Source organism: Streptomyces sp. NPDC059679 (genome assembly GCF_042734105.1).
Taxonomy (GTDB): Bacteria; Actinomycetota; Actinomycetes; order Streptomycetales; family Streptomycetaceae; genus Streptomyces.
On the sequence record NZ_JBHWES010000007.1, the window covers coordinates 56917 to 114587 of the forward strand.

Genomic DNA, 57671 nt, shown 5'->3' on the forward strand with positions numbered 1-57671 from the left:
CGGGCGGGCCCGGCGGAGGCTATGGCGGCCCCGGCCAAGGTGGCGGCGTGCCCGGCGCTGGGCACGCCGCGGGGCCGGGGGGCGGCCCCGACGGCGGCCCGCAGCCCCCGCGCGGCCCCGCGCTGAACCTCCGCAGCCCCGCCCACCGCGTCGAGCGCGAGCTGCTGAAGCTCGCCCTCCAGCGCCCGGAGCTGGTCTCCCCGGCCTTCGACGCGTACGGGATCGACGAGTTCACCGCCCCGCCGTACGCCGCCGTGCGCCGCACCATCGAGGACGCGGGCGGGGCGGGCGCCGCCGACGGCGACTATCTGGCGCGGGTCCGCGACGCCGCCCCCGACGACACGGTGCGCGCGATGGTCACCGAGCTCGCGGTCGAGGCCCTGAACACCCGCCGCGACCCCGACGAGGTGTACGCGGGCGTCCAGTTGGTGACCGTCCGGCTGGCCGCGGTGAACCAGCGGATCGGCGAGGTCCAGGGCGCCCTCCAGCGCCTCAGTGCCGGCGCGGACGCCGACCACCTCGCCGCCGTGCAGAACGAGCTGTGGGTGCTTCAGCAGTACGGGCAGTCCCTCCGCGAGAAGGGCGCCGCGGCCCTGTAAGCGGCCCCCGCGGGCGGCCGTGGCCCGGCGCTGTAACCGCCCGGTCACGGCCCGCAGCGCAAAAAGTGCTCGCACGCCCCTCGTGGCGGGCCTGTGTCGTACTCCACACTGGGTTGCGGTGCCTGAGTCCTCGGAGCGCGGCGGTGTTGGCCAGGAAGGGCCGGATTCCCCCGCAGATCCGCTCATGATGTACGGGACGGACGGCGGCGTGGCCGCCGCAGCCGTACCCGATCGTTCTGCCGCCTCAGCAGCGATCACCCTGGAGGTCGCCCCCGTGCAGACCCAGACCCTGACCGACGCGGCGCCCACGGCGACGCCGCCGCAGTCCCCCCACCCACACGCCGACTCCAGACCGACCGCGGCCTCGGCACCGGCCGCGCTGGAGGCGGTGGAGGCACTGGCGGCCGTAACCGCCGGACCGGAAGCGGAGCCGCCGGAAGCCGCCGAACCCTCAGAGCTCCCCGAGACCGCCGAGACCGTCGAGGCCGCCAACGCCCCAGAGGAGGTCCCAGAGGAGGCCCCCGAGGAGGCCCCCGAGCCGGCCGTACGCGCCGAGACCTCCAGCGGCCCCTCCTCCGACCTCTTCCGCCAGTACCTCCGCGAGATCGGCCGCATCCCGCTGCTGTCCGCCGCCGAGGAAGTGGAGCTCGCGCGCCGCGTCGAGGCGGGCCTGTTCGCCGAGGAGAAGCTGAGCAATACCCCCGACCTCGACACCCAGCTCGCCCACGACCTCGACCAGCTGGTCGTCCTGGGCCGGATGGCCAAGCGCCGCCTCATCGAGGCCAACCTCCGCCTCGTCGTCTCCGTGGCCAAGCGCTATGTCGGCAGAGGTCTGACCATGCTCGACCTGGTGCAGGAGGGCAACCTCGGGCTGATCCGCGCCGTGGAGAAGTTCGACTACGCCCGCGGGTACAAGTTCTCGACGTACGCGACCTGGTGGATCCGCCAGGCCATGTCCCGCGCCCTCGCGGACCAGGCCCGTACGATCCGGGTTCCGGTGCATGTCGTCGAGCTGATCAACCGGGTGGTGCGGGTGCAGCGCCGGATGCTCCAGGAGCGCGGCTACGAGCCCACGTCCGAGGAGGTCGCGCACCACCTGGACCTCCCCCCGGAGCGGGTGAGCGAGGTGCTGCGCCTGGCCCAGGAGCCGGTGTCGCTGCACGCGCCCGTCGGCGAGGAGGACGATGTCGCGCTCGGCGATCTGATCGAGGACGGGGATGCCGCCTCGCCGGTCGAGTCAGCGGCGTTCCTGCTGCTGCGGGAGCATCTGGAGGCCGTGCTCTCCACGCTCGGGGAGCGGGAGCGGAAGGTGGTGCAGCTGCGGTACGGGCTGGCCGACGGGCGGCCCCGGACGCTGGAGGAGATAGGGCGGATCTTCGGGGTCACGCGCGAGCGGATCCGGCAGATCGAGTCGAAGACGCTCAACAAGCTGCGGGACCACGCGTTCGCGGACCAGCTCCGCGGCTATCTGGACTGACGGCTATGTGGACTGCGGCGGCCCGAAAAGACCGCAGCCCGAACAGACCGCAACCCGGATACCCCGTACCGACCCACCCGTGCCGACCGCTACCCCATCTGCCCCACGCCCGGGCCGGCCTCGAAGGCCCCCGGGTGGGTCTGCTCGCGCACCGCGACGTACTGCTGCCGCACCGCCTGCCCCACTGCCAGCTCCTCGCCCGCCTCGAAGACCTGGCTCGCGGCCGCGGGCCACAGCGGCGGCTGGTGCGGCGAGAGGGTGCCGTGCGCGGCGCCCAGGGCCCAGGCGGCCTGCCGGGCGGCGCCCAGCGCGGCGTAGTCCGCGGGCTGGACCACCACGACCTGGGCGTCCAGCAGCGCGGGGGCGATGGCGCGCACCGCGGGAAGGTCCGCCGCGGGCCCCAGCAGGAAGACACGCCGCACCGCGACCCCGCGCCCGCGCAGCACGTCCAGCGCGTCCGCGAGCCCGCACAGCATGCCCTCGAAGGCGGCGCGGGCCAGGTGCTCGGGCTTCATGCTCTCGCGCCGCAGCCCCGTCAGCGTCCCGGCGGTGTGCGGCAGATGCGGGGTGCGCTCGCCCTCGAGGTAGGGCAGCAGGACCAGCCCGTACGAGCCGGGCGTGGACTTGAGCGCGAGCGCGGAGAGCCCTTCCAGGTCGACGCTCAGCAGCTCGGCGGTGCCGCGCAGCGCCCGTACGGCGTTGAGCGTATGGACGACGGGCAGATGCATGCCGGTGGCGTCCGCGTACGAGGTGATGGTGCCGGAGGGGTCGACCAACGCCTCGTGGTGGACGGAGAAGACGGAGCCCGAGGCGCCCAGCGAGATCACCGCGTCGCCGATGCCGACGCCGAGGCCGAAGGCCGCCGCCATGGTCTCGCCGGTCCCGGCGGAGATCAGCAGCCCCTCGGGGGTGTGGCCCGCGGCCTCGGCGGGGCCGATCACCTCGGGCAGCCGCACCTGGTGGCCGAGCGCCAGCTCGATGAGGTCGGGGCGCCAGGAGCCGGTCGCGGCGGACCAGTAGCCGGTGCCGGAGGCCGTGCCGCGGTCGGTGGTGCGCCGCGCGGGCCGCCCCAGCAGCTGCCACACCAGCCAGTCGTGCGGCTGCATCAGCTCGGTCACCTGCCGCGCCGCGTCCGGCTCGGTGCGGGCCAGCCACCGCAGTTTGGCGACGGCCTGCGTCGCGCTCGGCACGGCGCCGACCGCCTGTGCCCATGCGGCGCGGCCGCCGAGCGAGTCGATGAGGTCGGCGGCCGCGGACTGGGCGCGCTTGTCGTTGCCCACCAGGGCGGGCCGTACGAGCCCCCCGCCCGCGTCCAGCGCGAGCAGCCCGTGCCCCTGCGCCGATACGCCGATGGCCTGGACCCCCTCCAGCAGCTTGCCCCCGGCGGCCTCGCCGAGCGACAGCAGCCAGGACTGGGGGTCCACGTCGTACGGCGAGGCGGGGGCGGCCCCTGGGGGAGTCGCGGCGTCGGCCGCGGGGTGCGGGGCGTAACCCTGCCTGATCACGGCTCCCGTATCCGTATCGCAGACGACGATCCGTGTGCTCTCGGACGAACTGTCCAACCCGGCGACTATCCCCATGGACCCAGATCATGCCACCGCGGCGGGCTAGGTGTTGCTCGTCCCCCAGTCGTCCTCCCCGCCGGCGGACTTCTCCCGCTGCCCGATCCGCTCGCGCAGCGGCTTGGTCTTCTCAAAGGCCCTGGCCGCCGCCTGCCGCCCGCCCAGCGCGGCTGTCTCGGCGGTGTTCCTGACCGCCGGATTCCGTACGAACTGCTGCGCACATGTACGCAGCTGCTCGTACCGCTCGCGGCCGGCCCGCGTGCCGAGTACGTATCCGACAGCCAGCCCCGTGATGAACGTCAGCCGGTACCGCATCGACCTGCCCTTCTGGTTGTCCCTCGCATCGGACCCTGCGCCTACCCGTCCCGGCCGCAGATCACCCACGGCCGCCGTGGACACCCACGAGGTTACCGATTGGCGGAGCACCCCCCTGCTTGCGCTAATGTATGTGTCGCAGCGAGCGCACGCCGTCCGGGAGCCCCGGATGGGGTCGCGGTCGGTGCACACGGAGCAATCCCCTGTAGCTCAATTGGCAGAGCAGCCGGCTGTTAACCGGCAGGTTACTGGTTCGAGTCCAGTCGGGGGAGCTCGGTCCCCTGTAGCTCAATTGGCAGAGCATTCGGCTGTTAACCGGAGGGTTACTGGTTCGAGTCCAGTCGGGGGAGCAGCGGGAGAGGACCCCACGGGGTCCTTTTTCATTTCCCGCCCCGTTTCGATCCCCCTCCCGGCCGCTCCGGCCCCCGGCCCGTCGTGGGCCCCGGTACGCGGGCATGGGGGTACCCATCCCCGGCCCCCCGAAGCAACAGATCGTATGAGCGGCTATGCTGCGGCAGACGGCGCACGCAGATGCGCGCGACGCGCCGTTACGGGGCGGTAGCTCAGCCGGTTAGAGCAGCGGACTCATAATCCGTCGGCCGTGGGTTCGAGTCCCACCCGCCCCACCGGACACTACGCGGGCAGAAGCCGTTTTACCTGCGGAAACGCAGAGACGGGGGTCGCCGCTCCGAAGCGCCGACCCCCCTTCAATCGTTCAGACCAAGATCCAGGGGACACACAGGGGACAAGGGGCCGGCTCAGGGGACAGAGGGGCCCTCAGGCCGCCTTCCGGCGCCTGCTCGGTGCCCGGCGGGTGGTCCGGGATACTGAGGGCGGCAGACCCGTCGGTAGCTCCCAGCCGTCCAGGTCTGGAGACTCGGAACGGGCGATCGTGAAGCGTGTGAGCGAGAAGCCGGCTCGCTGCTCTTCCGGGTACCGGTCGTTGAAGTTCTCGACCCGGACCAGCTCCAGGTCGTTCGCGGCGCAGTGGTCGCGTATCCACTTCACGGCGGCGTTGGCGGCGTCGTCCTGGCCCCGGCCGGCCAGGGTGATCATGCCGAGGAGATCCGAGTCCGGTTGGGGCTGCGCTCCAACGGCCCACTTGTCACCTGATTGCCGCACGCCGTGGGCGAAGAAGACGGCGATGTCGCCTTGCCACGCGGCCTCGGGGATCACCAGCGGGGTGCGCACCTTGAAGGGGACGTCGCGGGGGACGACGGCCATGACCGATTCGGCCTCGGCCCGCATCATCTCGGGCAGCACGCTGGTGTAGGTGTCGGAGGTGATCTGGCGCGAGGAGTGCCCCAGCTTCTCCTGGACGACCTTGATGTCGTTACCAGCGAGCAGGGACAGGGTGGCCGCGAGGTGACGCAGGTCGTGGAGGCGGACCGGCGGCAGGCCGGACAGCTCCACGAGGCGGGTGAAGCGTCGGGAGATCCAGTCGGGGTGCAGCGCCTCGCCGTTCTCGTGCGTCCATACGCGGCCGGTGTCGACGTAGGCGTCCCCCCACTCCTGGCGCTTCTGTTCCTGCTTTGCGCGGAAGCTGACCAGGTTGTCGGCGGACTCCAGGCTCAGGGACAGGGTGCGAATGCTGTCGGCCTTCGGTGCTTCGCCGTACAGCTGGTAGGCGACCTCCACGATCTGCTGGGAGATCCGCAGCCAGAGGGCGTCGGTGCTGACTTCTGTCCAGGGCAGTGCGGCCATCTCGCCGCGGCGGGGGCCGAGGAAGATGAAGCTGTGCCACAGCTCGTAGAGCCAGTCGCCCTTGACGAAGTCCAGGAACTCGCCGGTCAGCTCCGGTGTCCAGACCATGACGGGGCCGGGCTTCTGGCCAGTGCGCTTCCAGTGCTGGATGCGCTCGGGCGTCCAGACGAGCGGCTTCGGCCGGGTGACCGGTGGCAGCTCCACGAGCTGTGCCCAGTTCTTGGCGAACGCCTGCTCCCGCTTGATCCCCCAGGACAGCGCCGACCTGAGGGTGTCGTTGATGCGGTGCATGGTGGCGGCGGAGGTGACCTTCCGTAGCCCTTTCTTGCCCTCCCGCAGTGCCGCGTTCGCGTCGAGGAACGCTCGGCGGGCGGCGCGGCGCTCCTCCTTCTTGCCAGAGACCTTCACCCAGGCCCGATGTGCCTCGTCGCGGTCCTTTTGGAGCTGATCGACGCGGAGACGGTGGAGAATCCTTTCGGCGTTCTCCTTCTCGATCGCGTCATACATGCGATCGAGGTGGCGGAACTTGAGGTCACGGCGCTTGATGTGGCCGAGGTGAGGGACGAGGTAGTTGTTGATGTGCTCCTCATAGCCGTGGCGGGTGGTGCGGGCGAGGGACTTCTTCGCCTTGATCCACCGGAGGAAAAAGTCGCCGCACGTCTCATCGGACAGTACGTCGGTACCGGCCATGGCGGCGTCGTACAGCTCCTTGGCCTTCTTCTTGGCATCGTCCAGCTTGGCGAAGCCACCACGGCGGACACGCGCGCGTTTGCCACCCTCGGCGGGTTCTGCCTCGAAGTAGAAGTACCAGGTGCCGTGGCCCTTTCCTAGCTTCGGACATGTGAGCCCGATGTCCCCGATCTTCGGTGCGCCGTCGGCGTCGAGGACGGGGTTGCCCTCCTTGTCCTTGAGTGGCCCCTTGCACTGGCATCGCCGGTAGTAGCTCGGCGAGAACATCCGACCCCCTGCTGTCGGCTGGCTCCCGGCCAGCCGGTGAGTGCGTACGCATCCGTACGTGTCTGACAAGATCGTTCTTCATCTTGCCGGGGCTGTCGGACACTGTTGTAAAGTCACTTCCAAGTTGGCGCGGGGGAGAAGGCGACCAACGAAATGACTGCTCAGGAAGCCGCCGAACGCGCCACAGCCGGGGCGATGAGTCTGGAAGAGCTGCTTGCCCTCCCTGCCACAGTGAACGTGACAACCGCCGGGCGGGCGCTCGGGATCGGCCGCGACAAGGCGTATGAGCTGATCCGATCTGGGCAGTTTCCAGTTCGGACCTTGCCTCTGGGCGCTACCGTGCGAGTGCCGACGGCGGAGCTTTGGAAGGTCCTTGGCGTGCGGCAGCGCGAGGAGTGAGCGTGTAGTTGTGACTGTTGTTTGGGCTTGAGGTGATTCGTTCGCCTTACAACAGTGTGACCTACCTTGGATTAAGCTTGGGCTTGTAAGGGGGTCGGACAGAAGGGCAAGGAGATCACGGGATGCCACGGCTGTACGGGTTCGAGGACATGGCGCACCGGCGGGTGCGTGAGCCAGAGGCAGCCGTGGTTCGGCAGGCTGCCAGCCGCCGCCTCGAACAACAGAGCTATCCCGCGATCACTGACTGGATGAACGCCGAGGGACACCTGACGACTCGGGGAGGAAAGTGGCGGCCGGCGACTCTTGCGGGCCTGCTTGACAACCCAGCTATCGCTGGCCTCACCGAGGACGAGGACGGCAACCTCGTGGACACCGGCGGGCCGCGGATCATCTCTCCCGAGGAGCTCAAGGCCATCCGCGCCCTTCGCCCTTCGAACAACCCTGACGTGAGCCGGGCCGACCAGCGCGAGTACCTGATGCCGGCGACTCTCTCGGTCTGCGGTCTGTGCGCTGGTCCGTTTACCGCGTCTCCCTCAAACAGCGGAAACCGTGGGTATCGCTGCTCACCGAGCACAGCGCAACACCCTGGCGGATGCGGAAAGGTCCGCATTAATGCAGACTTGTTCGAGACTTATGTAGCCGAGCACGTCCTGGCGGAGCTGGCCAAGCCGGAAGTCAGCGCCCTGATTGGACAGGCGCGTGAAAAGATACTGGCGAAGGCTGCCGAACTCCGCCAGCAGGTCGAGAATGACAAGGCGCGGCAGAAGGAACTGGGCACAAGCTACGCTGCTTCGCCGGACCTCTCCTTGAGTGCGTTCAAGGCTGCCGACCAGGAACTGACCAAGCAGATTCGGGAGAAGGCCGCTCAAGCACGGTTCTTTGAGCAAGTTGAGAACGTACCGGTTGGTGACATTCCAGACCTCGTCCGGTGGTGGAAGCACGCACCCCTCGCATCGAAGAGAGGTCTTTTGGCGCTCATGCTTGAGCAAGTGGCGGTGTACCCGGCCGCATCGCGGGGGTCGCGCACCGTCGATGCCGACCGGGTTTCCTTTACGTGGCGGAAGTGGAACCTCCCAGCGAAGTAGGTCCTGGGTCAACTTGCTCTGAGCCGCTGCATGTCCGCACCTGTGGCGACAGGGAGTGCCTTGAGAGCACGCGAGCGGAACGAGGAGCGCCACTCGAGTTGTGAAGCCGGAATCGTGAGAGCCAGATCGGGGAAGCGCCGCAGCAGAGTGCCGAAGGCAATCTGTAGTTCTATGCGAGCTAATGGAGCCCCGAGGCAGTAGTGAACTCCGTGCCCCAGGGCCAGGTGGGTCTTGTCCGCTCGATAGATGTCGAATCGGTCCGGGGAGACGTAACGCTCTGGGTCGCGGTTGGCGGAGGCGAGGCAGAACATCACGGTGTCGCCTGGTGGGATTCTTGTGCCACCGATCTCGATGGCCTCGGTGGGGAAGCGGCGGATGGCCATCAAGTTGGGGTGCGCGTAGCGCAGTAGTTCTTCGACGGCGGAGGGAAGGAGGCTGGGGTCTGCACGTAGCTCAACGAGTTGCTCGGGGTGCTGTAGCAAGGTGACCATGCCGGCGGTGATGAGGTGCTGGATGTTCTCGCTACCGGCCATGAGGATGAGGAAGGCCAGTGAGACAAGCTCGTCCTCGGTGAGTCGATCGCCTTCATCACGGGCCGCGATGAGCGTCGAGAGCATGTCCGCGCCGGGAGCCGCCCGCCGGGTAGCGACGAGGTCGACGAGAAAGCCATGGATGTTGTCCACGGCCTCTGTGACCTGGTGCGGGGTCTCTGGGATGAGCATGGTGTTCACCCAGCTGGCGAAGGCATGGCGATCGGTTTTGGGTACCGCGAACATGTCCCCAATGACCATGAGCGGCAGCGGAAGAGCGAAGGTAGCCACGAGGTCCCCGGTGCCTTGCTCGGCGAGGTCGTCGGCGAGGCGGTCAGCAGCGGCCTGCACGTTGCCGCGAAGGTCCTCGATATAGCGCGGTGTGAAGGCCTTGGAGACAAGGCGACGTAGGCGCAGGTGATCGTCAGGGGCGACGTTGAGGAGGTTGGCGTCCAAGGCCGGCGGAAGCGAGAAGCCCTTGTATCCGATGCCGGAATGGGCCTTGTTCACCGACAGACGCACGTCCGTGAGCCAGTCACGCACATCGACTTCCCGGGGAACGAACCAGATCGGCGATCCATCTGGTAGGGCGACTCGGTGCGCAGCGCCCGTCTCACGCAGTTGTGCGTACCCCGGATAGGGGTCGGCGAGGAACGTGCTGTCGAAGGGCTGGGGAAGCTTCTGGCCGCAAGAGAGACGTGTCACGCGTGCTCCTGAGAAGGATGGCTGCCAGGGGTGAGCATCAGGACTGCCGAAACAATGGGTGATGCGGTGAAGGCACGGGCGACCTTGCGCTGGAATGTGAGTTCGGCGGCGAGGTCTTGTGGTTCGGCTTCAAGCGGGGAGTTCGAGTGTTCGGCTGGTCGTATGCCCCGAGTCTTGGCTTGTAGCGCGGCTGCGAGTCGAGCTGCCTCGACGGTGGCGGCGAGTTCATCGCCCCGTAGCCCAGCGGCTACGGCCTTCTGTCGAACCTCCTCAGCGACAGATGGGCTCATCCAAGTGCGCAGTGCCCACTGGGCATCACGGAGTTCCACCACGAGACGGTAGAGACGTGTGCGAATGTCGGTAGGTCCAGGATCAAGGACGACGTCGGCGGCTTGAGATGTCACCTTGGCGTGGAAGGGCGAGAGTTGGCGGTAAGCCCAGTGACAATTGGCCCACTCCCAGACTGTACTGAGATGACGGCCCCAGTCCGGCAAGGTCCACCCGATGGCAAGAACGATTGACGCCACGGCAACCGAGACTTGGGCGACTGGTTCCCAGGAGTGCCCACTGACACCGAACTGGCCAGCAATGATGTCCGCCGCCCGGCAACCGGCGTAAACCATTGAGAGCGGCATCGATATAGCGACCACGATGAATCCTCGTCGAAGCCACGGTGACGGTGCCACCTTGGCGAAGCGCCAACCCATTAGGCCGACGTCCACTTGATTGACCGTGTAGCCGACCAAGTAGACGCTGAGGTATGCGGGATAGTACTGCGCCTTGGATACTGCGAAGTCATTCGGATTTTCGTGGGAGCTGGTGGCCATGGAGAATAGCGTCACCATTGCCGCAAGAATGAGGCAGAGGGCTATCAGTCGCGGCTTGGCTTTTCTCCATGCCACGCGCCGCTCGTGAGTGAGGTGCAGCAGCACAAGCTGCTGACACGCAGTCAAGAGGATCACGGTACTCTGCGAGAGTAGCCCTGAAAAGTTGACGATACCTACGTTGCGGCTGATTGCTACCCACACAGGTGGGGAAGAGACCGTAAATGTTGCGGCCTGAAAGAAGAAGTTGCCGATCAGGGCGATTTGGGCAGGCGAATGATTGGTTCGCAGAACCCTGAGCTTATAGATGAACCCCAGAAATGCAACGCACGCGCATAAGGGGTAAAGGATGTTGTTCATTACTACCTTGAGTGTGGGGGGTGTTTTTCTAACACAGCCAGCCGTGTCACAAGTTCCTGGGCCTCTGGCGGAACTTCTAAGGTGCGCTGGGTGGTCCAGGTGCTGATCTGCCTGCCGATGATGGAGCCAACATACTCCGCTTCCTGTTCGGCCTCTGAATGAGAATGGTCGCGCCCGAGAACGCGGTGCACGAGTTCTGGGTCGAGTGAAGGCAGTAGCAATCTCGACGCCTCGGGAGTCATCACCGGCATGGCCTCATGATCACAAATGAAGTGCCCTAGTTCATGGAGCATGACCTGGTGCTGATGAATGGGAGCAAGACGCTCCTCGACGACGATGAAGTCCCGGTCATCAGCTGACACCAAGAGGCCGTCAGGACTACCGACGGGGAGTGTCAGCAAAACGACGTGAATGGGTCGGCTGTACAACTGACCGAGGCATTCGCAAACATCATGAACAGTCAGGGGGCGATCGTCGGGAAGGCCAATGGCCCGTACCCGTTCCTCGCAACGGTGCCGAAGCCCCTTGATATTCTGGCCGGTTTCCCTACGTCGCCAACGCATCACCATCACGACGCTAACTGGCGTTCTCGTCTAATGGGCCGGGTGAATCGGGTGGAAGTTCCTGCAGCGTGTCCTGGGCTCGTGTCGCAGAATCGAGGATACCCTTGAGTAGGCCAGTTAGTTTCTCAAGCGAACCAGGTGGCAGCGTGGAGGTTGGGGTTGAAGTTCGCAAGGCGACGCTTTCGACCTTCTGCTCGCGTAGCTCCTTCAAAGTTTCCAGTTCAGTATTGACTTCGTGGAATACTTGCTCGTCGAGGAAGTAAGCATCGCGTGTGATGCCCAAGGCGGAGGCCACCTTAACGAGGGTTTCGATTGTCAGGTTGGAGCCTTGGGCTGATTCCGCCTGGGCCAGCGTGCGCTTTGAGACACCGGCCCGTTCCGCGAGCGCGGCGAGGGTGAAGGGGCCCTCAGGGTGATGTTGACGGACGTGGCGCAGGCGCTTGGCTATAGCCGACTTGGCCTGCTCGATTCGTTGGTCGCGAGTCCGCCCTGCCAACTCCTTGGGTGATGGAGCGTCGCTCACCTGGCACCTCCTCTCGGTGCAGCATGATGCATCGTCGTCGCATCTTAATGCATCCTGATGAAGCGTCAACAAGCCCAATCTGGTGGACGGTTGGGGCGTGCCTGCGGGTTCGCGGCCGTCGGACGAGGCTGACGGTCTATGGGCAATAGTGGTCAAAATTTGGGCAAGTCACAGGAAGGGGATGTTGAGATGTGGAGGTTTTGAGAGGGGAGGGGGTGTGTTGGGGCGTCGAGGTTGCGCTCCCGCGCGGCAGGAAGATCGATTACATCCCTGTGGTTGGCTGGGTGCCTCGAGGGTGCCTCGGTGTCGGGGGGTGAGCGTGTTGACTGTTGCGAGTGAGGGGAACTGCAATGTCCGAGTTAGATGAGCAGCGCGTTGCCGACTTGGCTGAACGCCCTGCTCAGGTGCTTGAGGGTGGAGGGTCGGAGTCGATGGCTCGCGAGGAGGCCCGCAGGGTGCTGGAGTGCCAAGCGGTGATGCGTGGAGGCTCGGAGTCTTCGACGGAACCGCCTGATGCCCACGACTGAGTTGGGGGGCGGCGCGCCCTACGCTTCCAAGATAGATGACATTCTTGAAAGAGTGTTGTACGTTCATGGCGCCGCCAGGTTGGGAGCGACGGATGCAGGGATCCCGGCCTGGCTACGCCGCACCAAGCGGCGTCCCTGCTCCGCTCCCTGCGGGTGGCCGACCCCCCGCGCCCTGCTCGTGGGGAGCTGGCTGCGGCGGAGTGGCCGTTGGAGTGGGTGGGAGTGGGCCCGTCGCGATGTGAAGTCGCGGCGGGCCCTTTGATTGGCGCCCGGATTCGTTTGGCTCTGCTTGCCCCTTGTGGTTCGTGGGGCCGGGCCCCCGTCGAGGGTGTGCACTTGCCTGCTTTTCGAATCCAAAAAGGAATTCGCGAAATTAAAAAGAATTCCCACTTGAATTAGCGGCTTTTGCGATTAAGATATAAGTGTAAGAACAAAACGAAAAACCCAAATAATGGGTTCCCCTGAGTGTGAAGGTGCGGGAAATTGTTCGCTGACCTCCGTATTGACCAGATCGCCCCCAACCCGGATCAGCCCCGGAAGTTCTTCGACGACGCTAAGCACAACGAATTGAAGTGCAGCATCGAAGAGAATGGCCTCCTCCAGCCGGTCGTCGTCCGCCCGATCGAGGGTGGCGAAGCCCCCTACATGCTGATCGCGGGCGAGCGCCGGTGGCGGGCTTGTAAGGCGGCCGAGATGGAGGCCATCCCGGCCAAGATCATCAAGGACGCCAGCGAGGAGCGGGCGTACGTCCTCAGCATCGCCGAGAACGTCGGCCGCGAGGACATGACCATCATGGAGGAGGCCGGTGCTTACGCCGACCTCCGGGCCGCAGGGTGGGTCCCGGTGAAGATCGCCAAGCAGTTCGGCAAGACCGAGACCCACATCAAGTGGCGGCTGGGCCTGCTCACGCTGCGCCCCGAGGTCGCCGAGATGGTCGACAAGGGGCAGATCAAGAACAACCTGGCCTGGCATATCGCTCAGCTCACCCCCGGCAATCAGATGGTCGCCGCAATGAAGTACGTACGGGGCGAGTTCGACTCCGAGGCTGAGGCGCAGCACTTCGCCAACGCCTTGAAGCTGATGGAGAACCAAACCTCCCTCACCAACGAGGAGCCGCCGTCCGCCGAGGAGCAGGAGCAGCGTAAGAAGGCCAAAGCCAAGACCAAGGACGGGCTGGGGAAGGTGGAGGAGGTCCTGCTTCCTCTGCTGGAGGAACTGGCGGAGAAGAAGCCGGAAGACCTCGCGGTCATCCTCGGCGACGACCTCAACCGGCACATCAAGCTGATTGGGAGGATCTACAGCCAGGTGCAGCTGGTCCGCAACCTGCTCAGCAAGGCACAGGGCGTCCAGCGTGCCATGGGGGAGCAGTTCAACAAGGCGGTGGCCGAGGTCCAGCAGGAAGCGGCCAAGGAGAAGGGGGAGGCGAAGCCCGAGGGGGCGGCGGCCAAGGCTGAGGGTGAAGGGAAGCCGGTCGTGAAGAAGGCGGCGGCCAAGCCGGCGGCGCCGCGCACTCGGACTGGTACGGCGGCCGGAATCGCTGCCAAGAGCCCGGCGCGCAAGGCCCCCGCTCGCAAGAAGCCCGAGCCCAAGGTCGATGCGGCTAAGAAGCCGGAGGCTACAGCGGGGAAGTGAGGTAGTGGGGCCCGGGCATGGGGTCCGGGTTCCCTCTCCCCTCTTTCCTCTGCGCAGAGGGCGCGGCCTGGGTTCCTGGCCGCGCCCTCTGCGCGTCCGGCTCCCATGGCGAGGCGAGCTCGGGCGGGCTGAGGCGCCTAATTTGCATCATCGGAATTCCGTGGAATTAATTCCGGCGGAATGTTTACTGGGTTTCTGGATTCAATTAAGATAAAAGCATGAAAACCGGTTCGTGTCTTGAAGATAAGGGTTAGGGGATGGTGGGAAAAATGGAACTGAAATCCGTGGAAATTGGTCACATCAGGTCAGAGTATGTGGACTGGGGGTTGAAATCGGATGACCTCCGAATCCGTCAACTCGTTGGCCATCTCTCATACCTGCTGGCGAAGGCGAGTGGGCCCGTAGCGGGACCGGCTTCAGGGCTGGTCGTCGACATCGAGGAGACTACGGCCTCCTCGTACTCCAACGAGACCAATCGGGTCCTCCGGGTAGCGACTGGAATCGGGGGCGAACGGGTTGCCTTCGACGTCGTCGTGCACCTGGCGTCTCCCACGACCTATAAGTACCCCTGACAGCAGGCGCCTTGGCTGGTCTGGCTGGGTCACCAGTCAGGCCGGGCCATACCGAGCCGGACCCGCAGGGCACTCGGTGCGGGCCCGGCGCCGCTCAGGGCTGCTCCGGCCCGAGCGGGTAGCACCGAAGGAATCCGGGCCACCGACGGCGGCGCCGACGGGTAGGCCAGATCGCTGGGCAGCATGAAAGGAAACGGCTGCATGCTAACCCTGTTCACCAACCGCTATCAGGCATACCAACCGCCGCAAGGCGTTGCGGTACGCATCACGCTGGGCGCCCCCCGCTTCAAGCTCCCCTATTCCCTCAAGTACGCGGTGAGGGAGCTGGCGCCGCGTCGAGACTACTTTTCCAAAGGACTTCCGGAGTTCACGGCGGCATACAGGGCAGACCTCAACCGCCTCGGTGCCGAGCGGGTAGCGGAGCTCCTTCGGGGGATCGCGGAAGCGGAGCAGGACCACAGGCTGGTCCTGCTCTGCTTCGAGGACCTGTCCGACCCGGCCCAGTGGTGCCATCGGCGGATCTTTGCCGCTTGGTGGAAAGAGATGACTGGCGACGAGGTGCGCGAGCTGGCTCCTATGGCCGATCAGTACGAGCAGGGCACCTTGATGTGAATACCGGCTGCCGCCGCCCAGGTCAGGCATTACGAAGGCGTGTCCGATGCTGCTGCCCGCGATCGCCAACGTGATCTTGCAGCGGGCGGTGTACTGGCCGGTGTCGGCCCTACGGGACCTGCACGACTACTTGGAGTGGGACCGGGGCATCGGGTGCAACTCCGCTCAGATAGCTGGTACCAGACACGTATCCCAAGGCCGCGGTATTCGTACGTGAGTAGGGCCCCTGGGCGAGGGCCCTGCTCACGTGGGCTCAGCCCTGGCAGCCGCAGCGCGATGCCGTCTTGGCCTCGGTGACGGTCAGGGCGGGGTCGACAGCGGTTTCACTGGAGGCGCAGCAGGCGTTGACACCGCAGCAGGCGTCGGCCAGCACGTGCCATAACCGTCCGGCGTGATCGCGATGGTGCGCCGCAGCTCAGAGGGACCTGTCCTGCCGGACGGCGGCCTGGCCAGGCACGGTTACTGTGTTCATCATGACCACGACGCCGGACCGGCTGAGCGAGATCGCGCGATCGCTGAACCGCATGCAGTGGCTGCCCACCGCCGAGGAAGTCAAGCTCGGCAGCGCCTTCTTCCGACACCTCAAGACGATCGCGGAGGAGCCGCAGCCTGACTTCCCGAGAGGGCTGAAACGGGGGGACCGTCTGCACACGGATGAGCTCGCCGTGCTGGCCCGGTCCGTCGAGGCGCTGCGGGACGAGCTGCTGCCAGCGTGGAGGTATCGGCTTGATGGCTCGCCCATGATCGAGTTGGTCGAGCATTACGTCTGCGGGGCGCAGCCGCTGCTGCCGCACGCGGAGCGGCTGCTGGCGAACTGGCGCGACGCCACCTTGCCTGCGCCGACCGCCGACGATATCGCCTACGAGGCCAAGCGGCTGAACATCTCTCCTGAAGAGGGCGAGGCCAACCTTCGGTATTGGCAGGCAGCCCATTGGGAGGAGGAACACAATCCGCGCTCTCTGTGGGACGAGTTGCAGCCGGCCTGGTCGTACCTGTGGGCGGTGGAGTCCACCATGACGGCCGCAGTGACAGGGGACACGGAATACTGACGGCCGCCGATCCGTGGACGGCGCTTTGCCAACATCAGCACCGGTCGCCAAGATGACGGCGTCACTCGTGTCGGTCGGGGGTGAAGTCGCCGGACCGGGGCGGCCAGGTAGGCAGAACAGCACGGGTGATCAGGCCCAGGGTTGCCCAGTCGCATACGGGATCGGCCATCAAGTCCGCGACACGGTGCACTTCCGGACCTCCGGCTGGACCTGTCTTCGCTCGCTTGCGGACTTCGTCAACCTCTTCCTTGGTGAGCACCATGTGTGCAAGACCATGTGAAGTTTCCAGGAGTGGGCTATCGCTGCGGGCATCGAACGAGCGCAGGCGGTCGGTGTCGACGAGTACACCGAGTTCGCTGGACATGGCCGCCTTGCTGCGCGCCCTGTCCTTGTCGGTCGTGGCGCGGACTGCCGTCGGCAGCCGCAAAGATCGTCGCTTTGGCTGGTAGGCAGATCCCGTCCTGGCGGAATGGTTGGTGCCGGTGGGAACGAGGATGACTTCCGAATTCGTCCACGGGGTCCGGGGGACGTACGCGACCATGCTGACGAGACTGGTATGGGCGACGACGAATTCCTCCGTGATCTTCTGATCGGCGTGGCGGATCCGTGCGCGCAGCGCCCACCACATAGCCCGGCCTCGGGTGTCCTCACCGTGGGTCCACTCGACCTGAGCACCGACCACGGACTTCCCTTCCTCTCGCAGTTCTCTTGACCACTCGTAGAACGCGGGAGAGGCGGCCACCAGTAGCGGCACCTCCCGCTGGCCACCGGTACGAGCGTGCCCGATGCCGATCCGCGTCAAGGCCGAGTCAACTGCCGCGGCAACCGTAGGAACTGCTGAGATCCCGTGGAGCTGCACCCCGACTGCGGTGGCCCCGACGGTCGCGTCCGCCTCCGGATTGATGATGATCACGCGTCCGCCTTGATCCCGGGCGTTCGCAGAGACAGAAGGAGTGAGCACGACCGGCGAATGGGTCTCCGCTGGCGCCACGATCAGGATCTCGTCAGCCCAGGCGACCGCCTTCTCGACCCACTGGGTCTGCTCGACGGGCAGTGGCGTGCCATCTCGACGTTCGGGGATGAGGACCGCGAGGCGTCCAACGCCTCTCCAACCTTGCTGCAGCCGTTGCACCGCCTCGTCATGCCACGTGGTCGTGGAGCCGGAAGAGGCCAGCAACACCGCTGCGCTCCACTCGCTGGGGAATCGCTCGCCCGCGTAGACGATCACGAATTGCTTATCCCAGTTAGGTAGCGTCTCCACTTCAGCGGACGGAATGTCGGCGAGCGTGCCCGTGTCGTCGTCGAACCTGACTTGAAAGGACACGGGTGTCGCGGTGCAGATGCGTTCCACGTCGTCGGTGCCCCACGTCACGGCGTTTACATTGCCGGTCCGGCCTGCGTGCGTGCCGCCGGTGACCTCAAGACGCGATCCCAGTTGCAGGGCTCCGCTGGCCGGCAACAGGAGCATGTCGATGTGCCGGACCAGTCTACGCGCTGCATGCTCGAACACGGTTGTGCCGGTCGGCCGATAGCGTCCATAGACGCCTTCGTGGAGCATCTCCGAGGGAAGGTAATCTTCCAGAAGCTCGCCGTGGGGACCTTGCAGGGCGTTCCAGAGCCTCCAGATCCTTCCCGCCACGGGCGGCGGTCCCGTGAAGTCGCCGTAATCCTCTTCGACTTCGGACAGCCGCGTGCGCGCGAGCTCGGCACGTCCTTTCTCAACGGACCACAGCTCATTGGTTCCTGGGCCGGGAAGGAGCTCTGACAAGTCCTGCCGAAGTCTTTGCAGGTCGCACAGCCGGTACCGTACTGCCCGCAGTGAGACGTGGCTCGCTTCTGATTGGCCATTCGAGCAGATCAGGTAGTAAATCAGCCCCAGACAATCACGTTCGTTCCAGGAGAGCCCGCGCAGCTCCGCGGCCTTGGCCCGGGCCGCCTCCCACTGACGCACCACCTGCTCGCTGTCCATGCCGCGATCCTAGGCGCACCCGAGCGCACGGTTGGGTGGCTCCGCTGGGTGTCGGGGGTCGACGGACGTTCTGCCATGAGTAGCCCGTGCCGCAGAGCGAGCTGCGTTCGCGGCATTCCGGTTGGCCGAGATCGTGGGCCGCTCGCCGCTGCCCTCGTTGAAGGAGTGAAGGATACGGTGCCTGTATGAACGAAGCAGCTTGGGAGGGTCGGCACATCAGCATGTACGGCTGCGGCTCCTGGGCCCGTGCGGTGAAGCAGGCGTCGCTGGTGTACGAGTGGCGGCTCGAGCACGGCCTTGGACTCGATGCGCAGGCCATGATCAACCACCTGGCGCAGCATCCCGAGGCCGAAGGCGAGTGGGTCGCTGACCGTAAGCTGCTGGGGTTGGTGCTGTGGCGTACGGCGTGGGAACACGGTGTCCTGCTGGACGAGGTGATCATGGCTGATGGAGTGCGGTACTGCACTCCATCAGGAGCGGCTGACCTGTTTCGCGATCCACTGCCCGAGCTTGCTGCGCATCTACCGCCGAAGGTGGTTGTCGGCTGGGAAAGCCGCCTTAAAGAGATCCTGCTCGAGCACGCCGCCGTGGACCTCGCGACCTGCCACTCCACCAGGCCGCAGCGACGTCTCGGATATCGAGTGCGTGAGCTGCGGGCGACTTCCGGCTGGGTGCGCGGGGACTGGCCCACCGCGGTCGACCTCGCCCACAGCGCCATCGAAAAGGCCGACCAAGCGCGGCGGGGCAGCCGCTGGCAAGTCGGGCCCATCGAGCTCGATGTCGCTGCTCGGGTTGGCCTCAACTCCGCTCCGATGTATGACTATCCGCCTACCCCCGCCAACCCTGATCACCCCACTTGGCTCCAGCGGGCTCACCGCCTAACCGACCTGGCCACCACCCTCCATGCCGTCTCCAATCTTCTCCCTCGCGACCACGGCGGCTTCATCACCCCGCTCGGCATGGTCTTCGACACCTGCGCCGGCGTCTTCGCTGCCCTTCGCGAGAGCGCCGAAGAGATCGAGCGGCTGTGGGCTGCCGAGCGTGATGAGCCGGCCGACCTGGACTACTGGGATCTGGCCCACGTACCCGAGCCGGTCGAGCAGCAGACCGCCGCGGCGGAACAGCTTGTCCAGACCCTGGGTATGTACCTGCGCGGGCTCGCCTTGAAGGACTAAGCGTCTGATCTGTCTCGAGAACCGCGCCCAGGCTCACTGATTCTTGAAAGACGAGCTGGACCGTGCCCAAGAAGCGCAGTGGATCTCCCAGCTGGCTTCCCAGGACCAGAGCCCATAGGGCCCGACACTGGCTTGGACGCCGCCTGTCCTGATCCACATGCGCTTGACTTCCGAGACAGGTCAGGAGCGAACCACGGTCGGTTGAGTCGCGTGAACCTGCGGATATCAACGCTCCAATGTTCTGCCTGCAGTTGGCTGTAAGGGGTGTCACGGCACGGTGACGGTGGCGATGACCAGGTAGTGGTCTGACAGCTGGGCCTTGGCGTCCTCGGCCGTTTCGAAGGCGACCGGGGCCAGTCCGTAGGTGTAGACGCGATCCAGGCGCCGGGGCGCGTCGTCGTTCAGGAACGCACCGGTCTGCTGCCGGTTCTGTGGCGGGAGCAGGTCGGCGGCCACGTCGATGAACCCGCCGACCTGGAGGACCTTGCTGGGCCGCCGGTCGAAGATGGGGCGCCCTTCCTCGTCGAGGATGGGGTCGCCGGCCGCGTCGAACAGGGCTTGTGAGGCGAGCATGTAGTCGGGTAGCCGGTCGATGTCCGGCTCCAGGTCTGGCTCGGCGAGGTGCGCCCACCGTGCGCCGCTGGGGCGGCCGTGCACCGAGTTGAAGTCGCCGGCCAGTACGGCCCGCCCGGGCCCGGCAGCGAGCCGTGCCATGTGCTTGGCCTCGCTGTAGCGCACTTCGCCGTTGGCGTGGTGGGCGTGCACGGCCATCACGTTGACGTCGCCGACTCCGTCGACGTCCAGGCGGTGCTGGGCGAATGTGCGATGTGCGATGCGGGAGTAGTCGTTGGTGGAGCGGTGGCGGATGCGGTCCCGGCGCCACAGGAGTGCGGTATGGCGGTGGTCGGCGCGGCTGCGGGCTGCTACGCCCTCCATACTCAGGCCGCGGGCGTAGCGGTCTAGGACGGGTCCGGCGCCCTCCCACACCTCGGGGTCGGTGCTGTCCAGCCAGCCGGTGCCACCGCATTCCTGGATGCTCAGGATGTCGAGGTCGTGGGCGGCAAGCATCTCGATCTGGCGCTCGGCGAGGTCACCGTCCGCTTCATGAATGTTGTAGGTACCAATGCGGAGCTGATTGGAACTCACCGTGGGCCTCCGGGAAACAAGTCGATGTCGAGGGTGAGGGATCCGGCGCAGTGGTCATGGAAGGCTCAGGAACTTCTGGCGCCCTGGAGATCTCGATGCACGCTAACCGTCTCCAGGTCTCCGATGGTTGCGGCGTCAGCGTTCCCATGGGCCATTACGTGACGTTCGGGATGGGCAATTGGCTGGCCGTCGACAGGTTGCGGTTCATGCCTTGTACCCGAGGTGCAGTTCATGGACGGGCGTGAACGTGTAGGTGTTGTTCGGAACATCCTGGCGTTCCCAGACCAGCCATATGGAATTGATGGTTGCCGTGGTGCGGATACCAGGGCGGATGCCTGTGACAAGGGCGGAAGCGAGCTCGTCCGCGCGCGCGGCGAGCCAGGGTATGTGGCAGTCCTGCTTGCCATAGCCGACGGAGATGTGCGGCCAGAAGTGTTCTTCGGGCGGCGGCAGTACGAAGCTGGCGTCCAGCAGTCCTGCTCGGACCCTCCGGTTGAGTTCTGCGGGACCTTCCTCGGGCCAGATAGCGGCGGTGGCGGCGGAACCGCTCAGCGAGACGGGACCGACCTCGATATCGAACGGCTCAAGATCGGCCAGATGGTGCTGGATCGCCCGGCTGGCAGTCTTGAGGTGCTCGGGGCTGATGCTCTGCCCGTCAGCGGCTCGGTTCTTGACCGACTGGATGGTGCAGTGGAGGTTCTCGTCGGCGACGGGCGTCACGACATCGGGGTAGGCATCGACGATCTGGCGAAGTTGGTGAAAATAGGCGACGACTTGTGGCAGGTGTTGGGGAAGCCACAGGACGTGGGGTCTGATCCAATCTTCGTCCGGTCCACCCGGGGTGCCCCACAGGCGGGCGGGTGTCAGGAACTTTTTCATGCGGCTATCTCGATCTCGGCGAGGGCGAAGTCGCTGGTGACAGGGACGTGGTCGGATGCTTTTTTGCTGTGTGGGCTGTGGTGGGTGGTGTGGGCTCGGGCGACGCGGGCGAGGTCTGCGGTGGCACGGATGGTGTCGATCCGACGGAGACCGAAGTCGTCAGTGCGGCCGTGTTCGTCGACCCAGTGGCCGCACGATGGCGTCCACGGCACGTCCAGGACGGCGGCGATATCGTGCAGGCCGCCGGGTTCACGACGCAGGAACTCGGTAGCGTCCCGGTCGGCTGTCTTCGCGTTCGGGTCATCCGGGTTCCATTTGATCTGGTACCGCAATTTGCGGTGGTTCTGGTGTGTGTACGGGTCTTCGTCGTAGTAGTGGCCGTTGGGGCGCCTGTCCGCTGAGATGTTGTTCCAGTCGGCCCCCACCGCACCGGGTACGCGTTCGTCCTGGAAGGCGGACAGTACGCAATGGGCTTCGTCGAACCTTCTGCGCGGGCGGAGGGGGTCAGCGTGGTAGGCGGCCCATTTGACAGGGACGGGGCCGCCGGCGTCGAGGATCAGGGTGAGCATGGCGTGCAGGAGGTCGGGGCCCCCGTCGTAGGCGCGCATCCCGCCCGGTACAGGCTGTACTTCAGGTGTCCAGAGCATGCCCACGTGGTGGCGGACCGAGCCGCGCCCGCGGGCCTGGCTGGACGCGAGGGCGGCCACCGGCTTGGTGCGGCCTGCGGGCACGGCGTTGCACCGCAGGCCGGTGTCGTCAGCCAGCATGCGCAGCACCCGGCCTGCCTTGGCCCGGGTGTCCCCGATGATCTCCTGTACCGCGAGGGCTCCGGCTCGCCCCCGGTAGATCTCGGTGATGACGGCCACGATGAGCTCGTATCTGGTCCATTGCGCCGGGGTGCGCGGCATCTGCAGATTTAACAGGTTGTACGTGCCGAAGCGGAACCAGTCGTCAGATTCACCAGGACTGGGTGTCTGAGGTTCGGGGCTGTGGCTGGTTGCGGTCTCAGGTGGCATGGCGGTCTCCGAGCGTGATGGTGGCGATAGAGTTCCAGTGGATTGCGTAGGCGGTCCGTGGGGCCTCTGCGACTGGTACCTGGTCGAAGCCCACTTCGACGAGGTCGACGGTGTCGATGGTGAGGGCGGCATGGCTGGGCCGGACACGGCGCAGGGCGCTTTGCAAGGTGTCGGAGCACGCCCGCGAATGGGCGTATCCGATGCTGAGGTGAGCGGGCAGTACGTCGTACTGAGTGGACCGCGGACCGCGGACCGCGTGCACGGCAGCGCGGATGCGCTCGTGGAGGTTTTCCAGGCCCGGGTCGGGGTGGAGGTCGAGGAGGGCTCCGGTCTTGTTGGTGATCGGAGGTCCGGCCAGTCCCGTCCACGGGGTGGCATTCGCCAGGTGTTCGTGCAGGGAGTCGATCAGGTCTTTGCGCTCGCTGTCGTTGATGTCCTGGGCGTGCGCGTCGGTGATCATCTCCAGCGTGATGTGCAGGGGGACGGGGTGGGTCGGCCAGTCCTTCATGGCGGTGTGGCAGCCGTCGACCAGTGTCTGGAGGGCCGGGTGCCGGGTGAGGTCCGGCAGGCCGTAGATCTGTAGGACGCGCGTGGCCTTCGGCCAGGGCTCGCCCCGGAACCGAGGAACGAATCGTTTCATGCCGTTTTCATATCCTTTATGTGCGTTTAACTGAGTGGCCGCGGTTGGGGAACCGCGGTGGGTCTGTCCGTGCGGCGAGAGGCTTCCCGGCGTCGCTGGCTGCTTGGAGTGGCCGGGCCAGGCGGGTCGGGTTTCCTGGCCGGTGATGTCGTTATTGGGGGCTGCCGTTGCTGAGGGCGTCGGGCCGATGGACCTGCCCGCCCACGGATTGTGTGGCTACTGCTGGTTTGTCGGGCTGGTATTGGCGGGCCTGGAGACGGTACAGGCTTCGGAAGATCCCTGGTTTGGTCTCGTCGTGCATGAGGGAGTGGAAGTCTCCCGTCTCAGCGAGGCGGCCGTCCTTGAGGACGTGGATGACGTCGGCGTGGCGGACGGATGCGAGGCGGTGTGTGATGAGCACGATGGTCTGGCCGTGGGCGGCCAGTTGCTGGATCTGGTCGAAGACCTGCTGCTCGGCGCGGGCATCGAGGGCAGCGGTGGGTTCGTCGACGATGAGGATGTCGGCGTCGCGGTAGCGGGCTCGGGCGATGCTCAGGCGTTGCCACTGGCCGCCGCTGAGCTGGTGGCCACCGCGGTATCCGCGGGCGAGGAGGGTGTCCCAGCCGCGTGGGAGGCCATCGATGACCGCCTCTGCGTCGGCGTACGCGGCGGCCACGTCCAGCCGCTCGTCGGTGACGGGCACCTCGGATCGGCCGATGGCGATGTTGACCTTGGCCGTGAAGGGCCAGCGGTAGAAGTCCTGGCCGACGACGGCGACGCGGGAGAACAGCTGGTGCCGGTCGGCGTGAGCGGTGTCGATGTCGTCCCACCGGATGTGGCCGCTGTCCGGGGCGTAGAGGCCGCACAGGAGTTTGATCAGGGTGCTCTTCCCGGAGCCGTTCTCGCCGACCAGGGCGACGATCTTCCCTGTCGGGATGGTCAGGCTGACCCGCTCGAGGGACGGTTCGCTGTCCGTCCCGGGGTAGGTGAAAGTGACGTCTTCGAAGAGGATCTCGGTGGGTTGTTTGGGCAGTGGCAGGCCACCTGTGGGAATGGCCCGGCGGGTGGTCTCGAAGGCCAGGCGCTCCAGGTCGCCGACGAACATGGCTTCCCCGTTGAGGTAGTTGATCTGCACGACCACGTTGTCCAAGCTGGCCGATCCGGTGCGGATGGCGAGCACCGCGGTCCCTGCGACGGACAGGGACATCGCGCCGGTCCACAGCAGGCCGCCCAGGGTGAGGTAGACGGCTGCCGTGGCGATTCCGGTGAGAGCGGCGGCAACCAGTCCGGTACGGGCGGCAAGGCGGGCAAGGCGCGTCTGCTCGCTCACGGCGGTCGAGGCCATGGACCGGTAGTGGGTGAGAAGGAAGGGGCCGACGCCGTGGACACGAATCTCGGCTGCTGCGTCAGTGGAGATCAGCAACCGGCCCAGTAGGTGTCCGGCCCTGGTGTGCTGTGTCCAGGTGTGCCAGGAGGCGTAGTGGCGCCGGGCGATGGTCAAGGTGGCCCAGGCTCTGGGCAGCGTCATGGTGACCAGCAGGGGCAGCAGCAGCGGATGCAGCACGGTCAGGACGGAGGCTGCGGCGATGAGTGAGAGCAGTGCGTTGACGACGGAGGTGCAGTATTTGAGCATGCGGCGCGAGGCGCCGGCACCGTGCTGGGCGCTGTCGAGCAGCCGGTGGAAGTCATCGTCCTCCACGGCCGCCATCTCGACCCGGGCGGCGCCGCCAAGGTACCGCTCGGTGGCCAGGCGCTCGATCTTTGGTTCCAGGCGTCCGGTGTGGGCGGTGGAAGCTGCGGTCAGCAGCGCGCCGATGAGCGCGGTCACGGTGACCGTCCAGAGCGCGGGGCCGGCGTCGCGGAGGCGGTCGGCCATGGTGCCGTCGGCCAGCAGGGCGGCCAGGACATGGTTGACCGCGACCAGGCCGATCGCCTGCGCGACACCGCGGCCGATCTCGGCGACAGCCACTGTCTGAAGGGCGCGCTTGTCGGCTTGCCAGGCCAGGCGCACGGTCACTGCGAGCAGGTGCGGCAGTCGCCGCACTACCGCCCGCAGACCCAACTGGAGGGTTTGGTCGTCGTGTGCGTTCCAGCCCTGGTCATACCGAAGAGGCCCGCCGAACAGCAGAAGTTCGGACTCCGGAGTGCTATCGGTGGGAGGCGTGGCGGATCGGCGGCGCCATGTCACAGGCTGCTCCCCTCGGCCGGCAGTTCGTCGATCGCGGACGGAGCCATGGTGGGCACGGCCCGCAACGCGTTGGTGGCGGTGAGCGCCATGCGGGCCTGATCGTGGCCAGTTGGGCCCAGGCCGAGGAGGGCGACGGCCTGGTGCGGGGCGACACACAGACGCCTGAACATCTGACGGCTACCGGAAACTGGAGCACTGGGCTGGACCTTGCTGATGACTGCGGCCAGGCTGACAGCGGCGCAGATCCGATACTCCATGTTCGTTCCGGTCTCGTCCTGCTTGATTTCTTCCTGAACGTATTCGAGATACCCGAGGTAGTGGGGAGCCTCGATGTCCAGCTGTGCCTGCTGGCTGGCGACGCGGGCCACGGCGGCAGGACTGCTGTCGTCGTCTGGGACCGGGCCGCCGGGAAGCCAGAACCGCCTGCCTCTGGCCGCGTCAGTGAGCACGATGATCCGCCCGTCGGGCACGAACAGCCACACCTGGCTGCGGGCGATCGGCAAGCCGTCAGGGACGTCCTGGCCACCGTGCCACCGCGGCCTCGGCGCCGCACGCGGGCCGCCCGGTAGGGCGGAGGCTGCGGCGTGGAGCAGAGGCGGTGAGGGAGCTTGGGCGGTTTCGGGCATGAAGTGCTGCTCCAGAAGGTGCGGCAGGGGCCTAGAAGAGGCCGGGCTGGTGGGGCGCGGGGGCTTTCGGGGATCGGCCGGCGATGCGGGTCAGGTCGGCCAGGGACGTGAGCAGTCCGCAGCGCGCGGCGTCGCCGAGGAGCTTTCGGAAGACGCGGACGGTGATCGACACGTCATCCATGGCCCGGTGCCGCCGGGCGGGGGGCGGGAGTTTGAGGTGGCTGATGAGCGCGTCCAGCCGGTAGGAGTCCAAAGTGGGGTGGACGGTGCGGGCCAGGAGCACGGTGTCGATCAAGGGAGTGAGGGCCAGCCGGGGGCAGGCGTCGCGGTAGGCGTACAGGAACCCGGCCCCGACGGGGGCATGGTGGGCGACCAGCAGGACAGGTCCCTCGGGCACCTGCGACTCGAGCTCGGCGAGCACCACGGGGGCGGGTGAGGCGTCCGCGAGGTCTTGAGGACGGATGCCGGTCTGGGCAGTGTCCCTGGGGGTGAGCGGGGCGTGTCCGGGCGGCTTGATGAAGGAGCGGAAGGTAAATCCGGTAGGCAGCGGGCCCACGCCGGGCCGGTGCTGGACGGCTAGGACGGCGACCTCGATCGGTTCCGGGCGATGGCCTCGTGGTGTCGTTCCCTCGAAGTCGATGACCCAGAACGGCGTTGCGCGGAAGGCGTCGTCCTCGCTGAGGTGATCGTGTGTGCGGGTCTCGTTCTCAGTCCGGGGTTCGCTGCGTGTGTGCGGGGGCGTGTTCGTCATGTGGCCAGGGTGGTGGAGGCGGGGACGTGGTTGCCGACGGCGAGGGTGGCCAGCGTCAGGGTGCGCAGTTGGCCCGGGGTGGTGGCCCATGCCGTCCACTGGCGGGTGAAGGGCTCTTCCTCTATGGGGATGCCTGCGTCGGGAGCCGCGCGGTGGGCGAAGGTGCGCAGGGTGAGGTCGTGGTGCGGATAGAGGGTGAAATCGCCCAGGTAGTCGGCGGCGGCTGCGGCGGCGGTCGAGGGGCCAACCCGGTTGATGCCCCTCAGCGCGGTGACCAGCTCGGTGCCGGTGAGCTGTCTCCAGGCGTGGCCGTGGGCCTGGTAGGCCGCGGCGGCGGACCGCAGTGACGGACGGTAGAAAGCCGCCTTGGCCTTCTCGAAGGCGCTGTTGGGAAGCTCGAGCAGCGTCTGCGGAGTGGGCGGAAGACGGAGCGGTCCGTGCGGTCCTTCACTGGCGGGCCCATAAAGGGTGCACCAGCGACGATAAAGCCCATGGCCGTTGTCGGGACGGACTTGCCGCTGCTGCAGGATCGCGACGCACAGGGCGTCCCACAGCGAAGGGTTCGAGACCCGCACGATCGTTCCCAGGATGGACAGCGCGTTGGTGAGCTGACGCGGCGCGGCCGGGGGAAGAAGCCGACGGCAATGGGTGTAGGTGAGCTCTGGAAGGCGTCCGTCTCCCGCCAGAGGCATGAAGTCGAGGGCTTGCCCGGTCCAGGAAGTCACCCAGGTGGCGCCCCGTTCGTTGGACAGGAGCCGGTGCCAGCGGCCGGACTCGGTCTCGGTCCAGCCGGGATGGTCGGTGCACAAGCTCGCGTGAGCCAAGACGTCTCCTGTCTCATGGTGGGGGTGGTGATGCAGAGGGGCCGAGGAACGGACGCTGCGTTAGTGAGTGGCTGTGAGGATGCGGTGGAGTACGGCGAGATCGAACCGGGCGACCAGCAGCGCGTGGTCGGACACTCGTCGCACGTCGGGAGTGGCGACGGCTTCGAAGCTGCGCAGGGCGGGGGTCAAATCAGGGGTGCCGAACACGACGTCGATGCGCTGCGGGGGCCCTTGGTCCTTACGCTTCAGGCTGGCCGTGGCGGCCAGGGCGCCTGGCTGTTTCAGAACGGTTCCAGCATGGTGGGCGAGGTCGGTGAAGATGCCCTTGCCGCCAGAGAGGATCTCGCTCGGTCGGGTGTCGGAGACGCGTCGGCCGTCTCGCTCGATGGTGCGGTGCTCGAAGTGGACGGCGTCGTCGACCTGATCCCAGTCGAGAGGTTCGGTGATTTCGTCTCTGGTGCGGTAGGGGTAGCTGTTGGCGTCCATCCCAATCAGGGCGGTGCCGCCGTGGTCGGCGAGAACGGTGAGCCGGCGAGCCTCTGTGGCACGCATGGTGGGGTCGAAATGACACAGGTGGGCTGACGCCAGTTGGATCGGCTTGGGGCACCCCTTGAGGCAGACCTGTACGTGGCAGATCTGCTTCCAGGGCAGATCGTGATCAGTATGGGTATCGATCTGGAAGAGCTGCGGGTCGACCATCACCCCGACCGGGTTGCGGCTACGGCCCTCTTTCGGGGCCGACATGACCGGAATTAGTCCGCCGAGCGCGGAGGCTTCCTCGTACAGGTCATGCCTGCCGTTTTCCCACGCGCCGGTCAGTTCCTGCCGGAATACGATATGGGGCTGGTATCCGGCGAGAATGCTGTGTGCCAGACGGCGATTGTCCTCACTGCCGCTGCGCCCGCGGCCATTGTGCTCCACGTTCCAGCAAACCACGCGCAGTTCACCGCTGGGTGCCCCTTCGGCGTATTTTTGTGGATTCTCCGGGCTGGACGCAATTTCAATGCCATATTGGACTGGTCGACGAATATTTCGGTGAGCCGCTTGGTCTTTCCTTCTTGGAGCCGATCCAGCCGCGCAGGCCAAGTGCCTCCTCGTCCTCGTAGAAGAGCTTGCGGTTCTTGGCGAGGGCGAGGTCGCACTCTTACCGCAGCAGAATGCCGGGCCGATGCCGGTCATGGTGGCGTGCATGGCCCGTCGGCGACCAGGATCCCCTACGCTGTTGCCTTCGAAGTTCGAGCTGACGATGGCGAAAGTGTTCTGGGAGCCGTCACGGTCTCGGGTGACCGGGGTGGTCACAGTCATGTTTGGTGAGTCCTCGTCGAATGCAGGGGGGAGGGCGGGTCAGATCAGGCCCTTGCGCAGGGCGAAGGCCACGGCGTGGGCCCGGTTGGACAGCTGGTGTCGGTTCATCACGTCGTGCAGAGCGCCCTTGATCGTGCGCTCTGAATAGCCCAGCTTGTGAGCGATATCCGAGGTGTCCAATCCGTCGGCGACCAGCCTCAGGATCGCGATCTCCCGCTCGGCCATACGAGCGTTGCCTGGTCCGTGCTGCCCTCCGTACAGTCGGCCAACCAGGCGAAGCAGCCGTTCTTGAAGGTCTGGCGGGATGTGGCCGTCTCCCCTGGCCACGGCCTGGATCACCTGCTTCAGCCGGGGCGCGGTGGCGCCAGCCCGCCACATGATCCCGGCGATCCCGCATTCGGCGGCCAGCCCCACCTGGTGGTCCTGGAGGCGGGGCACCAGCAGGACCAGCCGCGACGGGCCGCTCTGCTGCACCGTGCGCAGCAGTTGGTAGCCGGCTGGGTCGACGGCATCCGTGGTCACCACGGTTACAGCGGCGGCGCCGGGGTCGTCGTGCAGCAGGCGTATCTCGGGGTAGGGACGCAGCAGACCGGTCAACCCGGCCTCTGAGACGGGGTCGTCAGCGCGCACCCGGACGGTGATGCAGTCGGTCATCGATCAGTCCATCCGCGGTGGGGCGGGGCGGTTCGTCCGGCTGGTGTTGTTCATGGGTACGGCGGAGCAGAACAGGTCCGCGATGCGGGCGGGCTGGAAGTCCTGGGTGTGGTGGTGGGCGGCATGGCAGGTTGTGCGGTAGGAAGCCGGGTCGGCGAGCAGCCTGTCGGTGAGGAACAGCAGTGCGTTCGGCCCGTGCATGACGTCGGCGAGCAGGCGGCGGGGCCCGTGTTGGAGGGGCTGGAGCAGTTCGGCCAGGACGGCGGTGTTGTAGGCGATGACGGGTGTGCCCCGGCTGAGGGCTTCCAGGGCGGTCAGGCTGCTGGTGGGCCGAAGGCACGGGATGATCACTGCGGCGGCGCCGGCCAGCCAGTTGGATACTTCTGCCCAGCCAGGCGTCGGCTGCAGTGTGATGTTCGGGGCCTGGTCGGCGAGGGCCTGGCACTGCTGCCGCAACACGCCTGTACCGCGTACGTCGCCCAGCCCGGGGTGATCCAGGGCGATCTCCACGGTGCGATGCCACGCTTTGGCGGCTGCAATCACTCCGAGAACACCCACATCCGGGCCAGCCGGAGCCAGCACCCTCACCGGCCCCTCGGCCCGTCGCGCCACGGGAGCAGCGGAAGGTCCGCGGGCGGGGCCATGCAGTGGAGGGATCGGGACAACGCACCACCTGCGGGTGGGCCAGGCCGCGGCCGTGGCCTGCTGCAGGACGGCATCGCAGGAGGTGATGATGGTGTCCGCGTGGGCCAGGGCCGACGGCATGTCCAGTTCCGGTTCCTGCTGGAGCGTGGGCACCATCAGCGCACGCTGGACGCCGTCCGGCAGATCGGTAGGCAGGCGGCCCAGCCCCGACAACGCGCCCACGCACACCACGGTGTCGCTTTGATGCCGAACGACCAGGTCGTACAGGCTGTTCAGGATCTTCTGGTTGCTGGTGACGAGGGCGTTGCGCAGGATCTGTGGTGTGCAGGGCAGGGTGATGGGCAGATCGAGTTGCTCGACGAGTACACCCGGAGGCCCGACACCGTCGGGCTGTTCGGCGGCGGTGGCGATGACGACACGATGCCCGGCGTGGGCAAGGGCAAAGGCCAGAGTGGTGACGGCCCGGTCAACGCCGGTCGCAGCTCCCAGGTGCCAGGAGACGCGGACGAACATGATGTTCCGGCGCGCCAAGGGGGACGGGTCGGGCATGTTGGGACCTCTGGGGTTGACCGTGCTGGGGAAGCGGGAAGCGGGCTGGGGCTATGCGGCGCTGTGGATCGGGGTCCCGGCGTACAGGTTCGCCGTCCTGCGCGCGATCCGGGCAGCCATGGCGGGCTCGGTGCGGTGGGCGAGGTCATCGCGGGCGATGAGGATGAAGGCGTCCAGCTCTGGTTGCTCCCCGGGAGCAGCCTCGGGGAGCCTGATTTCGGTGATCTGGCGGGCGGTGAGCTTCCCGCAGTCATAGACGAAGTTGTAGCCCTCGGCGGCCGTGGGGGCGGCGGGCATGTAGTCCTTGACCAGCAGCTCGCTCGGGATGATCGAGAGCCCCGTTTCCTCCCACACCTCCCGTCGGCTGGCGTCCCAGTCCGTCTCGCCGGGCTGTGCGCCCCCGCCGGGAAGCTGATCTAAACGGTCCTCCCTGGTGCCGTCCTCCGTCGTGTTGTAGGTGGGCCGGACGGGCAGCACTCTGCCGGCCTCATCGGTGATCAGCGCCAGACCTCCAGCTCTGCGGCCGGTCGGGGCAATGTATGCGGTGTCCTGAGGCATGGAGTCGGTTCCTTGACTGTGTCCGCGGGCAGACGGGTGCCGCATGGTGGGGATTTACGGGTTGGGTGGTGTGGTCAGGCGTGAGTCGGTGGCTGCCGGAGGGTGTCACCGCGAACGGCCCCGGGATCGGATGGCTCCTGGGTGGTCGATGTGCATGTGGGTGGTTGGCGCCAGGTGTCCGGGGAGGTGATCCAGAACCTTCCCTGCGATGACATCTGCCGGGCGGCCGCGATGGTGGTCGTGGTGTTGCCCGGGCGGGCCCGTTGGATGATCTTTTCGGACAGAAGTTTCGGCAGCGTCTTGCTGGCGGACGTCTGACTCGTGCCATAGCGGCGGGCGAGTTCTGGAGTGCTTGGTAAAGGGTCACCGGGGTTCAGGGTGCCGTTGAGGATGTCGCGGCGGAGCGCGGCAATGAGCTGCTCAGGCTTGCTCAGCAGTTGTCGTTCGCCGGCCTTCTTCGGGTCTCGGACGATCTTGCCGATTGAGCCAAGGGATTCCACGAGTCCTTCGGCGACGAGGATCTTGATGGCCTTGAACACCACATGCTGCGGGACCCGGTGTGCGGCGACGAGCGTCCGGTTGGCAGGCAGCAGTGTGCCGGGCGGGTACGTACCGTCCGCGATCTGCTTCTGGAGGATGGCGGCCAGCTGTCTGACGCGCTCAGCAGTGGTCGGCGGTCGTTTCTGTCCAGGGACCGCGACGCGTGTTCCTGTCTTTCCCGGGCCGCCATGGAGTACCCCGTTGTCCTTGAGGCGGCTCAGCGCATTGCTTGCCGTACTGGTCGATACACCGAGACGCTGCGCAAGCGCGGCGCCCGTAGGCACCAGGTCACCCGGCTTGTACTGACCCGAGGCTATGTTCTCCAGGATGTGTTGCTGGACGCGGTCTACACCCGACGTCGTGCAGGTGGCCAAGCGGTTGGGCACGGTCTTGTAGCCCGACGGAGTCAGGGCTACCACTTCCTCCTCTGTCAGGCTCCGCACGGCGGCACGCACCACAGGCGCGCTGACATTGAAGCGCTGTGCGAGAAGACCGCTTTGAGACAGCGCCTCCGGGGGCAGCTCGCCGTCTGCGAGCTGTTGGCGCAGCGCCGCCGCGATCACCTGGGATTTTGTGGTCAGCATGTCACTTTCCGGGAAGGCCGGCTGGGAAAGCTGGCTCGGCGAGGAGACAAGGGCGGTGCTGAACACGCCTGTCTCGGCTGGGGATATGGCGACGAGGGCCTGCTGATGGATGTGGCGGACTGGCTCGTCGTGGGCGCCGTATGTTTCGTTCGGGCCGCATGGGGGCGCTGTGCCCGCAGAGCATGCTCCGGGTGCTGTTAGCCAGCCTGAATGGTCTTCGGGCGCAGGTGCACGGGCAGGGATTGGTGGCCGTTGGAGATGAAGGATTCGAGCGGGCGTAGCTCGCTTGGCGGGACGGCGAGGGTCAGGTGGGGGAAGCGGTTGAACAGGGCGCGGAGTGCGATGCGGGCTTCGAGGCGGGCGAGTTCCGCTCCGAGGCAGTAGTGCGCCCCGTGGCCGAAGGCGAGGTGTTCGCGGCGGGTGGGCCGGGTGATGTCGAACTGGTCGGCCGCCTCGCCGTGGCCGTCGGGGTCGCGGCCGATGGCGGCGTAGTTGATGAGGATCGGCTCGCCACGGCGCAGCGTCAGGCCCGTGCCTGGGTCGTCGATGTCCTCGGTCGGGAATCGCATGATGATGTTGGCGACCGGTGCCTGGTGCCGGAGGGTTTCCTCGACCATGTCGGGCCACGAGGCGTGGCCACCTCGGAGCAGCGCGAGTGTGGCGGGGTGGGTGAGGAGGTTGACGATGCCGTGGTCGAGGAGATTCACGGTGGTCTCGTGGCCGGCGCCGATCAGCAGCAGGAGGCTGTCGAGGAGTTCCTCCTCGGTGAGTTTGGATCCGGTCTCGTCATCGTGTGCCTGGATGAGGGCGCTGGTGACGTCGTCCTTCAGCGCGGTGCGCTTGGTGGCGACGAGGTCGACGAGGAGCTGGTACAGCTCGGTGTTGTTCGCGGTGGCCTGTTCCTCGGACAGGTGGGTGGCGAAGATGAAGCCGATCCTGTCGCGGAAGGCATCGTGCATGTCGTCCGGGACACCCAGGAGGGTATTGGCGACCAGGAGCGGCAGCATCCACGCGAAGCGCGCTCGCAGATCCACGACCTCGTCGGCGGCGCTGGTGTCCAGATCGTCGAGGAGGCCGGTGGTGATCTCTTCGATCCTCGGGGCGAGAGCGTTGATACGGCGAGGGGTGAACGCGGGGCGCAGCAGGCGGCGCAGCCGGGTGTGTTCGGGCCCGTAGGCGGTCAGTGCGTTGCGGACGTAGACCCAGATCCGCAGCGGCCAGTCGGCGGGGATGTCGCCGCGGATGAAGGCCGGCCAGTGGCGGTGTGCGTCCTTGGAGATGCGCGGGTTGGTGAGGAGCCGTATGGCCAGATCCGGATCGGTGATGGACCAGGCGGTCACACGGCCGGGCAGCTCTACCGGGGTGGCGGGGCCCAGGGCGCGGAGACGGGCGGATTCGGCGTGGATGTTGTGGCCGTTGGGGTCGAGGCGGAAGGGGCAGCCGGAGGCGGGGGCGGTGTGACGGGTGTCCATGAGTGGCCTCCAGAAGTGGCGGTGGCGGGTGGGAAGGTGACGGGGAGGGCGGCCCAGCCGGACATGAATGTGCCGGGCCGGCGGGTGAGCTGCTCCCGGGTGCAGGCGAGGGTGAGGTCGGGGAGGCGGTCCAGGACGCGCTCGACCGCGGTCTCGCAGATGAGCCGGGCCAGATCAGGGGCCGCACAGCCGTGCACTCCCGCGCTGAAGGACAGGTGGGCTGCGTTGCCCGCGCGCCGGTCGGCGTAGGCGGTGAGCTGGGGGTCGCTGTTGGCCGCGGCGAAGCTGACCAGGATCGGCACACCGGGTTGGAGCGGGATGTTCTCGTACGTGCCCGGGCTGCGGGGGTAGAGCGGGCAGTAGTTGGCGACGGGTGGGTCTTCCCACAGCACATCGTCGAGAGCGTCACCGACGGGCTGCACACCGTCGTACACGTTCCCGGCGAACCGGTCATCGTTGATCATCAACAGCAAGGCGTTGCAGATCAGATCGGTGCACGGCTGACTGGCCGCTCCGAAGATGAGGAGGATCTGCTGAACCATCTCCGGGTCACTCAGCCCGGCGGAGTGTGCCAGCAGCCAAGAGGTGACGTCCTGGCTGGGGCTGCGCCGCTTGAGACGGGTCAGCTCCAGGCAGGCGGCCTCCAGGTCGGCGTTTGCCTGTACCGCGTCATGGGCGGTGTCGAAGAGCTTTGCCATGGCCAGGACGATGCGCCGGCCGAGGTCGGGCGGGCTGCCGAACATCTCGATCAGGACCAGTGTCGGAACCTGACCGGCGAGGTCGGAGACCAGATCGGCCTGCCCGCGGGCGGCAAACTGATCGATGAGGGTGTCGGTGATGCGGGTGACCGTGGCGGCCAGTGCGTGCGTGTCGACCAGGTTCAGGCTGTCGGTGATGGACTGCCGCAGACGGGCGTGCACCGGTCCGTCCATCCACAGCGCGTTGGGGCGGCGCTGCATCATCGGCAGCGCCGGGCAGTCGGCGGGCACCTGCCCGGCCTGCAACGCCGACCAGTGCACAGGGTCCTTGGCGAACTTCTCCGGGGTGTTGCGCAGCAGGTAGAGGGCGGCCTGGTAGGTCGTGGTGATCATCCCGAACACGCCGGGGGCGATCTCCACCGGGGCAATCGGGCCCATAGCGCGCAGCCGCTCATAGGTGGCACGCGGATTGGCGCTGAACTCCGGGCCGTAAATCGGGATCGGCCTCGCGTAGCTGTCGGCAACAGGACGGCCGTAGGGGCAGCCGCCGGACGATCGGCCGAACGTTGAGACGGAAGGAGAGGGAGGCATGGTCATCGGGCGGGCTCCGGGTGGAGAGTGAGCAGATACTCCACGAGACCGATCAGCGCATCCCTGGAGCTCTGACGCTCGCGGGCATCACACATGACCAGCGGCGTGCGCTCGGGCAGATCCATCGCCTCGCGCAACTGCCCCAGGCTGTAGGCCGGCGCATCAGGGAAGGTGTTGACGGCAATGGCGTACGGGAGGTCGAGCTCCTCCAGCCGGCCGATGATGTCGTAGCTGTCTTCCAGACGGCGGGTGTCGACGAGGATCAGCGCGCCGAGGGCGCCGCGTGTGAGGTCCGCGAGGAAACGCTGGAACCGTATCTGCCCGGGGGCGCCGAACAGGTACAGCACCAGCTGATCGCTCAGCGACAGACGGCCGAAATCCATGGCGACCGTCGTGGAGGTTTTGCCCGGCAGACCCTCCAGATCGTCGGTCCCGACACTGGCCGCGGTCATGTCTTCCTCGGTACGCAGCGGGCGTATCTCGGACAGGGAGCCGATGAAGGTGGTCTTGCCGACACCGAAAGCCCCCGCGATCACGATCTTCACAGCCGTCTCGTGGCCACGCAGATAGGCGGTGTCGGCCGGTGGGTCAAAGGGCGCGGAGTCCATGAAGCACTGCCTTCAAAAGGTCTGGATCGGGCTGCTTGGCTGGGGGAATCGGGGCGCGGGTTGTGATGTGGCCGCTGTCCATCAAGTCGGCCAGCGGGAAACACAAGACACTGACCGGCAGCCCCAGATGGGCACTGATCTCGGCGACGGACAAGGCGCCCGGCAGACACAGCTCCACCACCCGGCGCCGCTCCGCCGTCAGATGAGAACGCGGAACCTCATGCCGGACGATCACAAGCGTGAGGTGATCGAAGTGGTTGCGGCTCGGGGCCGACCGGCCACCCGTAACAACGTAGGGCCGCACCAGCCCGCCATCCCGGTCGCCGCGCCGGGACACGGTCATGACCCCATACCCGAGGTTCCCCGCGACCCGACACCCATCTCCTGACCCAGCCGGTCGATCGTCTTCTCCATGGCGTAGGAAATCGCCTCGATGTCAGCCTTCTTGGACGCGGAGACAGCCAGGTAAGTCCCCTCAGCAGCGGCCATGAGGAAGACGTAGCCCTCCCCGTACTGGATCATGGTCAGCTCCCACGGCTGCTGCTGACAGTCGGCAAACTCGGCAGCCTCCCGGCTCAGCGACTGCAACCCGGACACAGCCGCGGCCATACGCTCGGCCAAAGCACGGTCCACGCCCTGCGAGCTGGCGACCGTCAGGCCGTCGGCGGACAGCAGCAGAGCACGCTTGGTGTGAGCCAGCGACAGGATGTGCTCGTCCAGGATCCAGCCCAGACTGGGATGAGAAGAGCGAGCAACGGTGTTCATGATCAGACGTTCCTTTCACCGGTGTTCATCTGGTCCCGCGCGGCCCGGCGGCCACGAATGAGCGCACCAAGGCCGCGGCCGGAGTTCATCGGGGTCTGCATGCGCGGCCCATCGGCGGCGGAATACTGCTGCGGCTGGCGCCTGCGGCGCTGCGGCAACCCATCGGGCCTCGACTGAGACGGCTGCCCCAAATCCGAAGACGGTTGCGGTACGGGCGCCGTCGCCGGCGTGGGCCGCGGCGAAACCGCCGGAGCGGCAGGTCCTACCACTGCCGGGCCTGGTGCCGTACTCGCAACCGTGGCCGAAGCCGCGCCCGGCACGTGGTCAGTGGCGGTGGTGAGCAGGTCCTTGGGCAGGTAGACCACCGCGCGGGTTCCACCGAAAGGCGAGGACGCATCGACGCTGGCCGCGAATCCGTAGCGGGCAGCCAGCAGTCCCACCGCGGCGAAACCAAGCTTCAGCGGACTACGCAGCCGCGTCAGCAGGACCGGATCGCGGCCGGCAAGCAACCTTGCTGCCAAGTCCTGGTCTTCGGGCTTGAGCCCGACACCAGAATCGTCGATGACAATGCCCACACCGTTATGGCTCTGCTGGAACCACACCTGCACCGTCGCACTCGGCTCGGAGTGGCGAGCCGCGTTGTCCAGCAACTCGGCAACAGCCAGCACCACCGGCTCGACCGCCCGACTCACCACCGAGACCGGCAGCTCGCCGTTGACATCTATGCGGGCGAAATCACGGATACGACTGGCCCCACCTCGCACAACATCCAGCAACGGAGACGTGACCCGCTGCCGCCCAGGCCAGGAACCAGTCAGCATCCCCAGAACCTGAGCTCGCCGACCCAGCTGGCTGCTCGTGTGGTCGATCGCGTTCGCATCCGCCAGAACCTGCGGGTCAGAGTGGCGATCGAGCATGGCGGACACAGCACCCTGCTGTTCATTGACCAGGGCCTGCACCGACCGCGTGACCGCCTTAACCGCCGCCTGGGCAGCCTCCTCCGCCCTCTGCCCAGCCTGCTCACCAACCTTCGCGAACAGCTGGATCACAGCATCCTGGGAGCCTGCGAACGGTGTCCCGGCCAACTCGGTGTGCAGCAGAGCAGGCACATCAGCACGCTGACCGCTCCACAACTGGTTCGCTGCGGCAGGCAACCGCTGCTCCACCAGATGACGAGCCTCCGCATTCCGCACCGAGAGCTCCCGCTCAAGGACCGCGGCTTCCTGCTCCAGGACCCTTACCCGCTGGGCCCGCACCACGGCCGATCTCCGATATCGGAAAGCCATGGCTCCCACAGAGGCCAAAGCCAGCAGCAGAAACCAGAACACTACGTCTACGGACTGGGTCATCAGATCCTCGAGCGACGATGGAACGGAAGGAGAAGGGACGAAAGGACCGGGCGCACAACGGGGCAGCCCCGGAGTAGGGGGCCTAAAGCTCAAATCGCGATTAGACCCCGACGGCCAGACTAGGGATCGAGGTCACCGACGAGTGTGAGCGGTCAGCGCTTTCGCGCGACAGCCCCGTAACAGGAGACAGCAAAATCTGGGTCGCTTGGCACCGTGTTCGGGCGCCATCTCGAGACCACCTGCAATCCTGGGGAAACCATCTCCAGGCCGGTAAAGAAACGGCTCACTTCGACGTGACTGCGTACTTGCGCAGATATACCGCTGGATCGGTACTCACTCTGGATTTTAGCCCACTCTCCCGGCGCAAAATCTCCAGTCGCATGAGTCACAACGAGATAGCTGCCTACCGGTAGAGCATCTAGCAGAGTGGAGACGATCGTCCAGGGATCGTCTCCATCCTGAATAAAATGCAGAATTGCCACGAGCAGCAGTCCGACCGGCTGACGCAAGTCCAACACTCGCGTGAGCTCGGGGTCCGCCAAAATGGATCCAGGGTCTCTCAAGTCGGCATCGATGTAGGCCGTTGCACCAGCCTTGTTGCTGATCAGTAGGGCGGCAGCGTGCGCCAACACAATCGGATCGTTGTCGACGTAGACGATGCGGGCACATGGCGTTACTTCTTGCGCGATTTCATGCGTATTCCCAGACGCGGGAATGCCGGTTCCAATGTCAAGAAATTGCTGGACACCCTGCTCCGCCGAGAGGTAACGAACCGCCCGACCGAGAAATTCCCGGTTTGCTCGAGCAGCGGTTCGGATATTAGGGAACACCTTCACGACCTTTTCGGCGGCAGCGCGATCGACTTCGTAGTTATCCTTCCCACCCAAGTAGTAGTCGTACATGCGCGCCGAGTGTGGCACGTCGGTGCGTACATCGACGGACTGACGAAAGGCGCCATTGACGGAATCGATGCTACGCACAGGGCCTCCTGTCGATAGATATTGGCGACTGAATGGGGGACGATATGGACACAGAAGACGGAGTTCTGAGAGCGGAAGCCTGACGTCAACATGGCCTAGGTGGTCAAATTGGACCGGTGGGTTCCATCCTCACCTGGCCTTCTAGGAAGGCGACTTCGGAGGGGAATCTTGCTGCTCCCTTCGGGCCTTTACCAATGCCCGACGCAATGGCTCACGTTCCGAAAAGACACGTGGCCCAGACGGCAGGTTGTGCCAGTGCAAGCCAGGCGGAGAGGTCTTACTCATTGGAGGTATGACGACATGGCAGCTGTGGCCGAGGGCAACAGTGCCCGGCTCGTTCCAATTGCTGCTCGCGCCGATGGGTACGAGGAAATAAAGTCGCGGTTCCAGGCCCTCGTGATGGAGGATCACCGGCCCGACAGCATGGCCTGCTTCCTCAAGTAACTCGATGGCGCGCAGGCCGATCGCCTCGCACGCACGGATGGCGTCCCACCACTCGCCTGCCGGGCAGAGGTCGGATTCGTCACCGGCGGGCATCCATCGAGGCGGCTGGGCCGCAGCGCCCCGCTTGGCATCGGACATGGAGATGGTCTCCTCACAACTGGTTGTGAGGAGACCATTCCACTGTGCAAGCGTTGTGAGCGGACAGTCTGTCCACAGGAATCTACGGACAGTTACTTGACACTACGTCAGTGTGTGGTAATGCCAGCCCAGTTACCGAAGGTTGAAAGCTCGTTGGACGGATGCGTCTCCAGGCGCAGCAGTGCGGAGGTGGTCTCGCGCACGGACGGGTGGAATCGTGTGTGGTTCGGTGCGATCTTCCGTGCCTGCCGCAGATCCGTAAAGGCTCCGGTCCGATCGCCGAGGGCGAGTTTGGCTGACGCCAGGTCGATGTGGTGATGGCTGGAACGCTCGCCGACCGTCGTCGCTGGAGGGGCCCACTCCGCAGCGCCGGACGGCGCCCACTCGGCCAGCCGGGCGAGGGCCTGCTCGTTGTCGCCCATGTCGATGAGCACGTGCACGTCATGGATGCGGATATTTGTAGGCCCGAACGACGTCTCGTAGGCCAGGACATCCCGCCCCCCAGCCATCCGCGCGACCTCCTCCGCCTCGTCCAGGAAGGCGCGAGCGGTCTCCGTGTTGTTCTTCCGTGACTCGATGACGGCCAACTTGAGCAGGAGGGCGCCGTCAACTGCCAGCGCGTCGTTCGTGAAGGAATGCTCCGGCTGGAGTCGTTCGAGCTCAGCGCGCAGCTTCAACAGTTTCCGGCGAGCGGAGGCGTAGGCCCCCTGCCGCAGCATTGCCCCTGCCACAAGGTAGCCAGCCGTGATCTGCATCAGCGGGTCCCCCGATTGGTCGGCTGCCCACCGCACCCGCTCCAACGCCGTGTTGGAAAGATCATGGTGGCCCATTTTGTGGGCCAACGAGTTGACCGCCCGGTAGGCGCGTGCCAGATGCCAGTACGCCTGCCGCTGCTCCCGGTCGTGGGCGTTCAACGCCACATGGGTCAACTCGGCGATGATCGGCGGCAACAGCGGCCCCATCGGCGCGTAGCGGGCATCGCGTCGTAGCGCGGAGACCTGGTCCACCTCCGATGCCAGCACCGGTAGCGCACGGGGCGCGATCTCGAGCTCGTCAGGAGAGTCGTAGCAGAGCAACAGCCGGCGCAGTTCAGGGATGACTGCGTGCACTGCATCCTCGGCCTCGGGCTCGCCGTAATACGGCTGCCCGGTAAGCACTTCTGGCCCGAAGTGCAGCGCGGTGGCCAGCGCCAAGACCAGCGACGGTGTGGCCTTCCGGGCGCCGGACTCAAGTTTCTGGACATAGCTTGGCGAGATCGCCACCTTGGCTGCGAGCTGGGCGGCTGACAGCTTCCGCGTCCTGCGTGCGACACGGAGGCGATCTCCCAGCGTCAGGCTGTCACTCATCGGCGGTTCATTCCTTTCGCGGAGGAGCACTCCCGATCAGGGTACGGAGCCTGTCTAGCCCCACAGGTGTGGTGACCATCTGTTAACCGAGTCAGGGTTGGCGAGCGCACCCGGAAACGTCGCGGGCATGCAAGTCACGGCCGTTCGCGGGGACACGCTCCCCATCCGGCGAGACGCTCACTTCCAACTTCGCTCAAGAACGCGAAGATTCGAGCCACCGGTGCAACTACCCCAGTTCTGCGACTAGTCAAGTGGCTTGCGGGAGAAACCTACGGACAATTTGTCCGTGCATCGCATTAGCAGCATGGAATGATCGGTGAGTGCACGTAGCGCAAGCAAGCGCACATAGAAGGCTCCAGGTACCACTCCTCGGATCAAGGAGAGATGGTTGCCGCCGCCCAGTCACGCCAAGATCGTGGGGCTGTCGAGGAACTGGCACGTACGGCACGACGGGGAGTTGCGATCGAGGGCCGCTGTTGCCACGTATCCAGTCGGCAAGTCCGTTGACCGCACGGCTGCTGTGACGCCTCTGCTGAGGGGGGTTCGTCCTTGATGCTCGATGCTCTCCTGGGCCGGAGCGCCGGGCCCCGTGGCCACGCCGACCGCTAGCGAGGCAGGCGTGCCGCATCCCTCGAGTGCAGGATCTGCCCCAAGCCTCGTCCCCGCTGTCGGCCTGTTTCGCACGTTCGCGACTACACCGAAGCCCCGCGTACAGGAGGTAGAGCTGACTCCGGCGCGGACATAGCTGAGTACGATCGTCTGCACGCGGCCGGGCGCGTTCGCCCGCACTCCGACAGAATTGCAATTGTGCTGGCCAAGAATCCGATACCTTCAGCAGACTTCCGGATGGTTCAGGCTTGGCGGTGTCCTGGGAACGTGACAGGCACGGCTTCCAAGATCATGGAGTTCCCTGCGCCTCGTGATCCGAGTGGAAGACCGTGCCTGCCGACGCATCATCGCTGATCCTGCACTCCACGCTGTTGACCGGTGGAAATGGCGAGTTCCGGCTGGAGCATTTAATCTGCGGGGGATTCCCTGACCCTGAGTTGCACGTTGAGACCTCGATCATCTTCGGCTTGGAGGACGGGTGGCATTACAGCAGATCACGACCCGCAACGCCCATTTTCAGCAGCTAGAGACGCTGCTCAACAACCGCACCAAGCGGGGGCGTGCGAAGAAGTTTCTGGTCCAGGGCGTACGGCCGATCACGATGGCTGTGAAGCATGGCTGGACCATTCGTTCCCTGCTGTACGACGCCAGCCGCCCGCTCTCGCGCTGGGCTGAGGACCTGCTGCGCAGTGTTGGACCTGAGCGTGTTGCGATGGCGCCGCAGCTACTCGCGGAGCTCAGCGAGAAGGCCGATGGGGCTGCGGAAGTTCTGGCCGTGGTCGAGATGGCGCCTGACAGCCTGTCGCGGATCAAGATTCACGGTGACTTCCTCGGTGTCGTCTTCGATCGGCCGACGCAGCCCGGCAACATCGGAAGCATCGTGCGGTCCGCCGATGCGTTCGGTGCCGACGGGCTCATCGTTACGGGGCACGCTGCGGACCCCTACGACCCCAAGTCGGTACGTGCCTCCACGGGATCGTTCTTCGCTGTGCCCGTGGTGCGCAGTCAGTCGCACCATGAGGTCATGGAGTGGCTTGAGAAGGAGCGCGCTCGGGGGCGGCAGGTGGCCGTCGTCGGCACGGACGAGAACGGCGACGCCGACGTCTCGGAATTCGACCTGGCCCAGCCGGTCCTGCTGCTGATCGGCAACGAGACCGCGGGCCTCAGTGCGGCCTGGCGTGAGCTCTGCGACCATGTGATCAGCATTCCGATGACAGGCTCGGCCAGCTCCCTGAACGCGTCGAACGCCACCTCCGTCGTTCTCTACGAGGCGCGCCGTCAGCGTCTCGCGAGGCAGCGCACGGCGTGATGATGGGAGACTTTGCTGAGGAACTTGGCGTCGAACCCGGCACGCTGCACAGTTGGGTCTCGCGCTGGTGCCATCACGGGTCGGCGATGTCCGGCCGCCCCTCGGAGGCGCCGGCTGGCGAGCGGCTGTGCCGGAAGACGTCGCGGCCATAATGCCGCCACCAAGCAGTTGGCTGACAGCATTGAAACGCTCAGCAACGAAAACCGGCAGGCTCAGCGGAGCGCAGCTTGATAGCTGACTTTGGTTCGTTACGGTGATCGGCGTGAGCAGGATCTGGCTGCCTCGCTGCCTGAGCTTGGCAGGTCAGTCCAGCGTTGCGTCCAAGTGTTGCTGAACCGGTCCGAACAGGCTGTACGGCACGTACTCCGGGATTTCATCACGGGTCAGCCAGGCAAGCTTGTCAAGCTCTTCGGTGTCCGCTACGTGCGCGGTGCCGCTCGCCACCTCGCAGGCAATGTAGGACATTAGCCTGCCAGTCGCTGGGTGGACACGCTCGCCGAGTAGTCTGACGACAGTCACACCGAGTCCTGTCTCTTCCTTGGCCTCCCGTACAGCGGCCTCCTCGCAAGCTTCGCCGGGCTCGATCTCGCCAGCAGGGAATTGCCAGGAGAGCTGGCCCTCGCTGACCCGGCGCCGGACCATCAGGACGCGTCCTTTGTGGACGATGATGGCTGCGGCGATGCCGGGACGCTCATCAGTGCCTTGTTGCTTCACGTCTGCTCCTCCAGGACGGCCAGCGCGGGTGGGAAAATCCTATCTACGGGGATGAAACGGGTCACCGCCTTTCTGGGAATCCACATCACATCCACGTTCTCGACAGTGTCGGTGTTGGTGGCCTCGCCCGCGAGATACTCGCAGAGGAAGTACTCGCACAGCACGCCGGTCACGGGGTGGAGTCGGGTTCCAAGGCGCTGCCGGACCGCGCAGTGCACACTGGTCTCATCCAGAGTTTCTCGCACGGTCGCTGTCTCTGCCTTTGCGCCGGGCTTGATGACACCGGCTGGAAACTGCCAGGTGATACCGGTCGCGTCGTCTCTGCGGCATACCAGCAGCACCGCGTCGTCTTTGATGACCACGGCAATGGCGACGCGCAGGGCTTGGGCGCCAGCCGGTCCCGATACCGCTGATCTTCGTTCGTTGGTGACGAGAAGTGCGAACCGCTGTCGTGCCGCTGACGGAGCCTGCTCGTGGACTGTATCGAGAAGCTGCTGCATCTCCCTACGCGGTACTACGGCTGAGTCGGAGTGCCAGGCGGCCACCGTTCTCACAGCGATCCCGAGCCGGTCGGCGAACTGTTCGTTGGTGAGGCGGAGGGCAGATTGCAACAGGCAGGCGTAACGACCGTTCCAAAGCTCGATCACGTCCACAGCTACCCCTCCGTCGCTGTCGCTCTCGGTGCAGGAACATGCGCACTGAAGGTGCACTCCGGCTGCACTGGCGCTTCATGGCCATACCGGGGGCGCTCCAGAAGGATGTAGGCCACCAGGGGCCGGGTTGCCTGCGGGATGCGTGAGCCCCTGAGTGGCCGCCCAGCTGTGCGCGAGAGTGTCAGCCGACGTCAAGGGGATTCTAGACGAGTGTAGCCAGCGGATAGGCCGACCACGGCACTTGGCTGAAACAGAGCCTTGGCCCGCTGGTCAGCAGCAGTGTTCTCGACGTCGCTCGTCCGGGTGAACGCCTGTGCGTCCGAGCGGCCAGGTGGACGCAGGTAACCTCAGCACATGATGGCTGATCTGCCGTCATGTTCCTTTGTACACAAGCCGAAAGGGAGTCAATGGCTGAGGAACAGGCACACGCCGTAGAGCGCACGCTCGTCCTGCTCAAGCCCGATGCGCTCGCACGTGGCCTGGCAGGGAGGATTATTTCCCGATTTGAGGACGCCGCGCTGAAGATCGTCGGTACCAAGATGAAGTGGATGGACGCGGAGTTCACCCGGCGGCACTACTTCGACCTTGAGGAGCGCTTGGGCTCGGAGGTCTACAGCGTCACAGCGACGTTCATGCAGCAAGGGCCGGTCATTGCCTTGGTGCTGGAAGGGTTCGACTCCATCGCCACCGTGCGGAAGATCGTCGGCAGCACCTACCCGAACCAGGCTCCGGCAGGAACGGTGCGAGGTGACCTCTCACACTACAGCTCAGCCGCCAGCACAGCCTCGGGCAAGGCCGTGGCCAACCTCGTGCACGCCTCTGGGAACAAAGAGGAGGCACAGCAGGAGGTGGAGCTGTGGTTCGACAAGGACGAACTGCAGGACTACAAGACGCTCGCGGAGATCTACACGTACTGATACCGGGCTTGGCGTCACTACCCGGGCGTCGACGCGTTGAGCACCACCAGGGCACGACCAACCGATCTGAAAGGGCACCATGACCAACCAGACCCGCTTGGCCTCCGCCGAGGAGTTGGAGTCGATCTTCCAGCGGGAACTGACGACCGACCGCTGGGCAGCGACCGAGACCGCCTACGCCTTGGCGGTACGCCACCGTGACTTGGGTGACCGGCCCAAGTCACGTGAGTGGGTGGACCAGTGCCTGCGGCTCCTGGAGGGCTTCCCCAGCGAGACGGAGGAGCAAGTGGCCACTGGTCGTACGTCCGTGGGGGGCGTGCAGCTGCCGACCTATCTGCACCAAGGTGTGGTCCGGGAACGTTTCGGCGACCTGGACTGAGCGACTGAACCAGCTGGGTGATGCGGTCAGGCAATGCCGGCCGCATCACCCGCTCTTGACCATCAACTGCACATCCTCCACCCGGACCGAATAGCGGCCATGGAGTCGGTCCGGCTGGCCCCCTCATGCCTGAACCAGGAGGCGATATCCCTATGCCCGTCGAGATCGAGATGCGTGCCCGCTTCAGTAAGGATGCTCATGATCAGCTCATCGACCGTTTGAAGCGGGACGGCGAGGACCTGGGCTCAGACGACAAGCGTATCTACTTCTACGTATTGTCTGACCAGCTGCTGAAAGTCACCGACAACACTGCGCAAGGCACCGCCAAGATCACCCTCAAGGGAAGCAAGATCGGACAGGGTGCGGCCTTTGCGGAGACTGAGTTCGCCATTGCCCCGGCTGACGTGACCGCTGCAGTCACGCTATTCAACGCCCTCGGCTTCGAGGACGTGATGCACGAGGCGTTCAACTTCCGGCACAACTTCCGCTTCGACGGCGTCGAGATCGCTGTCAAGTGGAGCGAGGCGTGGGGTTACCACGCCGAGTTCGAGGTGCTACTGGACGACGCCGCGTCGGAGGCCGCTCACACCGAGGCCACAGCCAAGATCACGGACGTTGCCACCAAGCTGGGCATCACACTGATGACCGAGCAGGAACTGGCCGAGTTCACTGCCGCTTTCGAGGCCGCGGAAAAGGAGCGCAAGGAGCGCGAGCAGCAGGCCCCACCCATCCGATAACAGCTCCTCACCGCAGAAGCCACCAAGGGGGTAGGCACGGATGAACACGACCCCAGTGACCGCAAGTCTGGTCGACCTGGCTACCAGAAGGCAGCTGCCTCTCCATCAGTATATGGACTCGGCCACCGTCAACTGGATCACGGCGAATCGGCCCGAGCTCCGACAGACGTCGCAGCCGACCTTGCGTCCGATGTCGCAGAGTCTTCTCACGCGGGCCGGACTGCCAGATAGCTGGATGTCGGAACCCCGTCTATACACGTCGATCCACGGTGTCAGACACAGTATGCGCACGGCGGCGCTAGCCGCCGTCCTTGCCGAGGCGAACGGCCTGGATGACGCAGACACCGCCATAGCCATTGTGGCCGCCGCTGTCCACGACTGCCAGCGTCAACACGACAAGGCTGATCATGGCCATGGCGGTCGTGCGGCCATATGGCTCGCCGCGAACGCCGACATTGTCTGGGGACGTTTCGGCCTCACGGCCGAACCGCGCCAGGTCGTGCAGGCGGCCACCGCCGTCCGGCTACACGATGTTCCCTACGACGCGTTTACCGCCGACGACCAGCCCGGTTACTTGCGGTGCAAGCGTGTCTGCGACGTGGTCAAGGCTGCGGATGCGCTGGACCGCTATCGCTTGCCAAAGCTCAAGTGGTGGCCGGACGCTCGACACATTCGCGGTCTTGGGTTCGACCAGTTCCGAAGCCTCGCCTTCGACCTCGTGCTCATCTCGGAGAAGGCACACCTTGCAGGTGCCTCCAGTACGGCTGCCGTCCTCTATGCATTAGCAGAGAAAGGACTGGTGTGACCCGTGGACTTCCCCGACGCCTATCAACTGTGGGCCGACGCTCACGTCTTCTTCGGCACTACCTTCATCCCCAGCCCCGCCGACGTCAGCGACCCGCTGACCAAGCGGTCCGATGCCTGGGAGAAGCGTTTGGCCGAGCAAACGCCAAATGGTCGGCTCCTACGGCAGAACGCTCTATTCGACACCTTGAGTGGTAGCGGCAAGCTGCATCTCCTCCACGTCACCCACGCTCTGGAGCAGATCAGCCAGCAAGGGGCGCTCTACCCGTCCGGCGGCTGCCTCGTCGGAAGCATCTACTGTGCACCTCTCACCGCCGCCGATCGAGGCTTCCGGATGCACAACCTGGCCTCCTACGTCCTGACCAAGGAGGCGCCGGCCTTCCTGGCCAAACTCGGCGTCACTGATCGCGCCCCCACTCCCTTGATCTTCGAAATAGATACCCCGCCGGAGGCGTACCGGGGGCTCGCGGGCGTGGACTATCTGCGACTGGGACTCATCCACCTGAAGATCTACAGTCACCTTGAGTATCTGCTGAGTAAGGGCGAGCGCCACCGCCTCCGCGAGACTGTCGTGGGTAGGGTGAAGAACTCGGCCGCCTTCCTCGCCAGCGCGGCGGCGGTGGTCTACCAGGGCACCCACATCGCGGCCGAGCCGTTCCTTCGTCTGCTCGACGAGACCATCCCCCGCTTACCGATACTCGGCTACCTGTACTTCGAGGCGGTCGCTGAGTACCTGATGCTCCACTCGACCTCACGGCACACCCGCCGCCTCGCCGAATTCGGAGAGCTGAACAACTGGCTCTACAAGGAAATGCTGTTCGCCTCCTTTCCGAACATGGCTGGCAAGTTCGACCTTGCTAAGTTCCGGCCCCGTCCAGAGCACTTGGCCAACCTCATCCACCAGATTGATCCGACCATCGACACGACGCATGCGAGTGTCTACCTGGTCGAACGGATCAGCTACCTTGTCGTTGCCCGGCTTTTCACCTCTGGCCAGGTGCCCGAGGTCTGGCGCCACACCCGGTGGGAATTCGAGTCCATTTCCATCCAGCTTGGCCCACTGCTTGGACACCTTATTCATCGGGAACTGCGCACCTTCGGCCGTTACCCCGACTTCTACTTCTACTTCGACCAGTACAAGGCGCTGCAAGCCTGGAACTACTGGAACCACATGGACATCGTTGCGCCGTTCAACGGCACGATACCCAAGGGCGAGATCGGCATTAACCCCGCTTATCCCAACCTCAACTACCGAGTATGGCGGGCCGAGCAGGACGACACTGGCCACCTCCACCCGGACGAGCAGCTTTCTCTGACCATTGCCCCACGGCTGGTAGACATCAAGTACACCCTCATGCGCAACAACCAGTGGTCCGCAGCGCCCAATGCTGCGTAAGGACCACCTGTCGTCTCGCAGCACCACTTCATCGCCTTCCCCGGAGCCCGCCATGAGTCTGTTCGGCATGCCCTCCATTGACCTTCTCAGCAACCAAATCGCCGCCGTCCTGGATGATCCGGCCACCACCCATGGCCTGGCCCGTGCTCTCCGCGCTGTGGCAAAGGAGATCGAACTCCACCGCCATCACCACACCAGCCAGCGCGCCTGGCCCAACGGCCGCATCAACCAGAAGCCCTCCAAGGTTCAGATCGGAGGCGGCTCCCATCACATCGACGGCTTCTTCAACATCGATGCCGTCCCGCCCGCCGACCTCCTTTGGGACATCCGAGAGGGCATCCCTTTGCAGGACGACAGCGTCGAGCTGTTCTTCTCAGAGCACTTCCTTGAGCACATCGACTATCCGCGCTCGGCCAAGAACTACATTCGAGAAGCGCAGCGAGTGCTCGTTCCTGGGGGGCAGATCATCACCGGAGTCCCTGACGCCGCTTTCGCTCTGAGCCAGTACCCGGGCCCGCTGAACGCATGCGACGAGATGATCGAGCGCTGGTACGCCAAGCGCGACTGTCGCAGCGACATCAACACCCGGCTCGACCTCGTCAACCTTGTCTTCCGAGACCAGGATGACGACCCCAAGTACACCCCGCACCTCTGGGCCTACGACCACGAGAAGCTCGCCCAGCTCTTCACCGAGGCGGGCTTCACCGCCGTCGCTCCGTGGACCTTCGACTCCACCATCGCCAACCCGAAGCGCCGGTGGGGCAGCCTCTACGTCATCGCGACAAAATAGTGGTTCTAACGACTGCGGACTCCGGCCGGCACCCGTGTCAACGGCTTGGGGTCGTGTTCGTGGGTCGCGCCCAGTGGCTGGAAGCCGCTCCACTGCTTGGCCAGCCGCCGAGCTGTGTCGTCTTGCCGACGCGTCCAGCTGCAAGTCCGCTTTGAGCTGCGGTTATGGCGGAGTTGGCGCCTTAGATGTGTTGGGCAACTGCCGAACATCTCTCATTATGTTGAGTGTTTCAGCGCCTCTAATGCCGCTCCGGAAGCCTGGCTACACTGGCCGCAACACTGACACACGCGACTCAAGGAGACACAAACTGTGACGGCCATCGTCGACGAGCTCAGGTGGCGCGGGCTGATCGCCCATGCCACTGACGAAGACGCTTTGCGCAAGGCTCTCGCGGATGGTCCCGTCACGTTCTATTGCGGCTTTGACCCAACCGCAGCCAGCCTGCACGTCGGTCACCTGGTGCAGCTACTCACGCTCCGTCGGCTCCAGCAGGCCGGGCACCGGCCGCTGGCACTCGTGGGCGGCGCGACCGGCCAGATCGGCGACCCTCGGCCCACAGCCGAGCGCACCCTGAACGACCCGGAGACCATCGCCCAGTGGGTGACCCGGCTACGCGCGCAGATCGAGCCGTACCTCTCCTTTGAGGGTGACAATGCGGCAACCGTCGTCAACAACCTGGACTGGACCGCGGGCCTGCCCGTAATCGAGTTCTTGCGGGACATCGGCAAGCACTTTCGGGTGAACAAGATGCTCACCAAGGACTCAGTCGCCAAGCGCCTGGCATCCGACCAGGGCATCAGCTACACGGAGTTCAGCTACCAGTTGCTTCAAGGCATGGACTTCCTGGAGCTGTACCGGCGGTACGGCTGCACCCTCCAGACGGGCGGCAGCGACCAGTGGGGCAACCTCACTGCCGGCCTGGATCTGATCCACCGCCTGGAGCCGCACGCCGAGGTGCACGCGCTCGCGACGCCATTGATGACGAAGGCGGACGGCACCAAGTTCGGCAAGACGGAGACTGGCACGCTCTGGCTCGACCCGGAGATGACCACGCCATACGCGTTCTACCAGTTCTGGCTGAACACGGATGACCAAGACATCGCGCGGTACATGCGCATTCTCTCCTTCAAGTCCCGTGAGGAATTGGAGGAGCTGGAGAAGGTAACCGAGGAGCGGCCGCAAGCCCGTGCCGCGCAGCGTGCGCTTGCCGTGGAGCTGACCACGCTGGTGCATGGCGCCGACCAGTGTGCCGCCGTGGTTGCCGCATCGAAGGCGCTGTTCGGGCAGGGTGAGCTCGCCGAGCTCGACGAGGCGACGCTGGCCGCCGCGGTCTCCGAGCTCCCGAGCGCCAGGGTGAGCCAGCTCGGGCAGGTTATCGATCTGTTCGCGGAGGTTGGCCTGGTGGCGAGCAAATCGGCCGCCCGCCGTACCGTGAAGGAGGGCGGCGCCTACGTGAACAACGTGAAGGTCACCGCCGAGGACGCGGTGGCCACGGCCGACGTGCTGCTGCACGGACGCTGGTTGGTGCTGCGCAGGGGCAAGAGGAACCTGGCGGCGATCGAAGTCATCGAAGCCTGAAGCAGACCGAGAGATGAAAACTCAGCCGTGAGCGGGAGGAGTACTTCCGGCTCACGAAACTGGGCTACGGCAACCGCGGGGCAAGCAAGATCGTCGACACCAATCCTCGGAGCGTCGGCGGCCCGATTGGGGCCCGCCTGGCCGCCTGGCGCCGCCACCGGAGCTGACCTGGGATGACCTTGCCTTCCGCACCGGCCTGGAGCTCAATTACCTCGCGGGGCTGGAGACGGGCGGGGAGTGGGTGGACCGCTGCGGCCGGCTGGCGGTGCTGACCACCGCTTTGCGGCTGGATGTGGCGGCCCTAACCGGGCAGCCCTTCCCGCCGCGCGGGGAGGAGCACGCGGCGGTGCGTGCGGTCGCCTTTCACTTGCGCCACCTGGTCCGCCGACAACCGGATACGGCCTCCGGCGTACTGCTGGAGGAACTGGTGGAACGGACTCGGGCCGCCGCACAGGACGAAGCCGCGGGCGATGAGGTCAGCACCGAAAGGGTGACGGAGTATCGGGCTGTTCTGCGCGAAAGGGCTACCTTGAGCGCAGGATCCCCGTCCAGGAAGGATCAATGGTGCACGCCACTTTGGATGACCTCTCGACCGTTGCGCTGGACGGCGTCCTCGACGACGCAGAGCGGCGGCTCGGGCGTCAGCTCAGGCGCGATGACGGCCACTTCAGTAAATGCAACGGCACCGCCGGATTCGGAACCGATGAAGCCACATGGGTCCGGATCGCCTGGCGGCGTACTGCGGAGATCGACTCCCAGGCATGGACCGGCTACGAGGCTGCAGCTGCCATCGAGGGCGTGCCCCGCCCCGAATGGTCGGCAGCAGCCGTCTGGACAGACGATGCACGCGGCGTGGTGTGGCGTGCGGACGAGATGACGCTCGTGGAAGACGGGGCCCTCTCCGCTACAGGCGACATCACCACAGATCCTGGACTGCCCGAGCAGTGGTGGGCCGACCTGCAGACCGCACTCACCAACCTCGCGGCGCACTCCACAGACCGTGTGTCCATGAGCCAAGCCCACTTGACCCGGCGGATCCACGAGGTCTACGGGAAGGAAATCGACACCACGATCACCGACTGGGCGTGCGCCCACGGCGATCTTGGTTACGCCAACCTCTGCGGTCCTGGCCTGTCGATCATCGACTGGGAGAGCTGGGGCATGGGCCCAGTGGGATGGGACGCGGCCTGTTTGTGGTCCGCTTCCCTGACCGTGCCCGCGCTTGCAGAACGAGTACAGGCCATGTTCTCCGACATTTTGTCGACTCGCAGCGGCAAGCTGTCCCGCCTGCTGCTGTGCGCCAACGTCGAGCGGGCGTTCCGCCGGATAGGAAAGAAGGGGCCGCTCACCGACACCATGGCTGAACGCGCTACCTCGCTGATTCGAGAACTGCAGTAGAGCACCAACAGAACCTGGGCTTGATACGACCGTTCTGCTGATGACCGGCCCTGTCCTTGAACTCCGCCGTAGCTGGAGGGCAGGGCTTCGCCACGATGGCCGACAACGCGGCAGACTCGAGCGGCTGGTAGGTGGACCGGCCAACCCTCGTCAGGTAGGAGTTCTCGAAGCAGCTTCAGCGCAGAAATCCCACCTGCTCCAGGCCATTCCGCTGGTACGCGGCCGACACGGACGGCCTCGCCGACGGCCGAAGGCGCTCTCCGCCGACCGAGGCTACGATCACGACAACTACCGCAAGCAGGTCCGGGCGGTCGGGATCACCTCTGTCAGCGCCCGCTTCGGCATTGAACACGGCTCAGGGCTGGGTGTCCACCGGTGGGTTGCCGAACAGGGCTTCGCGCTCCTGCACTGGTTTCGCCGGTTACGGATCCGCTGGGAGATCCGCGACGACATCCACGAAGCGGTCCTCAGCCTCGCCTGCAGCATCAGCTGCTGGCGACGACTGAAGAAACTCGCACGTTGTTAGGACTCCTAAGAGGCCGGAACATGTGATCTGCCCTTACGAGCAGAAGTAGGCTTCACCCTGCAAGACCATGGGAAACGATCCACAGGGGGTACTGGGTGACCGACGACCCCAGCACGCTACCCAAAGCCGGCAGCCAGATTACCGTCGACGGTCACCTGGTCACCGTGGTCATGGCTACCCCCACGCCTGCCGGCTGCGATCTTGTGATCCGTCACGGAAACGGGGCACTCGCAGACGCTGCCCTGACTCACGACGAGCTACGCGAAGCTACGGTCCCCGCCAACGACGCAGGCGGCAACGCCGACCGTGCTCTCGCGGGCCTCTGGGGGCGCTGGATGCAGTACGCGGTCCCGCGTATCCGCTCCGCTGTCCTTGCCACACGGCCTCTGAAGCCATACGCGCACCAGGACGAGGCTGTCTTCACGCACATGCTGGCGCAGCCGCGGTTGCGGTTCTTGCTGGCCGACGAACCCGGCACCGGCAAGACGATCATGACCGGCATGTACATTGCGGAAGGGACTCGCCGAGGCCTGATTCCCGGCCGCACGGTGATCGTGGTCCCGGCCCACCTGGTGACGAAGTGGCAGCGCGATCTTCGCCGGTACTTCGCCATCGAAGCAGGCCGCCTCACACCGGAGATTGCACGCGACCCCAAGGACCTGGACCCACGGGTGAGCGTCTGGGTCGTCAGTGTTGACCTGTACACCTACAACCCCGATGTCTCTCGCAAGGTGTCCGGATCGCGCGCATCTTGGTCCCTGGCCGTATTCGACGAAGCCCACCGGCTCACACCTACATCCCGATACCTGGGCTCAGCACAAGAGCTGGCCGAGCGGACCCACCATCTACTGCTCCTAACCGCAACCCCTCACCGCGGCAAGGAACATTTCTTCCGCGGCCTGATGAACCTCCTCGATCCCACGATGTACCCGTGGGAGCCGCGTACCAACGACTACGAAGGGGCCCTACGCCCCAGCTCTCTCTCGTTTCTGCGCCGCATGAAAGAGGAACTCAAAGATCTGGAAGGCAACGACCTCTTCCCTCCTCGATACGCAGACACGATCTCCGTAGATCTTGAAGCCCGTGAGTACGCCGCGTACTCGGCGGTGATGGATTATGTGGACGACTTCTATTCCGACTCTGCGGTACTTGCTCGCTCGATCTACGGCAAGAGGGCAGCCTCGTCACTGACTGCAGCACGGGCCACCGTGCAACGCCGTCAAATCGCCCTTAAAGGACCGGCCAGCGGTCGTAGTACAGGCGCAATCCCCGAAGAATTCACCACTGATACCGACGGTGGGCTGACGCTCTCAGTTGACGATGAAGAAGCCTGGGGGCGAGCCGAGGACCTGATTGTCTCAGCGCAAACTCAGGACAAGGCGAAAGAGCTTGCCCGTATCGAGACGGTACTCGCGGCGATCTCCCGGGCGGAGAATGCGGGCACCTCTTCCAAGTGGGCACGCGCGCAGGAAGTTCTTGAGAAGCACTCGATTACGCCGGGCAGCGGCCAGCTTCTTGTCTTCACAGAGTTTTCCGACACAGCCCGCTGGCTAGTATCCCGGTTCGCCGCTATCGGCTTCTCCGTGAACATCCTCGACGGCACCGTCGGGCACCACGAGCGAGACAAGCTCCAGCAGCAGTTCCTCAGCGGGGCGTTTCAGGTCCTCGTCTCCACCGACGCCGGCGGCGAGGGCATCGACCTTCAGTCCGCCCACGTCATGATCAACTGGGACATTCCCTGGTCCCTAGTCAGGCTGGAACAGCGCATGGGCCGGCTGCACCGGATCGGCCAAACCAATCCCGTGCACATCTACCACCTGGTGGCGCCGGAGACGCGGGAAGGCCGTGTCCAGGAAGTGATGCTTGCCAACATCGAGGCCGCCAGCGAGGCACTCGGAGGTCGCATCTTCGACCTTCTGGACGCTGCGACTGCACGATCCGGGTTCGACTTCGCGCAGGCGCTCGCCGCGGCTCAACAGCACCCGGGGCAGGACCTGCGGATCCCCGAGGCCCGGACCCTGGTCGCTAGCGCCAGAGAACTCGTGCGCGACGAGGACAGGCTTGTCAGCCCCGCCAATGTCGACGCCGCCATGGACCGATTCCGCGCCGACCGCCTCGAAGCAATCAACCCCGTCATCGTCGACGCGTTTCTGGATCAGCTGGCCAGGGCTCAAGGCTGGCTCCTCTCGCCAGGGCCAGCCCAAGGGCTGCGGCGCCTGTCAGCGCCCAAGCCGCTCCCTGAGGCCCTGGGCGGCGGGTCCGAGCGACTCGTTGCGGCAGACGGAGCTTCCGTACGTCAAGCGATCAACGACGGCGCCACAGACCTTGACGACGTCGTCGTACTCGGCCCTACCGAGGAATCTTTCGGTGAACTCGTCGAGCTTGCCCTGCACACAGGAGAAACCGACCTCGTGCGCGGTGCACACGTCGTAGACACCGCTTCACTGACGGGCTACACCCTTCTGCTGTACGACGCCGAAGTCGAAGTCCATGACGGAGTCCGCCGGGTCCGGGAGAAGGCGCCGATGCTCGTGCGCTACTCCGGCGCGGGCGCCTTCGTAGCGGGCTGGGAATCGCTCATGAACCTCCAGGCACCAGCCGATGGTGTCTCGCTTCCGCACAGTGGGTTGAGTCCAGCCATGCGGGCAGAGGGCGCTCGTGAAGCCCAGCTACTCCTGGAAGCAGAGACCACCCGCTTCCGAGATCAACGCCGCTCGTGGGTCGCCAAGGCACGGGAACAACTTGACCAGGTCGAGTACAGGTACTTGGAGGAGCTCGAGGAACTGAGTGCTGATGTGCGGCGGGATCGCATGGCCCAGTTCACGCAGCACAAGCAAGATCGCCTGACGCAGCTTACGCAGATCGAGAAGGTCAACCCCACCGCGCAGCGCATGATCGGCTGGCTGAACGTGGCCGGCGGAGCGAAGCAGGCGGAGCTCGGCTATGACCCGAACAGCGAGAAGGTCGCTGTGGCCACGGTTCTTGCCGAACTGGAACGTCTCGGTTACGTCGTCGACGACCGGCAAACAGCAGGAGTTGGCTATGATCTTTTGGCTCGACACCGCGAGCACGGCGAGCAACGGCTGGTTGAAGTCAAGGGGCTCGTCGACGACCTACGGCCCGTTTGGCTGGAGCAGCACGAGTGGGCACAGGCCCAACAGCGCGGACAGGACTACTGGCTGTACGTGGTGACGAGCTGCGCCACCAATCCTGTGGTGACGATTCGGGCACAGGACCCCGCCGGAAAACTGGGCAACAACGTCCGGCGCATCGAACGTGTGCAGATCAGGGTCACAGACCTTATGAGGATGATGGAGATGAGCCGTGAACACCGCTGACGCGGGGAAGGTCCAGAAGGCAGTCGCCGAGGATGTCCGAACGCGGCTCATCGACAGCTGGTTTCCGTGCTCAGCAGTTGACGAAGCTTGTAGCACACCGGCAGGCTCCGGGCGGAACGAGAAAGCGATCTTCCCTTGGTTCGCCTCGCGGCCGATCGCACAGGCTCGAGCTGCGGTTCTCACAACGCTGCTCCCTGCGGATGACACGATGCGCCCACACGTGGAGGCCGCCGTACGGAGCGGCAGCGCAGGCGCGCTCAATCGCCTCTCACGGGTAGTCCGGGAAAACTACGGTGGCCGTGACCCCGTCGTCCTCGACCTGTTCTCGGGCCGCGGCATCATCCCATTGGAGGCCGCGCGCCTTGGGGTGACATCGGTGGGCACTGACCTCAGCCCAGTCGCTACTCTCGCGGGTCGTCTCTTGGCAGATTGGCCACTCCGCGACTGGAACAGTGAACCGTCGCTCCCGTTCGATGGCTCAGCAGATGCGGAAGGCCAGGCAAAGGGAACACACCGCTTGGCAGACGATGCACGGGTCCTTCATCAGGAAATCGGCATACGAGTCCGCCGTGCTCTCGCGAAGCACTACCCGCTGGATGCTTCAGGAAGATTGCCTTGGGGATATCTGTGGGCAGTATCCATGCCTTGCGACCACTGCCGCAGGCGATTCCCGCTCATCGGCTCGCTCGTGCTCCGGCATCCGTACCAGAAGACGTTCGATGCAGGCCAGTCACTCCATCTCGCTGTTGAGGGCGACAAGTGGCGTGCCGAAGTGGTGGACGGAACTCCAACTGGTCAGCCCACGTACACGTCCGCAGGCAAGAAGGGTAAGAGCGCGAGGTGCCTGTTCTGTGGACACATCCATAGCCTTGACACCGTCAAGGCAAAGGGATTCGCCAGGGAGTATCAAGACGAGCCACTTGCGGTAGCCGATTTCAGCGAGAGTCCGGACAAAAAGAACGAGACGAAGAAGATCTTCCGAGCCCTGCGGGAAGATGAACGTCGCGCAGCACTTGAAGTGAACTGGAATGATCTCAAGAAGATCGGCTCGCTGAGCCCGGTTCCCGATGAAGACATTCCACCGAACAACGTGCACACTGTTCAGGCCAGCGGATACGGCTACCTGAACTATGGCGAACTCATGGTTGTGCGCCAAACTCTGCACTTCGGGACCATCGCACAGACGATCCGAGAGTGCTACGCGGAAATGGTCGAGGCTGGCGTAAGCGCTGAGTACAGTCAGGCACTCGTTGGCTACGCTGCCTCGACACTCGCACGCATGACTCGCCGTGCTACGAGAGGTGCACGACTCCACTCCCATGGAATCTCTGGCGGCAGCGGTCAAAATCGCGTGCAGATCGGGGACGTGTTCACGAATGAAGCTAGCCTATCTTTCCAATTCGACTATTTCGAGGCTGGGATTGGCGATGGGCCTGGCACTTGGGGCAGTATCGCAGAGACTGGACTGAAGCCTCTGGCCACCCACTTGCGAGGCCTGACAGGCAGGCCAGCAAGACTACGACGCGCCAATGCAATGGCTATCCCGTATCGCGACGGTACGGTTGATGCCGTAATTTGCGACCCGCCTTATTACGACATGATTGAGTATGCAGACGCGTCGGACTACTACTATGTATGGATCCGCCGCATCCTAGCGGAAATTCAGCCCGACCTCTTCGGGGAGGACGTCGGGACGGTCGTCGGACCGAACCTGCAAAACAAGGACGATGAGATCATCGTGCGCCGCGTATACAACGGTGGCGTCAAGCACGACAGAGAGTTCTACGAGAATTCACTCTCCAGGGCCTTCAAAGAAGCGAAGCGTGTTCTCCGCAGCGACGGCCACCTCGTGGTTGTCTTCGGACATTCCGATCCCGAGGCATGGAAGCGGCTGCTAGCAGCATTGCACGATGCGGGATTCGTGATCACAAGTTCGTGGCCGTCTCGGACCGAGAACTCGCACACCGGTGTCGCGAGCATCAAAGTCACCGTCACCATCGGATGCCGCGTGGCACCCGCGAAGCGCAACGTCGCAACAGCGGCGCAGGTAGACCGTGAAGTTACAGAGGCAGTGAAGTCCGCCGTACGTGATTGGGAGCGCGACGGACT

General features: G+C 65.4%; 51 protein-coding genes, 3 tRNA genes and 1 pseudogene (2 of these 55 only partly in view). 24 read left to right on the forward strand and 31 right to left on the reverse strand.

The window, feature by feature from the left end; translation table 11 throughout:
- Positions 1–599: the final stretch of a DNA primase gene (gene dnaG, locus ACFV2X_RS10890; protein WP_385614151.1), read on the forward strand. Its footprint begins 1405 nt before the window's first position; the window shows 599 of its 2004 coding nt (coding positions 1406–2004); its start codon lies beyond the left edge, outside the window; the stop codon is at positions 597–599.
- A gap of 118 nt (positions 600–717) precedes the next feature.
- The gene (locus tag ACFV2X_RS10895) at positions 718–2076 is read left to right on the forward strand and encodes an RNA polymerase sigma factor (RefSeq protein WP_385614154.1); all 1359 of its coding nucleotides are present in this window, start codon (positions 718–720) and stop codon (positions 2074–2076) included.
- Positions 2077–2165: 89 nt separating this feature from the next.
- Here the strand turns inward: ACFV2X_RS10895 and ACFV2X_RS10900 are convergent, their stop codons facing one another.
- Together ACFV2X_RS10900 and ACFV2X_RS10905 are read right to left on the reverse strand one after the other, a co-directional pair.
- Positions 2166–3656: an FGGY family carbohydrate kinase gene (locus ACFV2X_RS10900; RefSeq protein ID WP_385614156.1), complete on the reverse strand. Its 1491-nt coding sequence runs from the start codon at positions 3654–3656 to the stop codon at positions 2166–2168.
- A 27-nt stretch (positions 3657–3683) separates the two neighbouring features.
- On the reverse strand, positions 3684–3953 hold the full coding sequence (locus tag ACFV2X_RS10905) for a hypothetical protein (protein WP_014179930.1): 270 nt from the start codon (positions 3951–3953) through the stop codon (positions 3684–3686).
- Positions 3954–4152: 199 nt separating this feature from the next.
- Here ACFV2X_RS10905 and ACFV2X_RS10910 point away from each other — a divergent pair.
- The 3 genes from ACFV2X_RS10910 (at position 4153) to ACFV2X_RS10920 (ending at position 4579) form a co-directional block, all read left to right on the forward strand.
- Positions 4153–4225, forward strand: a tRNA-Asn gene (locus ACFV2X_RS10910).
- Between the two features lie 5 nt (positions 4226–4230).
- Positions 4231–4303, forward strand: a tRNA-Asn gene (locus ACFV2X_RS10915).
- 202 nt (positions 4304–4505) lie between these two features.
- Positions 4506–4579, forward strand: a tRNA-Ile gene (locus tag ACFV2X_RS10920).
- Positions 4580–4730: 151 nt separating this feature from the next.
- Here the strand turns inward: ACFV2X_RS10920 and ACFV2X_RS10925 are convergent.
- Positions 4731–6614 (reverse strand): tyrosine-type recombinase/integrase, encoded by a 1884-nt coding sequence (locus ACFV2X_RS10925; RefSeq protein ID WP_385614159.1) that lies wholly within the window; start codon positions 6612–6614, stop codon positions 4731–4733.
- Positions 6615–6767: 153 nt separating this feature from the next.
- Between ACFV2X_RS10925 and ACFV2X_RS10930 the strand changes: the two genes are divergently transcribed.
- Positions 6768–7013: a DNA-binding protein gene (locus tag ACFV2X_RS10930; protein WP_385614162.1), complete on the forward strand. Its 246-nt coding sequence runs from the start codon at positions 6768–6770 to the stop codon at positions 7011–7013.
- 122 nt (positions 7014–7135) lie between these two features.
- Positions 7136–8098: a recombinase family protein gene (locus ACFV2X_RS10935; protein WP_385614165.1), complete on the forward strand. Its 963-nt coding sequence runs from the start codon at positions 7136–7138 to the stop codon at positions 8096–8098.
- Positions 8099–8106: 8 nt separating this feature from the next.
- On the opposite strand, the gene ACFV2X_RS10940 is transcribed toward ACFV2X_RS10935, so the two are convergent.
- Genes ACFV2X_RS10940 through ACFV2X_RS10955 form a run of 4 tightly spaced genes read right to left on the reverse strand, consistent with a single transcriptional unit; the run spans position 8107 to position 11603 of the window.
- The gene (locus ACFV2X_RS10940; RefSeq protein ID WP_385614168.1) at positions 8107–9333 is read right to left on the reverse strand and encodes a cytochrome P450; all 1227 of its coding nucleotides are present in this window, start codon (positions 9331–9333) and stop codon (positions 8107–8109) included.
- Entirely contained in the window at positions 9330–10517 is a 1188-nt protein-coding gene (locus ACFV2X_RS10945; RefSeq protein WP_385614170.1) for an MAB_1171c family putative transporter, read from the reverse strand. Before ACFV2X_RS10945 ends, ACFV2X_RS10940 begins: the two co-directional genes overlap by 4 nt.
- 2 nt (positions 10518–10519) lie before the next feature.
- Positions 10520–11086, reverse strand: a complete 567-nt coding sequence (locus ACFV2X_RS10950) for an ImmA/IrrE family metallo-endopeptidase (protein ID WP_385614570.1) — start codon at positions 11084–11086, stop codon at positions 10520–10522.
- A gap of 7 nt (positions 11087–11093) precedes the next feature.
- Entirely contained in the window at positions 11094–11603 is a 510-nt protein-coding gene (locus tag ACFV2X_RS10955; RefSeq protein WP_385614172.1) for a helix-turn-helix domain-containing protein, read from the reverse strand.
- Between the two features lie 1010 nt (positions 11604–12613).
- Here ACFV2X_RS10955 and ACFV2X_RS10960 point away from each other — a divergent pair.
- The 4 genes from ACFV2X_RS10960 to ACFV2X_RS10975 all read left to right on the forward strand — a co-directional run bounded on the left by ACFV2X_RS10960 (position 12614) and on the right by ACFV2X_RS10975 (position 15995).
- Positions 12614–13762, forward strand: coding sequence for a ParB/RepB/Spo0J family partition protein (locus ACFV2X_RS10960; protein WP_385614174.1), 1149 nt, complete (start codon positions 12614–12616; stop codon positions 13760–13762).
- Positions 13763–14031: 269 nt separating this feature from the next.
- Positions 14032–14334 carry a hypothetical protein gene (locus tag ACFV2X_RS10965; protein ID WP_385614177.1) on the forward strand — a complete coding sequence of 101 codons (303 nt, stop codon included), beginning with the start codon at positions 14032–14034 and terminating at the stop codon, positions 14332–14334.
- Positions 14335–14535: 201 nt separating this feature from the next.
- Positions 14536–14946, forward strand: a complete 411-nt coding sequence (locus tag ACFV2X_RS10970) for a DUF488 family protein (protein WP_319685822.1) — start codon at positions 14536–14538, stop codon at positions 14944–14946.
- A 473-nt stretch (positions 14947–15419) separates the two neighbouring features.
- Positions 15420–15995 (forward strand): hypothetical protein, encoded by a 576-nt coding sequence (locus tag ACFV2X_RS10975; RefSeq protein ID WP_385614180.1) that lies wholly within the window; start codon positions 15420–15422, stop codon positions 15993–15995.
- A 61-nt stretch (positions 15996–16056) separates the two neighbouring features.
- Here the strand turns inward: ACFV2X_RS10975 and ACFV2X_RS10980 are convergent, their stop codons facing one another.
- Positions 16057–17964: a hypothetical protein gene (locus ACFV2X_RS10980; protein ID WP_385614182.1), complete on the reverse strand. Its 1908-nt coding sequence runs from the start codon at positions 17962–17964 to the stop codon at positions 16057–16059.
- A 185-nt stretch (positions 17965–18149) separates the two neighbouring features.
- Between ACFV2X_RS10980 and ACFV2X_RS10985 the strand changes: the two genes are divergently transcribed.
- Positions 18150–19139, forward strand: a complete 990-nt coding sequence (locus ACFV2X_RS10985; RefSeq protein WP_385614185.1) for a hypothetical protein — start codon at positions 18150–18152, stop codon at positions 19137–19139.
- A 267-nt stretch (positions 19140–19406) separates the two neighbouring features.
- Here the strand turns inward: ACFV2X_RS10985 and ACFV2X_RS10990 are convergent, their stop codons facing one another.
- From ACFV2X_RS10990 to ACFV2X_RS11090, 21 genes are all read right to left on the reverse strand, one after another.
- Positions 19407–20285: an endonuclease/exonuclease/phosphatase family protein gene (locus ACFV2X_RS10990; protein ID WP_385614188.1), complete on the reverse strand. Its 879-nt coding sequence runs from the start codon at positions 20283–20285 to the stop codon at positions 19407–19409.
- A 204-nt stretch (positions 20286–20489) separates the two neighbouring features.
- Positions 20490–21164: a 2'-5' RNA ligase family protein gene (locus tag ACFV2X_RS10995; protein ID WP_385614191.1), complete on the reverse strand. Its 675-nt coding sequence runs from the start codon at positions 21162–21164 to the stop codon at positions 20490–20492.
- Positions 21161–22180 carry a hypothetical protein gene (locus tag ACFV2X_RS11000; protein ID WP_385614193.1) on the reverse strand — a complete coding sequence of 340 codons (1020 nt, stop codon included), beginning with the start codon at positions 22178–22180 and terminating at the stop codon, positions 21161–21163. Before ACFV2X_RS11000 ends, ACFV2X_RS10995 begins: the two co-directional genes overlap by 4 nt.
- A complete protein-coding gene (locus tag ACFV2X_RS11005; protein WP_385614196.1) occupies positions 22170–22820 on the reverse strand; it encodes a 2'-5' RNA ligase family protein in 651 nt (216 codons plus the stop codon). Before ACFV2X_RS11005 ends, ACFV2X_RS11000 begins: the two co-directional genes overlap by 11 nt.
- Before the next feature lie 151 nt (positions 22821–22971).
- Positions 22972–24987: an ABC transporter ATP-binding protein gene (locus tag ACFV2X_RS11010; RefSeq protein WP_385614199.1), complete on the reverse strand. Its 2016-nt coding sequence runs from the start codon at positions 24985–24987 to the stop codon at positions 22972–22974.
- Entirely contained in the window at positions 24984–25490 is a 507-nt protein-coding gene (locus ACFV2X_RS11015) for a hypothetical protein (RefSeq protein WP_385614201.1), read from the reverse strand. The genes ACFV2X_RS11010 and ACFV2X_RS11015 overlap by 4 nt, the downstream gene beginning before the upstream one ends.
- Positions 25491–25644: 154 nt before the next feature.
- Entirely contained in the window at positions 25645–26364 is a 720-nt protein-coding gene (locus ACFV2X_RS11020; RefSeq protein ID WP_385614203.1) for a PolC-type DNA polymerase III, read from the reverse strand.
- Positions 26361–27188: a hypothetical protein gene (locus ACFV2X_RS11025; RefSeq protein ID WP_385614206.1), complete on the reverse strand. Its 828-nt coding sequence runs from the start codon at positions 27186–27188 to the stop codon at positions 26361–26363. The genes ACFV2X_RS11020 and ACFV2X_RS11025 overlap by 4 nt, the downstream gene beginning before the upstream one ends.
- A gap of 60 nt (positions 27189–27248) precedes the next feature.
- Complete coding sequence (locus ACFV2X_RS11030; protein WP_385614208.1) at positions 27249–28493, reverse strand: endonuclease/exonuclease/phosphatase family protein; 1245 nt, start codon at positions 28491–28493, stop codon at positions 27249–27251.
- 39 nt (positions 28494–28532) lie between these two features.
- Positions 28533–29147: a LuxR C-terminal-related transcriptional regulator gene (locus tag ACFV2X_RS11035; RefSeq protein ID WP_385614210.1), complete on the reverse strand. Its 615-nt coding sequence runs from the start codon at positions 29145–29147 to the stop codon at positions 28533–28535.
- 3 nt (positions 29148–29150) lie between these two features.
- On the reverse strand, positions 29151–30341 hold the full coding sequence (locus ACFV2X_RS11040; protein WP_385614213.1) for a glycosyltransferase: 1191 nt from the start codon (positions 30339–30341) through the stop codon (positions 29151–29153).
- Between the two features lie 51 nt (positions 30342–30392).
- Positions 30393–30899: an NUDIX domain-containing protein gene (locus ACFV2X_RS11045; protein ID WP_385614216.1), complete on the reverse strand. Its 507-nt coding sequence runs from the start codon at positions 30897–30899 to the stop codon at positions 30393–30395.
- A gap of 74 nt (positions 30900–30973) precedes the next feature.
- Positions 30974–32089: a GntR family transcriptional regulator gene (locus ACFV2X_RS11050; RefSeq protein WP_385614218.1), complete on the reverse strand. Its 1116-nt coding sequence runs from the start codon at positions 32087–32089 to the stop codon at positions 30974–30976.
- A 131-nt stretch (positions 32090–32220) separates the two neighbouring features.
- The gene (locus ACFV2X_RS11055; RefSeq protein WP_385614221.1) at positions 32221–33495 is read right to left on the reverse strand and encodes a cytochrome P450; all 1275 of its coding nucleotides are present in this window, start codon (positions 33493–33495) and stop codon (positions 32221–32223) included.
- Entirely contained in the window at positions 33378–34613 is a 1236-nt protein-coding gene (locus ACFV2X_RS11060; RefSeq protein ID WP_385614223.1) for a cytochrome P450, read from the reverse strand. Before ACFV2X_RS11060 ends, ACFV2X_RS11055 begins: the two co-directional genes overlap by 118 nt.
- Positions 34614–34786: 173 nt before the next feature.
- Positions 34787–35392 carry an ATP/GTP-binding protein gene (locus tag ACFV2X_RS11065; RefSeq protein WP_385614225.1) on the reverse strand — a complete coding sequence of 202 codons (606 nt, stop codon included), beginning with the start codon at positions 35390–35392 and terminating at the stop codon, positions 34787–34789.
- A complete protein-coding gene (locus ACFV2X_RS11070; RefSeq protein ID WP_385614227.1) occupies positions 35373–35735 on the reverse strand; it encodes a DUF742 domain-containing protein in 363 nt (120 codons plus the stop codon). The genes ACFV2X_RS11065 and ACFV2X_RS11070 overlap by 20 nt, the downstream gene beginning before the upstream one ends.
- Complete coding sequence (locus ACFV2X_RS11075; protein ID WP_385614229.1) at positions 35732–36157, reverse strand: roadblock/LC7 domain-containing protein; 426 nt, start codon at positions 36155–36157, stop codon at positions 35732–35734. Before ACFV2X_RS11075 ends, ACFV2X_RS11070 begins: the two co-directional genes overlap by 4 nt.
- Before the next feature lie 2 nt (positions 36158–36159).
- Positions 36160–37506, reverse strand: a complete 1347-nt coding sequence (locus tag ACFV2X_RS11080) for an ATP-binding protein (protein ID WP_385614231.1) — start codon at positions 37504–37506, stop codon at positions 36160–36162.
- 152 nt (positions 37507–37658) lie between these two features.
- Complete coding sequence (locus tag ACFV2X_RS11085; RefSeq protein WP_385614234.1) at positions 37659–38486, reverse strand: SAM-dependent methyltransferase; 828 nt, start codon at positions 38484–38486, stop codon at positions 37659–37661.
- Between the two features lie 689 nt (positions 38487–39175).
- Entirely contained in the window at positions 39176–40414 is a 1239-nt protein-coding gene (locus ACFV2X_RS11090; RefSeq protein WP_385614237.1) for a helix-turn-helix domain-containing protein, read from the reverse strand.
- Between the two features lie 1087 nt (positions 40415–41501).
- Between ACFV2X_RS11090 and ACFV2X_RS11095 the strand changes: the two genes are divergently transcribed.
- Positions 41502–42332 (forward strand): RNA methyltransferase, encoded by an 831-nt coding sequence (locus ACFV2X_RS11095; protein ID WP_385614239.1) that lies wholly within the window; start codon positions 41502–41504, stop codon positions 42330–42332.
- A gap of 303 nt (positions 42333–42635) precedes the next feature.
- Here the strand turns inward: ACFV2X_RS11095 and ACFV2X_RS11100 are convergent, their stop codons facing one another.
- Both ACFV2X_RS11100 and ACFV2X_RS11105 read right to left on the reverse strand, forming a co-directional pair.
- On the reverse strand, positions 42636–43046 hold the full coding sequence (locus ACFV2X_RS11100; RefSeq protein WP_385614241.1) for an NUDIX hydrolase: 411 nt from the start codon (positions 43044–43046) through the stop codon (positions 42636–42638).
- Positions 43043–43699: an NUDIX hydrolase gene (locus ACFV2X_RS11105; RefSeq protein ID WP_385614244.1), complete on the reverse strand. Its 657-nt coding sequence runs from the start codon at positions 43697–43699 to the stop codon at positions 43043–43045. The genes ACFV2X_RS11100 and ACFV2X_RS11105 overlap by 4 nt, the downstream gene beginning before the upstream one ends.
- Before the next feature lie 407 nt (positions 43700–44106).
- Here ACFV2X_RS11105 and ACFV2X_RS11110 point away from each other — a divergent pair, with 407 nt between their 5' ends.
- The 11 genes and pseudogenes from ACFV2X_RS11110 to ACFV2X_RS11160 all read left to right on the forward strand — a co-directional run.
- Complete coding sequence (locus ACFV2X_RS11110) at positions 44107–44616, forward strand: nucleoside-diphosphate kinase (RefSeq protein ID WP_385614247.1); 510 nt, start codon at positions 44107–44109, stop codon at positions 44614–44616.
- 79 nt (positions 44617–44695) lie between these two features.
- Positions 44696–44995 carry a hypothetical protein gene (locus tag ACFV2X_RS11115; protein ID WP_385614248.1) on the forward strand — a complete coding sequence of 100 codons (300 nt, stop codon included), beginning with the start codon at positions 44696–44698 and terminating at the stop codon, positions 44993–44995.
- 152 nt (positions 44996–45147) lie between these two features.
- Complete coding sequence (locus tag ACFV2X_RS11120; RefSeq protein WP_385614249.1) at positions 45148–45732, forward strand: hypothetical protein; 585 nt, start codon at positions 45148–45150, stop codon at positions 45730–45732.
- Between the two features lie 40 nt (positions 45733–45772).
- On the forward strand, positions 45773–46537 hold the full coding sequence (locus ACFV2X_RS11125; RefSeq protein ID WP_385614251.1) for a hypothetical protein: 765 nt from the start codon (positions 45773–45775) through the stop codon (positions 46535–46537).
- A gap of 3 nt (positions 46538–46540) precedes the next feature.
- Positions 46541–47932 (forward strand): hypothetical protein, encoded by a 1392-nt coding sequence (locus tag ACFV2X_RS11130; RefSeq protein WP_385614252.1) that lies wholly within the window; start codon positions 46541–46543, stop codon positions 47930–47932.
- A gap of 52 nt (positions 47933–47984) precedes the next feature.
- A complete protein-coding gene (locus ACFV2X_RS11135; protein WP_385614255.1) occupies positions 47985–48722 on the forward strand; it encodes a class I SAM-dependent methyltransferase in 738 nt (245 codons plus the stop codon).
- 309 nt (positions 48723–49031) lie between these two features.
- Positions 49032–50300, forward strand: a complete 1269-nt coding sequence (gene tyrS, locus ACFV2X_RS11140; protein ID WP_385614258.1) for a tyrosine--tRNA ligase — start codon at positions 49032–49034, stop codon at positions 50298–50300.
- A gap of 564 nt (positions 50301–50864) precedes the next feature.
- Positions 50865–51698, forward strand: coding sequence for an aminoglycoside phosphotransferase (locus ACFV2X_RS11145; RefSeq protein WP_385614573.1), 834 nt, complete (start codon positions 50865–50867; stop codon positions 51696–51698).
- A 193-nt stretch (positions 51699–51891) separates the two neighbouring features.
- Positions 51892–52224 (forward strand): annotated as a pseudogene (locus tag ACFV2X_RS11150) (transposase); the annotation flags it as partial.
- A 95-nt stretch (positions 52225–52319) separates the two neighbouring features.
- Complete coding sequence (locus ACFV2X_RS11155) at positions 52320–55562, forward strand: helicase-related protein (RefSeq protein ID WP_385614261.1); 3243 nt, start codon at positions 52320–52322, stop codon at positions 55560–55562.
- Positions 55549–57671, forward strand: the 5' portion of a protein-coding gene (locus ACFV2X_RS11160) for a hypothetical protein (protein WP_385614264.1). The gene runs 664 nt beyond the window's last position; only the first 2123 of its 2787 coding nucleotides appear in the window; it begins with the start codon at positions 55549–55551; the stop codon falls past the right edge of the window. The genes ACFV2X_RS11155 and ACFV2X_RS11160 overlap by 14 nt, the downstream gene beginning before the upstream one ends.

Coding starts and splice junctions, on each gene's coding strand:
- ACFV2X_RS10900 (WP_385614156.1), bottom strand. CDS start 3,656: ATGGGGATAGTCGCCGGGTTGGACAGTTCGTCCGAGAGCACACGGATC.
- ACFV2X_RS10905 (WP_014179930.1), bottom strand. CDS start 3,953: ATGCGGTACCGGCTGACGTTCATCACGGGGCTGGCTGTCGGATACGTA.
- ACFV2X_RS10925 (WP_385614159.1), bottom strand. CDS start 6,614: ATGTTCTCGCCGAGCTACTACCGGCGATGCCAGTGCAAGGGGCCACTC.
- ACFV2X_RS10930 (WP_385614162.1), top strand. CDS start 6,768: ATGACTGCTCAGGAAGCCGCCGAACGCGCCACAGCCGGGGCGATGAGT.
- ACFV2X_RS10935 (WP_385614165.1), top strand. CDS start 7,136: ATGCCACGGCTGTACGGGTTCGAGGACATGGCGCACCGGCGGGTGCGT.
- ACFV2X_RS10945 (WP_385614170.1), bottom strand. CDS start 10,517: ATGAACAACATCCTTTACCCCTTATGCGCGTGCGTTGCATTTCTGGGG.
- ACFV2X_RS10950 (WP_385614570.1), bottom strand. CDS start 11,086: ATGGTGATGCGTTGGCGACGTAGGGAAACCGGCCAGAATATCAAGGGG.
- ACFV2X_RS10965 (WP_385614177.1), top strand. CDS start 14,032: ATGGAACTGAAATCCGTGGAAATTGGTCACATCAGGTCAGAGTATGTG.
- ACFV2X_RS10970 (WP_319685822.1), top strand. CDS start 14,536: ATGCTAACCCTGTTCACCAACCGCTATCAGGCATACCAACCGCCGCAA.
- ACFV2X_RS10975 (WP_385614180.1), top strand. CDS start 15,420: ATGACCACGACGCCGGACCGGCTGAGCGAGATCGCGCGATCGCTGAAC.
- ACFV2X_RS10980 (WP_385614182.1), bottom strand. CDS start 17,964: ATGGACAGCGAGCAGGTGGTGCGTCAGTGGGAGGCGGCCCGGGCCAAG.
- ACFV2X_RS10985 (WP_385614185.1), top strand. CDS start 18,150: ATGAACGAAGCAGCTTGGGAGGGTCGGCACATCAGCATGTACGGCTGC.
- ACFV2X_RS10995 (WP_385614191.1), bottom strand. CDS start 21,164: ATGAAAAAGTTCCTGACACCCGCCCGCCTGTGGGGCACCCCGGGTGGA.
- ACFV2X_RS11000 (WP_385614193.1), bottom strand. CDS start 22,180: ATGCCACCTGAGACCGCAACCAGCCACAGCCCCGAACCTCAGACACCC.
- ACFV2X_RS11005 (WP_385614196.1), bottom strand. CDS start 22,820: ATGAAACGATTCGTTCCTCGGTTCCGGGGCGAGCCCTGGCCGAAGGCC.
- ACFV2X_RS11020 (WP_385614203.1), bottom strand. CDS start 26,364: ATGACGAACACGCCCCCGCACACACGCAGCGAACCCCGGACTGAGAAC.
- ACFV2X_RS11030 (WP_385614208.1), bottom strand. CDS start 28,493: ATGACTGTGACCACCCCGGTCACCCGAGACCGTGACGGCTCCCAGAAC.
- ACFV2X_RS11035 (WP_385614210.1), bottom strand. CDS start 29,147: ATGACCGACTGCATCACCGTCCGGGTGCGCGCTGACGACCCCGTCTCA.
- ACFV2X_RS11040 (WP_385614213.1), bottom strand. CDS start 30,341: ATGCCCGACCCGTCCCCCTTGGCGCGCCGGAACATCATGTTCGTCCGC.
- ACFV2X_RS11045 (WP_385614216.1), bottom strand. CDS start 30,899: ATGCCTCAGGACACCGCATACATTGCCCCGACCGGCCGCAGAGCTGGA.
- ACFV2X_RS11055 (WP_385614221.1), bottom strand. CDS start 33,495: ATGGACACCCGTCACACCGCCCCCGCCTCCGGCTGCCCCTTCCGCCTC.
- ACFV2X_RS11065 (WP_385614225.1), bottom strand. CDS start 35,392: ATGGACTCCGCGCCCTTTGACCCACCGGCCGACACCGCCTATCTGCGT.
- ACFV2X_RS11070 (WP_385614227.1), bottom strand. CDS start 35,735: ATGACCGTGTCCCGGCGCGGCGACCGGGATGGCGGGCTGGTGCGGCCC.
- ACFV2X_RS11075 (WP_385614229.1), bottom strand. CDS start 36,157: ATGAACACCGTTGCTCGCTCTTCTCATCCCAGTCTGGGCTGGATCCTG.
- ACFV2X_RS11080 (WP_385614231.1), bottom strand. CDS start 37,506: ATGACCCAGTCCGTAGACGTAGTGTTCTGGTTTCTGCTGCTGGCTTTG.
- ACFV2X_RS11090 (WP_385614237.1), bottom strand. CDS start 40,414: ATGAGTGACAGCCTGACGCTGGGAGATCGCCTCCGTGTCGCACGCAGG.
- ACFV2X_RS11110 (WP_385614247.1), top strand. CDS start 44,107: ATGGCTGAGGAACAGGCACACGCCGTAGAGCGCACGCTCGTCCTGCTC.
- ACFV2X_RS11115 (WP_385614248.1), top strand. CDS start 44,696: ATGACCAACCAGACCCGCTTGGCCTCCGCCGAGGAGTTGGAGTCGATC.
- ACFV2X_RS11120 (WP_385614249.1), top strand. CDS start 45,148: ATGCCCGTCGAGATCGAGATGCGTGCCCGCTTCAGTAAGGATGCTCAT.
- ACFV2X_RS11125 (WP_385614251.1), top strand. CDS start 45,773: ATGAACACGACCCCAGTGACCGCAAGTCTGGTCGACCTGGCTACCAGA.
- ACFV2X_RS11135 (WP_385614255.1), top strand. CDS start 47,985: ATGAGTCTGTTCGGCATGCCCTCCATTGACCTTCTCAGCAACCAAATC.